This window comes from Telluria sp. LT2P34 (assembly GCF_059685915.1).
Genome location: NZ_JCASIN010000001.1, coordinates 793852 through 848673 on the forward strand (window position 1 = coordinate 793852; position 54822 = coordinate 848673).

Genomic DNA, 54822 nt, shown 5'->3' on the forward strand with positions numbered 1-54822 from the left:
CGACTTCACGCCCTATGCCGCGTATGCCCGCGTGTGGGGAGAATTGCCCGAGGGCGTGAACACGCTGGCGCTGGCCGGCCTGCCGCCGGCCCACCCGGCCGCCGTCGCCGGCGCCATGCTCAATGCGGGCGTGGCCGGCCTGCTGCGCACGGTGCCCTCGCAGTCGACCCTGACCGCCGGCCTGCGCTGGGATGTGGCGGCGAACATCGCGCTCAAGCTGCAGCACGAGCGCGTCACCGCGCGCAGCGGCTCGCGCGGCATGCTGATCAACTCGGCGCCGGGCTTCCAGTCCGGGCGGACGGTGCAGGTCAGCAGCATCCTTGTCGACTTCGTTTACTGAGCGCGGCATGGACAAACGCATTTTGCAGGCATTCACCGCCGCCCTTGCCACCGCGCTGCTCCTGTGCAGCGCCGGCGCGCAGGCGCGCGAGCTGGTCGTCATCGTTTCCGCACGCAGCCAGGTCGAGGCCATGCGCCCCGACCAGGTGGCGGCCATCTTCCTCGGCCAGTCGGCACGCCTGCCGGACGGCACGGTCGGCACGCCGATCGACCAGCCGATCGGGTCCAGCCAGCGCGACGGGTTCTACCAGCGCGTGACCGGCAAGACGCCGGCCCTGTTGCGGGCCTGGTGGTCGAAAATGGTGTTTACCGGACGCGGCCAGCCGCCGCGCGAACTAGCCGGCAACGCCGCCGTGCGCCAGGCCGTGGCCAATGCGCCGGGCACGATCGGCTACATCGACCGCGAGGCGGTCGACCCCAGCGTGCGCCAGGTCCTGCTGGTGAACTGAGGAGGAAACGCATGAAATCCGCTCCAGCTGCAGCTCCATCCCCTGGCGAACGGCAATCGCCGCGCTCGCACCGCTCCAGCTTCGCGCGCGTGCTTGGCCGCGGCCTCGACACCCACATCTCGCTGCCGCTGTTCGCGGTCGTGCTGATCATCGGCATCTGGACCCTGACGCTGCAGTTCGTCGAAGACCACCATCTTGCGGCCGGCACGGCCGCGCGCGCCGCGGCCAGGGAGCGCATCGACACCTACGAGGCGCAGATGGCGCGCAGCCTGAACGGCATCGACCAGACTCTCAAGGTGCTCAAGTATGCGGTCGAACTGGAAGGCCCGGACGGTGCCCTGCCCGCCCTGCGCCGCCAAGACCTGCTGCCGCCAGGCCTGGTGTTCGTGGTGGCGATCGCCAATACCAGCGGGCGCATCGTCGCCAGCAATCCGGGCGGACCCGCGCTGGACGTCTCGAACGCCGCCTATTTCCTTTACCACCGCGACAACAACCTCGGCCTGCCTTTCGTCGGCGCCACCCTGGCCGATGCCGCGAAACCCGAGCCGCACCTGCACTTCACCCGCCGCATCAACGATGGCGCCGGCCGCTTCGCGGGCATCGCCATCGTCGAGGCCGATCCCACCTATTTCACCAGCGCCTACGAGAGCGCGCGCGACGGCCAGCACGGCCTGCTGGGTCTGGCCGGTACCGATGGCGTGATGCGCGCCATGCGCGTCGGCGACCAGGTCAGCTGGGGCCAGCGCATCAGGCTCGACGAGGCGCCGGACGGCAGCATCGCCATCCACAGGGGGCCGGACGGCGTCAAGCGCTACACCAGCATCAAGCGCCTGCACGGCTTCCCGCTGGCGATCGTGGCCGGCCTGTCGCAACCGGAACAGTTCGCGCCGTACGAGGAAACGCGGCGTACCTGGCTGGCGGTGGCCGGCGGCGCCACCGCGCTGCTGGTGGTGGTGGTGTCGCTCGTCTCGATCTGGTCCTGGCAACTGGCGCGGGTGCGCCGCCGCGCGCGCCGCGCCCAGGAAACCTATGCCGCCGCCTCCGAAGGCAGCCTCGACGCATTCTTCGTGCTGCGCACCGTGCGCGGGCCAGGCGGCGAGGTCGAGGACTTCCTGGTCGAGGCCACCAATTCGCGCGCCGAGGCCATCATCGCCATGCCGCGCGCGAAGATGCAGGGCATGCGCGTGAGCGAGATGCTGCCGCATTACCGCGACAACGGGATTTTCGCGGACATCGCGCTGGTGGCCACCGACGGCCGGCCGCGCGAAGGCGAATGGCAGACGACCGAGCGCCGCGCCAGCGGGCGCTGGCTGCACCGCCAGGTGGTGGCCGTGGAAGACGGCGTGGTGGCGATCGTGCGCGACATCACCGAGCGCAAGCAGGTCGAAGCGCGCATCATCCACATGGCCCACCATGACGAACTGACCGGCCTGCCGAACCGCACGCTGATGCAGGACCGCATCGAGCAGGCGATCCAGAATGCGCAGCGCCACGGCGACTCGGTGGCGCTGGCCTTCATCGACCTCGACGGCTTCAAGCTCGTCAACGACGGGCTCGGCCACAAGGCCGGCGACGAACTGCTGAAAATCGTCAGCAAGCGCATGGGCGGCTGCCTGCGCCGCAACGACACGCTGGCGCGCTTCGGCGGCGACGAATTCGTGATCCTGCTGCCCGACCAGGGCCGGGTCCGGGAAAACGGCGCTGCGGCCCTGGCGCCGCTGCTGGAAAAAATCCGCATCGCCGTCACCGAGCCGATCGAAGTGGCCGGCCAGGTGGTGCAGGTCAGCTGCAGCATGGGCGTGGTGAGCTACCCGCACGACGGCCTCGATGCGAACGCCCTCCTGATGAACGCCGACGCGGCCATGTACCGCGCCAAGGACCTGGGCAGCAACAACTTCCAGTTCTACACGCGCGAAATGAACGCCAGCGTCGAGGAAAAGCTGGTGCTGCTCGACGGCTTGCGCAATGCCGTGCAGGCCACCGTCGAAGGCAGGAACGGCAGCCCCGCCGGCAGTTTCCGCCTGCTCTACCAGCCGAAGGTCGACCTGCGCGACGGCAGCATCTTCGGCGTCGAGGCGCTGATCCGCTGGCAGCACCCGGAGCACGGCATGGTGCCGCCGCAGCGCTTCATCGGCCTGGCCGAGGAAAGCGGCCTGATCGTCGAAATCGGCGACTGGGTGGTGCGCGAAGCCTGCCGCCAGGCCCAGGCCTGGATCGACGCCGGCCTGCCGCCGGTGACGATGTCGGTGAATGTCTCGGCGCGCCAGTTCGAGGAAGCGCGGCTGGTGGAACGGGTCGCCGCGGCGCTCGAGGAAAGCGGCCTGCAAGCGGAAATGCTGGAACTCGAAGTGACCGAAAGCCTGATCATGCGCGACCTGCAAAAGTCGATCGCCAAGATGCGCGAACTGAAAGCGATGGGCGTGTCGCTGTCGATCGACGATTTCGGCACCGGTTATTCGAGCCTGTCGTCGCTGAAGACCTTCCCGATCAGCCGCCTGAAGATCGACAAGAGTTTTGTCAGCGAGCTGGCCGACAATCCGGACGACCAGGCCATCGCGATGGCCGTGATTTCGCTCGGCCACAAGCTGAACCTGCGCGTCATCGCCGAAGGTGTCGAGACCGAACAGCAGCGCGCCTTCTTGCACGCCAACGAGTGCGACGAGATGCAGGGCTACCTGTTCAGCCGTCCGGTGGCGGCCGACGAGATCGAGGCGATGTTCGACCGCCAGATGGCGGGATTGGCGGCGCTTGCCGCGCCGAAGCTCATCAAAGGGAGCGCCCTGCCCGACGAGGTCGCGCTCGCGTAATCAGCGAACGCCGGCCGCCTCGCGCAGGCGCTTGACCAGCGCCGCCGCATCGGCATCGACATTCATCAGGCCCGCGTGCGCGGGCCGCACGAAGCCTTCTTCCTGCTGGTGGCGCACGAAGCCGATCAGGCCGTCGTAGAAGCCGTCGGTATTGAGCAGCCCGATCGGCTTGGCATGGATGCCGAGCTGGGCCCAGGTCAGCATCTCGAACAGTTCTTCCAGCGTCCCCATGCCGCCGGCCATGGCGATGAAGCCGTCGGACAGCTCGGCCATCATCGCCTTGCGCTCGTGCATGTCCTTGACCACGAACAGCCGCGTCAGCCCGGCATGGCCGACTTCGCGCTCGACCAGGGCGCGCGGGATGACGCCGGTGGCCTCCCCGCCCAGGCGCAGTACTTCGTCGGCGATCACGCCCATCAGGCCGACCCGGCCGCCCCCGTAGACCAGCGCGATGTTGTGCTCGACCAGCGAGCGCGCCAGTGCGCGCGCCGCTTCGGCGTAGAGGGGACGGGCGCCGTCGGAGGCGCCGCAATACACGGCAATCGATTTCATGGGTGTTTTCCGCAGGATTAAATAAGGTCGCGGCCGTCGTCCGCCAGCTTCTTGAGATACTCCTCCGAGAGCTTTTCGAACAGCAGCCGGGTGTCGCCGCGCAAATACGGTCCGAGCATCGACAGCACCTGGTAGCAGCCGCGCGCGAGCGCATCGGCGATCGCCTGCTGCTCGCTGTACTTGCGCGGGTTGCGCACGTACTCGTAGGACAGCCAGTAGGTCGCCACCACCACCATGTTGGTGGCCATGGCGCCGATCTGCTGGTCGCCCGCTTCCAGCGAGTTTTCGCTGCGCAGGTCTTCGCAGAGCTGGCGCGCGACCTTGATCTTGTGGGCCAGGATGGCCTTGAAGTGCAGCTCGAGCTTGCGGTTGCGCGACAACAGGTCGTTCAGGTCGCGGTAGAAGAAGCGGTAGCGCCAGATCAGTTCGAACATCAGGTGCAGGTAGAGCCACACGTCTTCCATGTTCGAGCGCCGCCCGGCCGGGACCGTGAGGATGCGCTCGATCTCGGCCTCGAACTGCACGAAGATCGAGTTGACGATGTCGTCCTTGTTGCGGAAATGGTAGTACAGGTTGCCGGGCGAGATATTCATCTCCTCGGCAATGACGGTCGTCGTGATGTTCGGCTCGCCGAACTCGTTGAACAGCCTGAGCGAGAGCTCGAGGATGCGTTCACGGGTACGGCGTGGAGCTTTTTGTAGCATGGAAGATGGCATGGTTGGTATCGCCCGCAAGCATATCATCGAAGCAGCCGCCGCCGGCAGTGGCGGCGGGGCTTATTCGCTGTCCGGCGCGCCGCGGGCGGCAAGCCCGGCGACAATGCGTTCGAGCTCGTCGACGCGGCTGCGCAGGGCGTCGAGCTCGCCGGGGGCCGGCACCCCGATCGTCGCCAACGCGCGCGCCACGCGCTCCTCGAACACCTGTTCCAGCTTGCCCCAGGAAGCGCCTGCCACGCGCCGGCCGTCGCGCTCGGCCTTGCGCGTCACCGTGGCGGTGGCTTCCTCGACCTGGCGCGCGCGTTTTTGCAGCTCGCTACCGTCGCGCACCAGGCGTGTGAAGGCGCGTCCACCCTCGCGGCCGCCTTCCTGCTGGGCCTTGGCGAAGGCGCCCAGGCCGGCCTGCCAGATTTGCTGGGCCGAGCTGCGCACGGCGCGCGACAGCTCTTCCTCTTCCTGCTGGAGTTCCTCGAGATGCTTGCTCATTGCGTCCTCATGCGAATAGCGTATCCGGGATTTTACCGCGCCGCGCGTTCGCGTTGCCGTGCGAAAGCATCATGCAGGGCCGCCAGCAGCGTGGCGCCGCGCCAGGGCTTGGCATGGAAACGGTCGGCGGCGCCGCTGGCGAGCGCCGCCGCGATGTCGGTGTCGCCCCCGTTGCCGGAAAGCAGGATGCGGAAGGTGGACGGATGGCGCCGGCGCACCTGTTCCAGCAGTTCGGCGCCGCTCGATGCCGGCATGAAATGGTCGCTGAGGATCACGTTGACCGGTTCGCGCGCGAGCACGGCCAGCGCTTCGTCGGCACAACTGGCCGTCAGCACGCGCCAGCCCTGCCCGGCCACGGTCTCGGCCAGCAGCTCGCGCATGAAGGCGTCGTCGTCCACCAGCAGCAGCGCCGGGGCCGGCGCCGCTGCCGGCAAGGCATCCAGCGCCGCCAGCTCGGCCATCACGGCGTCGAGCACGCCCGCATTGCAGCCCAGCGCCACGTGGCCGACGCCGCCGAATTCCAGGTTGAGCGCGCCCGGCAGGTGGCTCGAGGTCTGCGGCGAGACGATGTTGTCGTGGTGGGTATAGATGGAAGTGACCAGGGCGCGCGTGGCGGCATCTTCGCTGCTGCCGAGTTCCTGCAGCCAGCTGCTGGCCACGCCGCGTTCGCAGCGCATCTGGACCACGTTCCGGCCGCGTCCGAATTTCGCCATGCCGGTGCCATGGTGGGGCGAGCCGAGAGTGACGACGCGCGCCACCCGCCCCGTCCCGTGGGCGCGCATCCAGGCCCGTACCACCAGACCGCCCATGCTGTGGGCGACCAGCGCGACGCGCTCGGCGCCGGTCCGGCGGCACAGCTCTTCGACCGCGTCCTGCAGCAGCGGCACATAGCCGTCGATGTCGCCCAGCACCGGCTCGAGGTCGACACTGGCATGGCTGATGCCGGCGCGCTCCAGACGCGGGATCAGGTAGGACCAGTAGCCGCTGTTGCAGCCGTAGCCGTGCACCAGCAGCACGGGCACGTGACCGGTGTCGTGGACGCGCATGCAGGCCGTGGCGCGCGGCATGAACCAGGAGGTATGCAGCATGCTCGACTTGAATTCCTCGCCCAGCATGCGCAGCCGCGCAGGGACACCGAGATGAAATTCGGGCGGCGTCGGACTGGCGAAGCAGGCACTGACCAGGAAATTGTTCATGTTGATCGCCAGGCGTACCATCACCACGCTGCCCAGCCCCAGCGCCAGCGCGGCCCAGGGCGAGGCGCCGAACCAGCGCCAGCTTGCCAGGCCAATGGCCGCGCCCGCCAGCGCCTGCAGCAGCAGCAGGCGCCGCAGCATCCTGCGCGCGCTCACTGCGCCTCCCGCACCGTCACGTCCACGTACAGCACCCTGTCCATGCTCGCCATCCTCGTTGTGATCCAGATAGTGTAACGTGCGGCCTGTTCGATTGCGACAATCCTTCTCAGCGCTGCCCGACACTTGTACCATAGCGCTTGATTACTCGACTATCCTGCCCGACTACGAAAGAAGTCCATGACGACGACATTACTCTCCCGCTCGCTTTGCCTGGCCACCTTCGCCGCGTCCTGCGCCCTTTCCACGCTGTCGGCGCAGGCCGCCAGCACGGCCGCGTCCTCCGCTTCCAGCGCAGGTTCCAACGTCTCGGGCAGCGTGTCCGATTCGATGGGCGCCTCCAGCAACAGTTCGGGCGGCGACGAGCGCGTGGCCGCCGGCCAGTACCAGGTGATCGACGTCGCCCCGGCGCCGGCGAAGGGCGAGACCACGCGCATGACCCTGCGCGCGCTGGCCGCCGGGACCAGGGCGGCGCGCGAGTTCCATCTCGACGTGCCGAACCGTGCGCTGGCCGCACGCCGCGTGGCGGCCGGCGACCTGGTCCAAGTCAACGAACGCGTCTACGGCTACGAATTCGCGCACGCCGACACCAACAAGGCCTTCTTCCTCGCGCTGCAAGACGCCTGGTACCGCGAACTCGGTTCGCAAAAAGTCGCGATCTGATGCGCCTGCGCGCGCTCGCTGTGGCGCCTGCCTGGCTCGCGCTTGGGCTGGCGCTCGCCGCCAGCAAGAGCGCATCGGCCGGCCTGCCGGCCTTTTGCGCGAAGCCGCTCGAGATGAGCGCCGCCGAACAGGACCGGGTGTTGCAGTTTGCCGGCGCCGTGAAACAGGAGCTCGAGCAATCGGGCGCCCGGGTTGCCCTGATCTCGCGCGCCGGGCTCGACCTTACCCGCTTCGGCCTGCTGTATTCGCATACCGGCGTCGCGCTGCGCGACAATCCGGCCGGCCCCTGGGCCGTGCGGCAGCTGTATTACGCCTGCGACGAAGCGCGTCCGCGCCTGTTCGACCAGGGCGCCGCCGGCTTTGCCCTGGGCGGCGAGACGCCGGCGCGCGGCCGCATGTCGCTGGTCTTCCTGCCGGAAGCGGACAGCGCGCTGCTGGAGAAAACCGCGCTCGACAAGCCGCTGGCGCTCGCGCTGCTGGCGGGCAAGTACAGCGTCAACGCCCATGCCTTTGCGACGCGCTACCAGAACTGCAATCAGTGGGTGGCGGAACTGCTGGCCAGCAGCTGGGGACGGCTTGAGGCGACCGCCGACGCCAGAACGCATGCCCAGGCCTGGCTGCGCGCCCGGGCTTACCAGGCCGGGCCGCTCAGGATCCCCTCGCACTGGATGATGTTCGCCGGCCAGTTCGTGCCGCTGGTGCACGTCGACGACCACCCGGTCCAGGACATCCACGCGCTCGCCCTGCAGGTAAGCACGCCGGCCGCGATCGAAGAGTTCATCCGGCGCCAGGCGCCGGCGGCCCAGCGTGTCGAGCTCTGCCATGACACCCGGCGCATCGTCGTGCGCCGCGGCTGGCAGCCGCTGGACGCCGCCTGCCGCCCGATGCCGGGCGACGAGGTCGTCGCCCTCGCACCCTGAGTCCCGGCCCGCGAACGAAGCCGATTTCAACAAGCCGGTTGCCGACCCCGTTCAGCCTGCTGATGCAGCTGCCTGGGCAGGCGGGCGTGGGCGGCCAGGCGGCTCACGTCGGCCAGCCTGGCCTGCAGCTGCTGCGCATTGGCCGGCTTGACCAGCTGGTGATCGAAAGAGGCAGACCGGGCATCCGTGGAGCCGCCCTCCTGGCCGTAGCCGCTCACCGCGATCATGAGCGCGTCGCGCATACCGGGCAGTTCGCGCAAGCGGCGCGCCAGCTCGTAGCCGTCCATGACCGGCATCCCGATGTCGAGCAGACAGACCGCGGCCGGGTAAACTTGCGCATGCGCGAGCGCCGCCAGCGGTCCGTATTCGACATGGACGCTGTAGCCGAGCGACTCGACCAGCATCCCGAGCATATCGGCGGCATCGGCGTTGTCGTCGACGATCAGCACGCGGCCGCTTGACGGCGCCGGCGCCGGTGCTTGCCGGGCCGGGTCGGCGGCGGGCGGGTCAGCCTCGGCCTGCGTTGCGAGGGCCGGCAGCAAGGGCAAGAAGACATCGAACTGGCTCCCCTGCCCCTGTCCGCCACTGCTGGCCTCCAGCGTGCCGCCGTGCAGTTCGACCAGGCGCCTGGTCAATGCCAGGCCGACCCCGAGGCCGCCGCTGGAGCGGTCGACCTTGCGGTTCTCCTGTGTAAACAGCTCAAAAGCGTGTGCGATCAGGTCGGCCGACATGCCGATGCCGTTGTCGCGCACCGACAGCACGGCCCGCTCGCCCTGGACGCCGAGCGCCAGCACAATGTCCCCGCCAGGGGGCGTGTACCTGGCCGCATTGTCGAGCAGGTTGGCCACGACCTGCACCAGCCGCTTGCTGTCGCCCAGCACCGCCACGCCTTGCGGCGGCAGCGTGGTTGCGAGCCGGTGCCCGCTCGCGCCAAACGCCGGGCCGGCCTGCTCGATGGCCTGGCGGACCACGTCCTGCAGGTCGACCGGCTGCCGGTCCAGCGTGACCTGGCCGCGCGTGACGCGCGCAACGTCGAGCAGGTCGTCGATCAGGCCGGTCATGTGGCGGGTCTGGCGCGCGATCATCTCGCCCAGGCGGCGCTGCTGGGCTTCGTCGACTCCGCCGATGCGCAGCAAGTCGGCCGCGCCCGACACAGGCGCCAGCGGATTGCGCAGTTCATGCGCGAGCGTGGCCAGGAACTCGTCCTTGCGCCGGGCCGCCTCGCGCATCGACGCTTCGTTGGCCGTCAGCTTGCCGATCAGCGAGCGCAGCGACGCGTGCAGGATGCCGATCTCGCGATACCCGCCGCGCACTTCCTCGAGGCTGCTTGACTCGCCCGATTCGATGCGCCGCGCCGACTCGGCAATCGCCGCCAGCGGGCGCGACACGCGCCGGGCCAGCCACAAGGCCAGGCCGGCGAACAGCAAGGCAATACCCGAGCCGACAGCGACGACCTGGCGCCGGAACTGTTCGACCGGGGCATAGGCTTCGTCGATATCCTGGCGCACCAGCACCGTCCAGCCCAGGCTGGGCGAAAAGCCGTGTCCCTGGCTCTTGCTGTAACCGACAAGATAGGTCTTGCCGTCGGCGAAGCGTTGCACCGAATATCCGCTCGCCCGGCCATCGGCGCGCGCGGCATTCGACAAACCGATCCGGGTGCCGACCAGCGCTTTCGGGCCGATGATGACCGACATGTCGTTCGCCACGATCAGCGTCTCGACACGCTTGCGCGTCAACAGCGGCAGGGTGACCGATTTTTCGATATCCCGCGCCCAATCCAGGTTCAGATGGGCGCCGAACACGCCGGCCACGCTTCCTTGCGCGTCGAGATAGGGAAAGGCGATGTCGACGAAACGCAGGGGTTCGGTGGCGCCGGGCTTGAGCAGTTTGGTGAGCAGTTTCGCGTCGTGCACGTCGGTCAGGTGCACGCCCTTGAGCGCATTGCTGAACCAGGGACGCTGGGCGACATTCGCGCCCTCGAGTAGCCGGTTGGCCGATATCAACACTTTGCCGTCGTTGTCGGTCAGGCCGAGCCAGGCGTAGTTGGCATAGGTCTTCTGCATTTCCTCGAGAAAACGGCGCTTTTCGGCACTCGTCATCTCCAGCTCGCCGAGCCCGGCCCGGTCCGCCAGCAGCTTCACTTCGCGATACCGTTCAAACAGGCTGCGGTCGAGCGTGTTCGTGGTCTGCAGGGCCAGTTCCGCATACTGGTGACCGACGTCGTCGCGCGCGCGCCCGGTGAACAGATTGTCGAGCACGCCCGCGAGGACCAGGGTGATGAGCAAGGCGAACCCGGCCAGCAACAGCATCAGTTGCGTGGAAATGCCGGCGCCGCCGACAGACATTTTTGTTGTCACACCGTGCTCCGCTAGCGCTTGAGGATCTGGCGCGCGATCCCGCGCAGGATATTGACTTCTTCGGTTTCGAGTCCGGTGCGCGAAAACAGGCGCTTCAGGCGCGGCATCAGCTTTTTCGGATTGTCGGCATCGAGGAAGCCGATCGACACCAGCGCCTCTTCCAGGTGCGCATACATGCCTTCGACCTGGGCCAGGCTGGCCGCTTCCCCGTGAAAGCCGATGCCGGTGTCCGGAAGGCCGTCGCCGATTGCCGCCATCCGGCATTCATAGGCCAGCACCTGGGCCGCCTGCGACAAATTCAAGGAGGAATACGCGGGATTGGCCGGAATATTGATCAGCACATTGCACTGCTCGACGATGTCGTTCGGCAGCCCGACCCGCTCGTTGCCGAAAATGAGGGCCGGGGCCAGCGCCCCTGCTTCCGAATCATGCTGGACGATGTGCCCGGCAAAAGCACGCGGCGTCCACACCGGCGGCGAAAATTCACGCAGGCGCGCCGAGACGGCCGCGGCGAAGTTACAGCCGTCGAGCGCTTCGGCGATCGAACCGACGATGCGTGCGCCCTGCAGCACGTCGAGCGCGCCGCTGGCAAAGGCGACCGCTTCCGGGTCGTTCAAGGGGTCGGCGCCGCGCGGATTGACCAGCACCAGCTCGTTGAAACCCATGGTTTTCATGGCGCGCGCCACCGAGCCGAGATTGCCGGCGCGGCTGGTTTCGACGAAAACGAATCGTAGGCGCGTGAAAAGAGAGCTGACGGTTTGGTTCGGGTTCATTTAAAATAGCGCCATCGCGCGGCGACGAACAGATGAATTCAGGCATGAATGGCCGGAGTTTAACGGGTTCGGCGCCGCTTTGCTCTTTAATTCACTCTCGTCTTTGATTGCTCACGGCGCTCCATTGCCCCGTGGGCGTCAGCGTTTTTTTTCAGGGAAAACAATATGCATCCAATGCTCAATACGGCCATCAAGGCCGCACGCCGCGCCGCGACCGTCATCAACCGCGCGTCTTTCGACATCGATCGTATTACGATCTCTGAAAAACAACACAACGATTTCGTCACCGACATCGACCAGGCCGCCGAAGAAGCGATCGTCGAAACGCTGATCAAGGCCTACCCGACCCACGCCATCCTGGCCGAGGAATCGGGCGCGTCGCGCAACCTGAACGACGACAGCGAATTCGTGTGGATCATCGATCCGCTCGACGGCACCACCAATTTCATGCACGGCTATCCGAACTTCTGCATCTCGATCGCGCTGCAGCACAACGGCGTGATCACGCAAGCCGTCATCTATGACCCGGTCCGCAACGACCTGTTCACCGCCAGCAAGGGCGGCGGCTCCTACCTGAACGACAAGCGCATCCGCGTCAAGAACCACGACCGCATCGGCAAGGCCCTGATCGCCGCCGGCCACGGCGCCGACCCGCGCGCGCTGGCCGAATACCTGCGCATGTACGAAGTCGTCGCGTCGCGCTGCCATGGCGTGCGCAGCAGCGGCTCGGCCGCGCTGGAACTGGCCAACGTGGCCGCCGGCCGCGTCGACGCCTTCTTCGAGAAGGGCCTGAAGATCTGGGACATCGCCGCCGGTTCGCTGCTGGTGACCGAAGCGGGCGGCATCGTCGGCGAGTTCAATGGCGACTCGAGCTACCTGAACAAGGGCGACATCATCGCCGCAGGCCCGAAGGTATTCGCCCAGATGATCCCGCTGATGGTCCCGTTCGCGTAATTAGCGTAGAATAGCGGGCTTGGCTTGTCACCGCAGCGCAGTCGGTCGCCGGCATCACCTCCCCAGCAGTTCACCGCGCAACAAATCAATTTCTGACCCTGCCGCTTTCCGGCGCGCCGCAGCGCGGCGCCCGGGCGGTTTTGGTCTCCTTCCGATCCTGGCGCCGCTTGCGCCGCGGCGGAATCAACCTCACCAGAAGAGTCTATGTCATTTGCTACCCTCGGCTTGTCCGACGCTATTGTTCGTGCTGTCACTGAACAAGGCTATACCGTCCCCACCCCGATCCAGGCCCAGGCAATTCCTGCGGTGCTCGGCGGCGGCGACCTGCTTGCCGGCGCCCAGACCGGTACCGGCAAGACCGCCGGCTTCACCCTGCCGCTGCTGCAGCGCCTGTCGACGGACGCCATCGGCGCCGCCCAGAAGAGCAAGAATTCGCCGCGCGTCATCCGCGCCCTGGTCCTGACCCCGACCCGCGAACTGGCGGCCCAGGTCGAGGAAAGCGTGCGCCTGTACGGCAAGTACACCAACATGAATTCGGCCGTGATCTTCGGCGGCGTCGGCATCAACCCGCAGATCAAGCTGCTCAAGCAAGGCGTCGACGTGCTCGTCGCCACGCCTGGCCGCCTGCTCGACCACGTCGGCCAGCGCACCGTCGACCTGTCGAAAGTCGAAATCCTGATCCTCGACGAAGCCGACCGCATGCTCGACATGGGCTTCATCCATGACATCAAGAAAGTGCTGGCAGTGCTGCCGCCGAAGCGCCAGAACCTGCTGTTCTCGGCCACCTTCTCGGACGAGATCAAGGCCCTGGCCGACAAGCTGCTGAACAACCCGGCATCGATCGAAGTGGCGCGCCGCAATTCGACGGTCGAAGTCATCGCCCAGAAGATCCACCCGGTCGACCGCGACAAGAAGCACCCGATGCTGGCCCACCTGATCAAGGAAAACGACTGGACCCAGGTGCTGGTGTTCACCCGCACCAAGCACGGCGCCAACAAGCTGGTCGAGCAGCTCGGCAAGGACGGCATCGGCGCGATGGCGATCCACGGCAACAAGAGCCAGACCGCGCGCACCAAGGCGCTGTCGGAGTTCAAGGACGGCGCCCTCCAGGTGCTGGTCGCGACCGACATCGCCGCGCGCGGCATCGACATCGACCAGTTGCCGCACGTCGTCAACTATGACCTGCCGAACGTCCCGGAAGACTATGTGCACCGCATCGGCCGTACCGGCCGCGCCGGCGCCACCGGCGAAGCCGTGTCGCTGGTCTGCGTCGACGAGCACGACATGCTGAAAGACATCGAGAAGCTGATCAAGCAGACCCTGCCGCGTCAAGTCATCCCGGGCTTCGAGCCGGACCTGAACGCGAAAGCCCAGCCGATCCAGCTGCGCAGCGGCGCGCCGGGCCATGGCGGCCGTAGCCGTGCACCAGGCGGCGGCGGTGGCCGCGGCCAGGGCCAGCCACGCAGTGCCGGCGCCGGCAACGGCAATGGCAATGGCGGCGGCCGTTCGGCATCGAACGGCAACGGCGGCGGTGCTCGTCCGGCTTCCGCCGGTAACGGCGGCGGCGCTGGCCGTGGCGGCAACGGCCCGAGCCGTGGTCCGCGCACCGCCGGCACGCCAGGCCAGGGTAACCGCGGCCGTTAATTCGACCGGCTGAAGCGAAAAAGACAGGAGCGGCATTGCCGGCCTGTCTTTTTTTTCGCACGATTGCGGCAAGCCTGCGCGGACCGCGCGCGAATGTTACGATAGCGGGCTGACAACATTCAAGCCCTTTCATGCCCCAATTCTCTGCCAACCTGAGCACGCTTTTCACCGAGCTCAATTTCCTCGACCGCTTCGCGGCCGCGCGGGCGGCGGGTTTCGATGCCGTCGAGTTCCAGTTTCCCTATGCCTGCGAGCCCGAGTGGATCGCCGGGCGCCTCGCGCGCTATCAGCTGCAACTGATCATGCACAATCTGCCGCCGGGCGACCAGGCTGCCGGAGATCGCGGCATGGCCTGCGATCCGCGCCGGGTCCAGGAATTCCAGGACAGCGTCGAGCTCGGGCTGGACTATGCCGACGAGCTCGGCACGCGCATGCTGCACTGCATGGCCGGCAAGATTCCACCGCATGTGACGCGCGAGCGCGCCCATGAAACGTATGTCGCCAACCTGAAGTTCGCCGCGGCCAAGCTGAAGGAGCGCGGCCTCGACTTGCTGATCGAACCGATCAACGAGCACGACGTGCCGGGCTATTTCCTGACGAACTCGCGCCAGGCGGCCGCCATCATCGCCGAATGCGGCGCCGACAACCTGTTCCTGCAGTTCGACATCTACCATGCCCAGCGCGCCGAGGGCGATCTCGGCAACAGCCTGCGCAGCCTGCTGCCGCTGATCAAGCACATCCAGTTCGCGGACGTGCCCGGACGCCACGAACCGGGCACCGGCGAAATTCGCTTCCCCTATCTGTTCGGCCTGCTCGACGAGCTCGGCTATGGCGGCTGGGTCGGCTGCGAATACACGCCCAGCGGCGCCACCCTCGACAGCCTGGCCTGGCGTACCGGCCCGCCCCCGGCCTGAAGGGCTGGACAAGCGTCCTGGCCTGGGGCACCATCGTTTCCTTCATAACAAGGAGAATGCACATGATCCAGGGTTTGCGAACTGTCATCTACCCGGTAACCGATCTGGCCGAGGCCACCGACTGGTACCGCCGCGTGCTCGAACGCGCGCCCTATTTCGACCAGCCCTTCTACGTCGGCTTCGAAGTCGGCGGCTTCGAGCTGGGCCTGGTGCCCGACGGCACACCGGGCCCGGCCGGCGCCACCGCCTACTGGGGCACGCTTGATGCCGAAGCAGAACTGGCGCGCGTGACAGGGCTTGGCGCCTCGGTGGAGTCGCCGCTGGAAGACGTCGGCGACGGCATCCGGGTCGCCACCGTGCGCGATCCTTACGGCAACCTGTTCGGCATCATCGAAAACCCCCACTTCGACCACGCCAAGCTCGCTTGAGTTGACGAATGGCAACGCCGCCACGCGCGGCGTTGGTCAGAATAAGGTCTTTCCGTCCGGCATCTTCGCCGGCTCGAGAGGACCCGATGACTTCATTCAGCCTTAGCTTTCGCCTTGCGCTTGCCTCAAGCCTGCTGGGAATCAATCTGCTGCTTGGCGGTTGCGCCAGCCCCGGCGGTGCCGTCAGCCTCACCGAAGTACGCGAGTTTGCCGACGCCTCGGCAAAAATCGGCGGCTACACCGAACTGTCGCGCCGTTACCGCGACACCTACGAGCGCGAGCAGCCCTACCTGCCCGCCGGGGTCGACAAGCTGGCCCGCGAAAACGACGCCAAGCGGCGCGCGGTCTACGACGATTTCATGAGCGTGCAAAAGGCGCTCGTGCTCTACATGCAGACCCTGAGCCTGCTGGCCGGGGACACTCGCTACGACCTCAGCGCCAGCATCGATGACCTCGGCAACGGACTCAAGGCCAACACCGAGTCCGGCCTGCAGCAGCGCCACATCACGGCCTATACCGGCCTGACGCGCCTGCTGACGCGCGTGATCGCCTCCGGCTACCAGAACCGCAGCGTCGAGACCATGGTGCGCGACGGCGACGCCGACGTCCAGGTGCTGCTCGAGGCGATGATCTCGCTGACCCGCCTGTATTACAAGACCAACGAAAACGAAAAGAAGACCATCCTCGGGATCTTCGACGTCGAGCTGCCCTTCGCCAAGGGCCGCGACGAGCGCATGCTCGTCACCCTGGCCAAGGTCCACTACATGGACAAGGCCAGCGAGTACAAGCTGATCGACCGGCGCTACGACCTGGCTCTGCAGGGCCTGACCAAGGTCGCACTCGGCCACCAGAAACTGCGAGAAAACCTGAACAAGCTGTCGCAGGCGGACGTGAAACTCATGCTGGGCAACTACAGCAAGGACCTGCGGATGATCCGCGACGGTCTGGCAGGCAATTGATCATCTAGGGAGACGGCATGACAAACGAAACCAATGCGAACGCGACCGCGATGCAGCCTGCGGCAAGCGAGCCGCCGGCCGACACGGGCAAGAGTGCCTCCGCGGGGGTGGCAAAAGCTGGCGCCGGCAAGGGCGGCCTGGCCAGCGTGCCTGACATCGTGGAACTGGCGGACCAGCTCTCGGCCTGCGCCGACCAGCTGCATGAGCGGATCATGCGCGACATCCGCGCCTACGATGGCGGCCCGGTGCCGGACAAGGTGCAGGCCACGGCGCGCGCCCTGCTCGAGGACGAACTGTTGCTGCGCCAGCGCGCCAACGGCCTGTACGCGGACGCCGCCACCTTCATCGTCAAGTCGCTCGGCAAGTCGCAACAGGGCATCGTGGCGCTGACGAGCGAGGCGGCCGAGAAGATCCGCAAGATCGCGCTGATCGGGGACGTCACCGGCCTGGTGGCCGGCCTGCTGCACCTGGCGGGCGCCGCCGTCAGCGGCCAGCCCGCGGGCATCATCACGGCGCTCGAGAAGATCAACACCCAGCTGAAAGCCATCAAGACCCATCGCTCGCCGCCGAAGAAAACCTAGTTGCGCCCCAGCGCGTGCGCCCGTGGTCTTCGCGGGCGCATCGCGCTACACTGGTCCCACACCCCTTCTTTTTTCCCCATGATCGCCATGCCTCCGCTCGACCAGGCCCAGCTGGCGCAGTTGCGCGCCGCCCTCGAGACGCGCCTGGCGGCGCTGAGCGGCGTTACCGCGCCCCGCGGCGCGGGCAGCGAACGCGACTTGCCCGTCAGCGAGGTCGAAACCTCGCCCGCCGACAAGGCGACCGTGCGCCTGCTCAACGACCTGGCGCTCGAAGCGGCCGGGCACAACGCGGAGCAGATGCGCGTGCTGCGCCATGCCCTGGCCAAGTTCGACGATGGCAGCTATGGCTTGTGCGAGGAATGCGGCGGCGACATCGGTTTTTCGCGCCTGCAGGCGCGGCCCGAAGCGCGCCTGTGCATCGCCTGCCAGACGCGGCTGGAGAAACGCTAGCGCAGGTCTTCCAGCGCCATCCGGCGCAGGCTGCGGCCGTTCAGGCGATCACGTCCGGTGCGGTGGAAGCGTCGAAGTCGGCCCAGTCGCCGTTCACGATATTCCCGCGCGCGCGTTCGATCTGGGTGGCGCCGAGGCGGCGCAGCACGTCGACGGCCTGGTTCTCGAGTCCGGTGTCGTCGAAGGCGACGGCGACCAGCATGCCGGCATGGCGCACTTCGGCCGGCGCGCGGCCGCCCAGCTCGGCTTCGCCGGCTTCCTTCATCTTCGAAAAACTGAACAGCGAACCGACGTGGGCGCCGAGCAGGCCGCCGACGATCGGGCCGGCCGGTCCGGTCAGCGGCGAGGTCATCGCCCCGACCACGGCGCCGACCGCGCCGCCGGTGGCGCCGCCCTGTACCAGGCCGATCGGCGCCTCCTTGGCCCCCGGCGACTGGATATTGTCGCCGCCGATCGGGGTCATGTCGTGCTGGCCCGGCTGGCTGAGATAGAAGGCGCTGATGCGCTGAGGCGCAAAACCAGCCTCGGCCAGCGCATGACGCGCGACGTCGACTTCTTCCTGGGTTTGAAAATGACCTGCAATAATAAAGGACATGATGTCTCCTGCTTCGATAGTTGCTGCCAGCATGCGCCTGCGGGTCAGTCCACTCTGTACGCAGACGCACATAGACTGGAAGCTGGCCTCATCGCCATTGCCCGTAGGCGCCCGCACTGTATTGCTCCGCCTCCAGCGCTTCTTGCGGCGCCTCCTGCCAGGCGCGCGGATCGATCCGGTAATACTTCAGGAATTCCTCGTACAGCGCCGCGTGGCGGCTGGCCAGGCGGTGCGGCTGCTCGAAAAAGGCTTCGGTGGCGACGGCAAAGAACTCGGCGGGATCGGTGGCGCCGTAATGGTCGAGCACCCCTTCCCGGCCGTACCAGGCGTCCTCACGCAGGGCTGCGAAATCGCGCGACAACACCGCCGACCAGCTGCGGTATCGCTCGGGACTGCCCAGGTAGGGCGCGCCGTTGGTGGCGCCCGACTCGCTGTCGAGCTGGTGGGCGAATTCGTGCAGCACCACGTTGTGCGCAGGCGCCTCGGCCATGCCGGCGCGGCGCACGTGGTCCCAGGCCAGGATGACCCGGCCGTCGCCCCAGGATTCGCCCAGCAGGTCCTGGCGCTGCTCGGTGACCACGCCGGCGGCATCGACCTGGCGGCGCGGCGCCATGAAGGCGCCGGGATACACCAGCACCGCCTCCAGCGACGGGTAGACGGCGTCGCCGCGTGCGCCCATCAGGAGCAGGCAGGCCTGGCCGGCGATCGTCAGGCGCATCTCGTCGGTGATCTCGAGGCCGGCGCAGCCGACAAAGCGCTTTTCGAACAGGAAGCGCCGCACCAGGCGCTCGAGCCGGGCGCGCGCCGCGCCGTCCATCGCACGGTATTGCGGAACATGCCGTTCAAGCAAGGCCAGCGCATGCGGCGCGAGCGGACGCGCCAGCGCCCGGCGCAGCCGCCAGCGCGGCACCGCCCATGCCAGCAGGCCTGCTGCGCCCAGCAGCGAGAGCGTCAGCAGCGCTTCCATCGGCCCTCCCCCGTCTCCGTGTCCCTGCCTGTCCCGGTTTCCATCGCGTTCACGCCGCCGCCGGTGCGGCCTGCTTCTGCTCGAGATAGGCCTGCAGTTCGTCGGTGCCGCCGACCAGGCGCCCGCCGATGAACACTTGCGGCCAGGTCATGCGTCCGCTCACCGCGCGCAAGACGCTGTTATTGATTTTCTGGTCCTGCAGGATCTCGGTATAGCGCAAGCCGCGTTCCGTGAGCGCCGCCTTGGCGCGTGCGCAAAACGGGCAGCCAGGCTTCGAGAACATGACGATCGGGTCGGGCGCCCGGGCGCCGGGTGCAACGTGGCCCAGCATGGTGTCGGCATCGGACACCTCGAACGGATCGCCTTCGCGCTCGGGTTCGATGAACATCTTTTCAATGACGCCATCGCGCACCAGCATCGAATAGCGCCAGGACCGCATGCCGAAACCGATGTCGCGCTTGTCGACCAGCATGCCCATGCCGCGCGCGAAGTCGCCGTTGCCGTCGGGGACGAAAGTGATCTCGCCCGCATCCTGGCCCTGCTTCCATTCGTTCATGACAAAGGCGTCGTTCACCGAGAAGCACACGATGTCGTCGATGCCGTGTTCGCGAAACACGCCGGCCAGTTCGTTATAGCGCGGCAGATGCGTCGACGAGCAGGTGGGCGTGTAGGCGCCAGGCAGCGAAAACACGACGACGGTCTTGCCTTTGAACAGCTCGTCCGTGCTGAGGTCGCGCCAGCCATCGTCGGCGCGCGTCTTGAACGCGACGCGTGGTACGGGTTTTCCTTCGAGCGATTCGGGACTTGGCAGCATGGGAAACTCCTTGGCAGGTGGGGAAAGCGGCGCAGGGCCGCACTCGCCCGCAGGTGGGGCCTGTTGCCGGGTTTTCAATATTACGCGGATGTCGGTCGCGAACCCGGATGTCTCGAGGACGAAGCGTAAACGACAAACGCCGCGCAGTGCGCGGCGTTTGCGTGACGACAGCGATCGTCGGTAGAGCAAGGCGGTCAGCGGGTCTCTACCACTGCACGCCTCCGGTAGTGTGTCAGGCGCTTATTTGGCGACCTGGCCTGGGGCCGGGCCAAACAATGCGGCGACGAGCGGATCGCGGGCAACCGGGCTGCGATTGACGCGGATTGCGTAGTGGGTGTCGTCCGCCAGGATGTGGAAGTGGCGGCCGCTGCCGGCCATGCTCTGCTCGCGCAGGCCTGGACGCTCCTTGCGCGGGGCGACGCCTTCGCGCTTCGGCTGGCAGATCGCTGCCAGGAAAGCCTTGACGCGTTCCTGGTCGGGGCAGATCTGGTAGACGGCCTTGCCGAGGTAGGTGGCGGTGCCTTCGATGTAGCGGGCCAGCTCGATGACGCCGGCTTCGCGCAGGTCGCGGATGTATTTGCGGGCGCCGGACGGCGAAAACTTCAGGAACCATGCGATCTCGTCGGCGAGCATCTCATGGGTCGACAATTCGTTGATCAGCTTTTGCATGTTCTCGATCCGACGCTGCGTGGCAGATGTCGACCGCACCCGCTCGATCGGCGCGAGGGAAATCGGCGCACGTTCGGTTGGCTGTGGCGGGACGCGTTCGATCAGCGCTGAGTTGCTGGAAGTGTGCACCGCGCCGATGTCGCCTTGCACCGCGTTGTGATGAGTCGTTGCATGCATGTTGATAACTCCAAATGAAAGAGAGACTGAGTGGTCCGGGTCGCTGTATGTTGTCTGACACTTTGACAACACCTCGGGTTCCGCTTAACTGACCGCATCATCGCTTGCATCAGATATGCCGGTCTGTGCGCCATCCCACATTCGCAAAATTCCTCGAAGCATTTCTCTGAAGAACTTGTTTTGCGCAAAAGCAGGCGAAATCGTCAATTTGCCGGCCATGTGCGAAAAAACGACAGTGCCCGTGCGTATTCCGTTCCGATAAATGCAGAGTCATGCACAACGCATTTTGCGCCCTGTCTCATCTGTGCGCACGCGATAATTGAACAGACAGTGTTGCATTTTTGTCACTGAGCAGTATGACAAGGTGCGCCAGCGCACCGACCCTCGGGAACCCGCACTCGTATTCTTCACTCCAACATCACTGTTAAGCAACGATGTCCCTTCACCAATCCACTTATGGGAGTTTCCTGTGAACAATACGAAGAAAATCGCCCTGGCCGTCGCCATGCTCTGCGCCTCCGGCGTCTCGCTGGCGCAAGAAATCAATCCGTCCTGGTATGTACAGCCGAGCGTCGTCGGCATGAAGCCGGATGCTGACTTCGGCGTCGGCGAGCGCGACGTGGGCGGTGGCTTGAAGTTCGGCAAGGCCGTGCACCAGTATTGGGACATCCAGGTCGGCGCCTCCCATGTGCGCACCGAAGAAGGCCCGGCACGTTACCGCCAGACCCTGGTCGGCATCGATTCGCTGCTGATGCTGTCGCGCAATCGCTTCCGTCCATTCGTCCTGTTCGGCATTGGTGTCGAGCGCGACAAGGTTGAAAACCCGATTCGCCGGGTCAGCAAGAATTCCCATTACGCGACCATGGGCCTGGGCTTCCAGTACGATTTCACGCCGCAGCTGGCCCTGCAGGCCGATATCAAGTCGGTGCGCGGCTTCCTGCGCCATGAAGAGCTGTATGGTTTCAGCACCAGCAACAACAAATACGTCACCGTCGGCCTGAACTACGCGTTCAACCCGCCACCGGCCGCACCGGCGCCGATGATGGAGCCGGCCCCTGTCGCCCAGGCGCCGGCCCCGATGCCGGAACCGGCGCCGGTCGCACCGCCGCCGCCGCCAGCGCGCTTCGAAAAGATCACCCTGTCGACGACCGAGCTGTTCGCCTTCGACCGCGCCGAACTGACCATGCCGCAGCCCAAGCTGGACGACATCGCCGCCGCCCTGCAAGCCGATCCGAGCATCACCGACGTCGACATCACCGGCTACGCCGACCGCCTGGGTTCGGAACAATACAACCTGAAACTGTCGGAGCGCCGCGCCAACGCCGTGCGCGATTACCTGGTCAGCAAGGGTGTGGCCGACAACCGCCTGAAGGCCTACGGCAAGGGCGAAGCCAATCCGGTCGTGACCTGCACCGAGAAGAACCGTGCAGCCCTGATCAAGTGCCTGGAGCCGAACCGCCGCGTCGAGGTCGAGCAGATCACGATCGAAAAGCGCGTGCAGTAACGGGTATGCGCGCCGGCTGACAGGCCCTGGCCTGTTCCAGCGGGCAGCAAGACCAAAGGGGCTTCGGCCCCTTTTCAATTTCCGGAGAATCCGCATGGATAAAGAAAAATGGTTCCCGTACTCACGCCAGGTGCTGCACATCCTGAAGTGCGCGGTCACCCAGTGGTTTGTACATCGTTGCGGCAGCAAGGGCGCGGCGCTGGCTTTCTACACCTTGTTTTCGCTGGCGCCGATCCTGGTGCTGGTCATCGCGGTGGCCGGTTTCTTCTATGGCGCCGAGGCGGCGCAAGGGCAGCTGTTCAATGAATTGCGCGGCCTGGTCGGCGCCGAAGGCGCGGCAGCGATCCAGTCGGTGCTGGCCGGCGCCCAGAACAAGGAGTCCGGCCTGGTGGCCACCATCGTCGCCACCCTGCTGCTGCTGGTGGGCGCGACCACCGTATTCGCCGAGCTGAAGGACAGCCTCGACGAGATCTGGGGCGTGCCGCCGCCGAAAGACGCCACCTGGTGGGACACGATACGCACGCGTGTCCTGTCCTTCGGGCTGATCCTGGTGCTGGGTTTTCTGCTGATGGTGTCCCTGGTCGTCAGCGCCGCGCTTGCCATCGTCGAGAACTATTTTGGCGGCATGTGGAAAGACGCCGCCGTCATCCTGGGCTGGATTTCGAGCCTGATCAGCTTCCTGGTGATTGCGACCCTGTTCGGCGTGATCTACAAGCTGCTGCCGCGCATCCATCTGTCCTGGCGCGACGTGGTGGTCGGGGCCGTGGGTACGGCGGCGATGTTCACGATCGGCAAGTTCGCGATCGGCCTCTACATCGGCAACAGCGGTGCGGCCAGCAGCTTCGGCGCCGCCGGCTCGCTGATCGCGCTGCTGCTGTGGGTGTATTACTCGGCGCAGATCTTCTTCCTCGGCGCGGAGTTTGCCCGGCAGTACGCGCTGCAGCTCGGCAGCCTGCGGCATAAATCGGACAAGGAAACCGGGGCGAAAAACGTCCAGCGGATGGCGTGAACGGTGTCGGGAGGTAAACGCAAACGGCGCGGATTCGATAGGATCCGCGCCGTTTTTCTTGCCGGGGCTGGCAACCGGTGGAGTCGGGACTCCACCCTGCCGCCGTCTATTCGCCCAGCAATTCCGCCACCACTTCCATGCCCTCGACGCGCTCGGCGACCGTTTTCAGGATCATCACCACCGGCACCCCCAGCAGCAAGCCCCACATTCCCCACAGCCAGCCCCAGAACAGCAGGCTGACGAAGACCGCGGCCGGATTCATCTTGGCGATCTTGCCGGTCATCCAGGTTGCGACGACCATCCCGACCACCGTGGCGATGCCCATCGAGGCGCCCGCGACGAGGATCACCATGCGCAGGGACTCGAACTGCAGGAAGGCCACCAGGCCGGTCGCCGCCGTGATCAGGAGCGGCCCGAAATACGGCATGACGTGCGCCACGCCGGCAAAGATCGCCCAGGCGCCCGCGTTTTCGAGGCCGATCGCCCGCAGCGCCACCCACATCAGGAGCGCCAGCAGGATATTCGTCACCAGCAGCATGAACATATAGCTCTGGATCGAGGTGTTGATGTCGTCCAGGATGTGGACCGTTACCTTCTTGCGCGTCAGCGAGGGCCCGGTCAGCTTGACCAGCTTGCGCTTGAAGGTATCTCCCGCCAGCAGCAGGAAAAACACGAGGAAGAGCACCATCGTCGCCTGCGTCACGAAGGCAGCCAGGCCGACCGAGCCGGCCAGCAGCCAGTCGGTGATGCGGAAGGCCGGCGACTGCGGCTGCGACAGCGTCGGGCGGCGCTGGATCAGGCGCGCATCCTTGTTTTCGCCAACGCCGGAGGTGGCCTTTTCGATTTCGGCCGCGGCCTTCTGCATTTGCTGCAAGGTCGAGCCCTGACCGCTGGTGGTACTGGCCAGCAGCCGCGTCACCTTCTGGGTGAGCGTCGGCAGCTCGTCGATGATGTTGAAGAATTCGTCCTGGAGCCGGTACATGGTCGCGCCGAGTCCACCGATCAGGACGGCGGTAACGAGGGTGGCGCCAATGACACGCTTGATGTGCATGCGCTCGAGCCAGCGTACGACGGGACTGAGGGTGTAGGCGATGAAGATGCCGAGGAGAAGCGGTACGAAGAATTTTTGCGCCCACTGGAGCGCGAAGATGAAGGCCACGGTGGCCATGATGCCCAGTGAAATGCCGCGGGCATTCACGTGAATCGGTAGTCGCAGGGCGCCGGAATGCAGGACCAGCTCGTCGCTGTCGCCTGCTTGGGGATCGATCCCTGAAGGAACTGGAAGTTCGGAATGCGGCTCAGGTGCGGCAACGCCCGTCGTGGTGACGGGCGCTGCGCCTGGGGCGGCGGGGTGATTCGACTCGGCTGGAGCCGAGCCAGGACTGGCGAGATGCATGTGTTTGCCAAATAAAATGTTGCCAGGCCGCGCTCCCCCCGTTCGGGGGGCCAGGGGGTTACATTACTTCACGCGAATGTCGTTCTTCACGGATACTACACCCTTCACGCTGCGCGCGACTTCAACAGCGCGTTGTGCGTCGCCTGGCTGTGCGACAAAGCCCGACAGCTGGACATCGCCCTTGAAGGTTTCGACATTGATTTCAGTCGCCTTGACAGTCGGGTCGGCGGCGAAGGCGGTCTTCACCTTGGCGGTGATGACGCTGTCGTCGACGTACTCGCCAGCGCTTTCACGCTGTGGGCCCGAAGCGCAGCCGACCATGGCGAAAGCGAGTGCGCCGGTAAAGACGGCGGTAGCAAGGCGTTGGGTGATTTTCATGATGTATCCCTTTCTGTTGTTGATAAAGTCAAATGTTGCTCAGTTTTGCTCGGTATGAGCGGATCCGGTACGTCACTTGCCGTACGCGGTTTTTGCGGCGTTGACACACTGGTCTTTCACCGCGCCGGCAAACGCGTCGCACTTCTCGAGGGCGACGCGGTATTCCGCCGTCAGCTTGTCTTCACGCGCATCGGTGCGCGCTTCGATCATCTTGCGATCCGCCCGGGCGTCGGCCTGGGCGGCAATCAGGGTGGCCTTGGCCTGCTTCAGGCAGACGTCGCGGTTGTTGCCGGTCACCGCGCCGCAACGTGCCTTGTCGCGGTCATGGTTGGCGTCGGCGATGCGCATGCGTGCCTGGGTATACGATTTCAGCGTGTTCTTGTAGGCGGCTCCCGCCTCTTCCTCGACCCGGACGCGTTCGGCCTTGGCTTCGGCGACGCAGACCTCGCGTGGATTGCCGGTCACGGTGTCGCAACGGGCGCGTGCCGTCTTGTAGGTGCTGGCGGCGGCGTCGCGCGCCGTGTTGTAGGCCGCCTTCGTATCCGGCGCCACCTGGGCACGGGCATGTGCGGACCACATCAGCGCCGCTCCGATGACCAGCAGCGCGTGTATGTTCTTCATTTTTGTCGTCATGCTTTGCTTCTCCAATTGTCAACACGCTAACAACGTTGTACGCCGATCCGGCCGCGTTTTCTGTTCGCTGTCGAACACAAGCACAGATGTTCGGAGCACATATCAAAGAGGCAATTCATCGTGCGTCATCGCACAGACCCGCTCGAAACTGGGCCTTATTCTTGACTCACAACTTTTGCCAGGAGAACAACATGAAACTTACCTCTACCTTTGCCGCCGTCGTCGCCGCGGGCGCCCTGCTGTCGGGCTGCGCCAGCTCGCCCTCGTATAACAACGGCCCTTACGGCAGCGGCGGTTATGCTACCGGTCCCGGCTACAACAATTCCGCATCGATGGGCTATGGCGTCATCGAATCGATCCAGATTGCCCAGGGCGGCGACGCCCGTACCAGCGGCGCAGGCGCCATTGTCGGCGGCCTGGTCGGCGCACTGGCGGGTAACCAGGTCGGCAGCGGCAGCGGCCGTACCGCCGCCACCGTGGCAGGCGGCGTCGCCGGCGCCGCGATCGGCAACAACGTCGAGCGCAACCGCACTGCGAACAGCGGCCAGGAGATGTACCAGGTCAATATCCGCATGGACAACGGCGAATACCGCAGCGTCGTCCAGGACAGCGCCTACGACCTGCGCGTGGGTAACCGCGTGCGCCTGGTCGACGGCCGCGTCTACCGCTACTGATCCCGTAAAGGGTAGTTATTCATCGATTCACGGGCCGGCTTTTGCCGGCCTCTTGCATTAGGGAGGCGAACATGGATGGTGGACCCAGCTTGAAACGGATGCTGGCCGGCTGCCTGCTGGCCGGCGGCGCTGCCTGCGCGCTTGCGCAGACAAACGGCGACGCGACGGTATCGAAGCCCGCCGCTAAGCAGCAGGCAAGCGAAATCGCACGCGGGGACCCCGCGCGCTGGCACCAGGAAGACGTGACCGACGCGCAGCGCATGCGCACCCGGCAAAAGGAAATGGGCGCCGCGCTGAACGAAGCGAAAAACGCCTGCCGCCAGGGGCCGGCCAGCGAACGGCAAGCTTGCCTGAAGGAGGCGCAGGCCAACTGGAAAACCGGGATGGAGCAATTGCGGGCCGAAGCGCAGGCGGGGAGCTAGCCGGCACAAAAAAAGACGGCGTCCAATCAATGATTGCGACGCCGCTCAAGCCCCACCATATTCTGTACTGCCAGTTTCTGGATGCCTGCGGGGCGGCGGCCAACTGGCCGCACGCCTCGAGCTGAACCAGGCTTGGCGCTTATGCCTCGCGACGTGCGCGCCGCCGTTTCATGAACAAGCCGGCCACGGCCATCAGCGCAGCGCCGCCGACGACCATCTTGCCCATCCGGCGCTGGCGCACGAAATTGAATGCACCGAGCGCGTAGGGCATGAGCACCGAGATGCTGGTGCCCGTAGGTTTCAGTAAAGCATCAGCACGTGCGCGCAAGGCCCAAGTCGCATTGTCCAAAGCAGAATGTAGCATGACTTCCGGCCGCGCGCCGTGCTTTACCTGCGCCTTGGCGTAGCTGACGCCGGCGCGGTAGAACTCGCCTTCGCGTTTGAGCTCGGCCAATCGCGCCACCGGGTCGCGGCTGTGCTTGTGGCCGGCCAGGCCGGTTGGCTCATCCTTGTGATTATGTTTTTCCATTCCTGTTCCCCTGTAGGTGGCCGCTCAGAGCAGCACGTCGCGGTCGTTACGGAGTTCGTTCATCGTTTCAGGGAAGGCAAGCTTGCCCTGCTTGAGCATGGCCAGTCCCTTCATCACGAGAACTGCCGCGATGGCGAGGAACACCAGGAACATCACCAGCAGGATCTTCCAGCCCCACGATTCCCAGGCCAGCATCACGATGGTCGCGGTGCCATAGGCAATCGCGAACCACATCGCGAGGACGGCGCCGGCAAACAGCGCCACCAGCTCGATCGCGTGGTTGCGCACCTGCGACATCTCGAGCGCTGCCAGCTCCACGCGGGACACGATGAGGCCGAACAGGTTCTTGGCCAGGCCAGAAATTCCGCCCATGAGTCCGGGCCCATGTACGACGGTGTCGGTCTTTTCCATGGTGTTCTCCGACGCTAGTTATTTACGACCAAGAAAGATGCCGACCAGCAGGCCGACGCTCGCTGCGGCAGCGACGGTGCGCCACGGGTTGTCCTTAACGTAGACATCGGCGGTCTGGGCCAGTTCCTTGCTCTTCACTGCGGCTTGACCCTGGTACTGCGAGGCCCGGCCCATGGCGCGGTCCAGCAGGTCCATGCCGCGCGTACGCAGGTCGTCGGCCTTGTCACCGGTGAGCGCGGCGGCGGCAGTCAGCAGTGCCTGCGCGTCCTTGACCAGCAGCTTCATGTCGGCGCTGGCGTTCTGGAGGCTGCTGTCGATCGAGCGGGCATGGCTGCGGGTGGTGGTGTCTTGCATGATGAACTCCTGTTGTTGTTAGTTAAGTTGTGGTGGTTTAAAAAAAACGAAAACAGCGGCTGGCCGATCAGCGGCCGGCCGTGCGCGGCGGGATCGGACGCGCGTCGTTCGACAGCACGACCTCGACCCGGCGATTGAGCTGGCGATTGGCAGCCGTGTCGTTCGCGGCGACCGGGAAGGCTTCGCCATAGGCACGCATGGCGATGCGCTCACGCGGCACGCCCATGCTGCCCAGGGCGGTGGCGACGGCATTGGCGCGGCGCTGCGCCAGGTCCTGGTTCGAGCTCGAGCTGCCGACGTTGTCGGTAAACCCTTCGACCAGCACAGTGCGCTCCGGGTTCTGCGCCATCACGTCGGCCAGCTTGCGCAGGGTCGACATGCCGTTCGGCGTCAGGTCGGCCTTGCCGGTGGCGAACAGGACGTCGCCGATGGTGACGACCATGCCGCGTTCGGTCTTGGTGGCCTGCAGTTCGACCAGCAGGATTTCAAGCTTGGCGGTGCGTTCGGCCATCATGCGGGCCTGTTCCTGCGCCATGGCGGCCTGGTCCTGAGCAGACGCTGCCTGCTGCTGGGCGGTGGCGGCCTGCTGGCGCGCCATCGATGCCTCGGCCTGGGCCTGGGCGGCATCGCGCTTCGCGCGTTCGGCTTCGGCCGTGCGGGCATCGAGCTGCACTTCGGTGCGCTGGCGCGAGGCGTCGGCGATATTCGCTTCGGCGGCCTTGCCGCGGGCTACTTCCTGGGCGGTGGCGATCTTCTGCTTGGCGATATAGGCCAGGCGGTCGATGTCTTCCAGGCTGTCCCTGCGGGCAGCGGCGGTATTGGCGGCGTTCAGGGCGTCGCTGGCCTGGCGGAACTCGAGCGGGGCGTAGCTTGACACCTGTGGATTATTGTTTGCGGCGACGAAGTCGGCACGCGCCTGGTCCAGCGTCGGCGTTGTGGTCGGAACGGTGCTGCAGGCTGCGAGTAGGATTGCGCTGGCAAAGATGGCCGGCTTCAGGAAACGGACTTTCATGGTCATACCCTCCAATGGCGCCGTGAAGGCGCGGTCGATGTCTGGGCGACTTGCGTCGCGTGATGTAGATGGCGCTCGCGCGCCCTGCCCCGGCGCCTTACTGGCTGTTGGCGCGGTCGACTTCCTGGCGCAGCACGCGCAGGTCTTCGTTGAGCGCGCTCGAGGCAGCCGTCGCCTTGGCGGAATTGCTCTTGCTTTGGGCCAGCTGGGCGTCGGCCTGGGCCTGCACCGCCAGTTCGCGCGCCAGCTTGTAGTCTTTCGCTGCGAGCGCTTCGTTGGCGCGCATCATCTTGGCGCGCGCCGCCGTGATCTCGGCCGGGGCCAGGTCGGCTGCGCCGGCCTGGACCGCATTGGCCACCGCGGCCTGGGACACGGCAACGTCGGCCGTGGCGGGCGTCTTCTGGCTGGCGCAGGCGCTGAGGGACAGCACGGCGACAAGGGCCAGTAGCTTCATTGGGCGAATTGCTTTCATGTCATTTCTCCTTAGATGTTACGATTTGTTCAAGTTATAAACCTGTTATCACTCACGTTCGGTACGCTGCCGCACATTCGACCCGCGTTCGAGTGGCCCGGGCCACGCTCATCCTTTATTAGGTGCGGCATCGCACATTGAGCCTCCCGGCCTTTGCGCTAAGCTGGCCTCAAGACCGAACCCCATGAAGGATCGTCATGCCCGATACTGCACCCCAGCAAGGCGCCCAGCAGCACAAAGGTGGCCACAAGAAAAAAATCCTTTTCGCACTGCTCGCCACCCTGATCGCGATTCCCGTGATCGCCATCATTTTCATCCTGACTTTCGACTGGAACCGCGCCCGGCCCTGGCTCAACGCGAAGGTGAGCGAAGCGATCGAACGCCCCTTCGCCATCCGGGGCAACCTGGCGGTGCAATGGGAAGTCCCGGCACGCAGCATGGCGCCCGTCGACCGCAACCTGCGCGACTGGCTGCCTTGGCCGCACCTGATCGCCAACGATGTCCGCGTCGGCAATCCGGCCCACATGAAGCAGATGGACATGGCGCGCGTGCGCCAGTTTTCGTTTTCGCTCAACCCCTTCGGCCTGCTGCACCACACGATCGGGATTCCGGTACTGCGCTTCGATTCGCCCTATGTCGAACTGCAGCGCACCGACGGCACCCATTACAACTGGGTCTACAAGAAGAAGGATACCGACTCGAAGTGGCAGCTCGACCTCGAGCGGGTGGTGCTCACCGATGGCGTGGTGCGCGTGATCGATGCGGTCACCAAGGCCGACGTCACGGCCCAGGTCCGCACCCTGGACAAGGACCCGAAATATGGCGTCGGCTTCAAGGTCACGGGCAGCTACAACGGCGCGCCCGTGACCGGCGGCGGCAAGGTCGGCCAGGTACTGTCGCTGAAGGACCGGAATACCCCCTATCCGGTGCAGGCGGACATGCGCAGCGGCCCGTCCCGCATCGCCATCGAGGGCACCGTCACCAGCCCGGCAGAGCTGAAGGCCGTCGACCTGCAGCTTGAACTGGCCGGGCGCAGCATGGCGCAGCTGTACAACTTCACTAAAATCACGCTGCCGGAAACGCCGGCGTTCTCGACTTCGGGACGCCTCAAGGGCGAACTCGACCGGGAACACGGCCGCTGGACCTACGACAAGTTCAAGGGCAAGGTCGGCTCCAGCGATATCGGCGGCAAGCTCGTCTATGAAGGCGGGAAGCCACGCGGCAAGCTCTCCGGCAATGTATCCACGCGCCGGCTGGTGTTCTCGGACCTGGGGCCGCTGGTCGGCGGCGACTCGAACGAGAGCAAGAAGGCACGCGGCGTCGCGACCGTGCAGCCGGGCGGCAAAGTGCTGCCCGTCGAAGAATTCCGGACCGAGCGCTGGAAGGCGATCGACGCCGATGTGCGCTTTTCGGCCGACCAGATCGTGCGCGACAAGAAGCTGCCCATCAGCAAACTGTCGACCCACCTGACCATGAAGGACGGCGTCATCAGCCTGGCCCCGCTCGACTTCGGCGTGGCCGGCGGCACCCTGCGCTCGACCATCCGGATGGACGGCAGCGGCAGGCAGGGCAACACGATCGCCGCCACCGCCAAGCTCAGCGCGCGCAATATCGAAATCAAGCAACTGTTCCCGACCATCGAAAAGATGCAGGCCACCGTCGGCCAGATCAGCGGCGATGCCCAGCTGTCGGCGACCGGCACCTCGGTCGCCTCCCTGCTCGGCTCGTCGAGCGGCGAAGTCAAGGCGGTGGTCAACCAGGGAACCATCAGCAAGATGCTGCTCGAACAGATGGGCCTGAACGTGGGCAACATCATCGTTACCAAGCTGTTCGGCGACAAGCAGGTTCAGCTCAACTGCCTGGCGGCCGACTTCGACGTGAACAAGGGCCTGATGCAGTCGCAGGTGTTCGTCGTCGATACCGCGGAAGCGATCATCCGGGTCAACGGCACGATCAGCCTGGCGAACGAACAAATGGACCTCACCATCAAGCCGGAAACCAAGGCCCTGCGCCTGTTCACGCTGCGCGCGCCGCTGTATGTGCGTGGCCCCTTCAGCAAACCCGACGTTTCGGTCGACAAGGGCGTGCTGGCACTGAAAGCGGGCGGCGCCGCGGTGCTGGCCACCGTCGCCGCGCCGGTTGCGGCGCTGATCCCCCTGATCAACACCGGCCCGGGCGAGAACAGCGACTGCGGCCGCCTGGTGGCGCTGGCAAAGCAAAAGCCGACCGCGCCGCCGCCGGGCAAGGCGAAGTCTCGCTGATGAGCTTGTTTTCCCGAGTGTGTGTTGCCGAACAGACTCGGCCATGCACCCGGCGTATTCTCCAGTCATCGCCGGAACGACAACACGGCATCGAGGAACCCGCATGAGGCATTGGAAACAGGCCGTCTTCTTATCGGCGGCCATTGCACTCGGGGGATGCGGCAGCACGAATCTGCTGCAGGCAAAGCCGGTGGATGACGCAGCCATTGCGAGCAGCGTGAAAGCCGCCATCGGCAGCAGTCCGGAACTCAAGACTGCGGATATCGATGTTGCAAGCCGTGAAGGTATCGTCCAGCTGAGAGGTTATGTGAGCTCGGCGGAAAGCGTAGCAACGGCTGCATCGGTTGCACGCACAGTGAAAGGCGTGAAGTCGGTGAAAAACGACTTGCGCCTGAAGTAAAACCCACCAAAGGAGATTTATATGAAGACCATCAAACACCTGGCAGTTAGCGCCACCCTGGCAACCCTGGCACTGGGCCTGACCGGCTGCGCCGGCATGTCGCATCAGGACAAGACCACCGCTGTCGGCGCAGGCGCCGGTGCAGTGATCGGCGGCGCCCTGACCGGCGGTAGCCCAGCTGGCGTGGTTGGCGGCGCAGCTGTCGGCGGCGTGGTCGGCAACCAGGTCGGCAAGACGCGTTAATCGCAGTACCCGCAGTACCATAGCAAACACACGAACGGCCCCGCTTGCATTGCGCAAGCGGGGCTTTTTGTTTATGGAGGGAGCTCGCTCACTGCCGGGCTGTTCCTCGGCAGTAGAGCGTGGACCGGGCGGCGAACCGCTCGTGAGTTCAGGCGGTGTGCTACACGAATGCGGTCGACACCGCCCCTACCCTGGCATCCTTGACGATCTCGTAGCAGGTGCAGGCAGCCGCGGCCAGCCCCTCGGCATCGAGGATCTCGATGTTGCCGCGGCTGTAGATGATCAGGCCTTGCTGCTGCAGAGCGCTGGCCGCCTTGGTCACGCCGACGCGGCGCACGCCCAGGGCATGCGCCAGGAACTCGTGGGTGAGGTGGAGTTTGTCGGACTGCAGGCGGTCGCGCGTGATCAGGAGCGAGCGCGCCAGGCGTGCCTCGAGCACGTGGAAACGGCTGCAGACGGCGATCTGGATGGCCTGCGCCAGCAAGCTGTCGGTATAACGGTACAAGACCCGTTGCAGCGCGCCGTTGCGCGCGAACTCGGTGCAAAAGGCGGCGCTGTCCATGCGGCTTGCGCTGCCCGGACGCTGCACCACGGCGCGCACCTGGGCCGTTTCATGGCCGAGCGCGACGGTCGCGCCGAGCATGCCTTCGCGCCCCACCAGGCCGACCTCGAGCGTCATGCGCCCGCCGGCCACGCCCAGCAGCGAAATCAGGCAGTCGTGGGGGAAATAGATATAGCGGATAGGATCGCCCGCCTCGCCCAGCACTTCGCCACCGTCGACATGCACCTGGTCGAGCATAGGCAGCACCTGAGCCAGCTCCTGCGGCGGGAGCGCGGCCAGCAGCAAATTGGCGTTGTGCTCGGCGACCTCGGGAGAAGAGGCAAAATTCATCGGACCCTCTAGGTTGTTATTCCCGGCCGAAGCAGCACCGGAAAATGACGACAGATACATTTGCAAACAATTTCGATCAGGTTAAATGCTCTGATAGGGGAAGTATGTTCGGTGACGCACGGAATACCTTGTTGTTCCTAGGGACAATCTTCATTCCACCAGACATGCGCGGATTGCGCGGTCCGTGGATGCCTCCGCAACCAACCAAGGACACGCCATGAACAACAACATTCCTGCCCCACCGGGACGCGCCCAGCACCATCCCCTGCTGCTGCTGGCGGCGCTCGCCGTCGTGCTGTTCTGCCTGGTCGGGACGGCAGCCATCATGGGCTGGATCCCCTCCTCGATCGGCGGCAACGATAACCGCCAGCTGAGCGCCGCCGAACGGGCCGCGCTGTCCTCGAACCTGCCGTCCGCCGGCCAGCCGCTGCCGGCAGGCGCGACCAGTGCCGAGATGGCCCGGCTGTCCCGGGACAACGGGGTGATCGCCCAGCCGATGATGCCTGCCGCTCCGCTGCCGCAGGCCCAGTATCCGGCGCAGTACCCTGCGCAACAAGTCGCGCAAGGCTATGGCCCGGCGCCGGTGGCCAGCGAGCGCTATGTGGAACAGCGCCAGGCCGAGCCTGAATACCGGCCGGCGCCTGCGCCACGCGCCACGGTCAAGCCCAAGCCGGTGCAGCTGGCGGCGGCCGAGCCGAAATGGTGCGGCAACTGCGGCAATGTGGAATCGGTGCGCGCAATCAAGCACCGTGCCCAGGGCAGCGGCCTGGGCGCCGCCGGCGGCGCCGTCCTTGGCGGCCTGCTCGGCAACCAGATCGGCGGCGGCAGCGGACGCCAGATCGCCACGGTCGCCGGCGCAGTGGGCGGCGCGGTGGTCGGCAACCAGGTCGAGGGCAACATGAAAGCCACGACCACGTATGAAATCCGTGTCCGCCTCGACGACGGCAGCCTGCGCACTTTCAAGCAAAGCAGCGCGCCCCAGTGGAGCAGCGGCGACCGCGTGCGCATCGTGAAGGGCCGCCTGCGCTCGGCCGCATAACAGCGCCAGCCTCCCCTCCCGCAAGCCCGGCCATCCTCGCGGATCGCCGGGCTTGATATTTTCCTCAGTGCAATGTGCGTCATCGCACGGAAATATTGCTGAGCTAGCCTGATAATGGCAGTACACCCGGCTGGAGCACAAGGCCGGCGCATACAAGCATCGAAAGGGGATTATCATGAATAGCCTTGCGTGGATCGGCATCATTGCCTGGGGCCTGGTCGTGACTGGTATCGGGCTCGTCTCGGCGGCGCCTCCCGAGCTGGCCCCGAACGTGGCGGCCCATGACGTTTTCTTCCTCGTCAGCGGCGGCCTGCTGACCTGCCTGATCGGTATCGTCGGCCTGCTCGGCTTCATGGGATGGGTGCCCGGCCTGCGGCGCGCGAACAAATCGCGCGCATAATGTACGCCACCGAACGGTGTTGCTGAGCAAGAAGGGTGATACTTCATTCACGGTGCCGCAAGCGGCGCAACATCACTGAATGAGGAGACACACATGCTCTACACCATCGCTATTGTCCTGGTCGTCCTGTGGCTGCTCGGCCTGGTTACCTCTTACACGATCGGCGGCTTCATCCACATTTTGCTGGTCGTTGCCGTCATCATGATTCTCGTGCGCCTGATCAGCGGCCGCGGTATTTAGCACTGCCATGTACGTTTTTGTAGTTGTTTGACCAATCCGTTTCCTGGACGCGCCCCAGCGGGTGCGCCTACGAAACGGATTTTTTTCAGGAGAAATGATATGCACAAGAACTTCACGAAATCCGTCCTCGCCGCCACCGTCCTCGCCTTTGGCGTGAGCGGCTGCGCCGACATGAGCGCCACCCAGCGTGGCACCGCAACCGGCGCCGGCGCCGGCGCAGCGCTTGGCGCGCTGATCGGCGGCACCACCAGCGGCGGCGGCGGCGAACGCGCGGCCAAGGGAGCCGTCCTCGGCGGCGCTGCCGGCGCAGTGATCGGCAACATCTGGTCCAAGCGCATGGAGCAGCAGAAGCAGGCGATGGAGCAGGCGACGCGCGGCACCGGCGTGCAGGTGTCCCAGACCTCGGACAACCGCCTGAAGCTCGACATCCCGAGCGATGTCTCCTTCGACACCGGCCGTTCCGACATCAAGCCGAATTTCCAGCCGGTCCTCGAGCGTTTCGCCCAGACCCTGAACGAGAACCAGGCCACCAACGTGGTCATCATCGGCCACACCGACAACACCGGTACCCCGGCCATCAACCAGCCGCTGTCGATCGACCGCGCCGCGCGCACCCGCGACTACCTGGCCGGCCGTGGCGTCAACCCGGGCCGTATCAGCATCGAAGGCCGTGCCGACCGCGAGCCGATCGCGAACAACACCGACAACGCCGGCCGCGCACGCAACCGCCGTGTCGAGATCTACGTCGCGGAACCTGGCCGCGGTTAATTCCGACGCCCAGCTCCGCTAACAACCCGGGCACGCCACGCGCGTTCCCGGGTTTTTTTTCGCTCCAACTCAGCTGTCCTGCGTACGCTGCCGTACCAAGGCCCAGCGACCCCAGCGCGTATACTAGGCGCTTGAGGGAAACGGAAATTGTATGCTTGCCATTCTTGAACGGATCGACCCGCACAGCGATCGGATCGACCTGCTGGTCGAGCTGGTCGACAGCCTGCGGCCGCGCCGGCGCACCCGGTCGCGCGCGGTCGAGGCGGTGCGCACGCTGACCCAGCTCTTGCGCGGCAATCCGGCCCAGGCCTGGGCGCTGCGCAGCTATATCGTCACCATCCTCGAGAAGCGCCGCCACACCAGCCTGTACAGCGATATCGGCATCCTCTCGAACGATGGTTTCTTCACCGAACTCAAGCGCAGGATCGCCTACCGGCTGCTGCCCCCCGCGCTCGACGACCTTTATCTGTCCGATGCGCTCGACCAGGTGCTGTACGCCGACGCCGACTACAAGTGGATACGCTCGGTACCCGATGCCGACTGGCTGGCCCTGTTCGACGTCGTCGCCGACGCGCCGCCTCCCCTCGACGCCGCGCCCGACCGAGCGCGCATCGTCACGCTGCTGGGCATGCTCGACGCCATCCGTACGCTCTCGTGCCGGGTCTGCGCGCTGGGCCTGGAACCGCGCCTGGTGCACAGCTACAGCGAGATCGAGGACTTCGACTCGCCCTTCCTGATGCAGAACATCGAGGTCAACCGCTACCTCGACGACTACGGCCGCTACCTCGAGGGCGACGCCGGCCAGCCCATGGCCAGGCCGGACGACGCCCTGCACCTGCTGGTGATGCTCGACCAATGCGAGGACGTGATCGCGAAAATCCGCCGCAATTCGCTCTCCTTCGGCACCAGCGTCGCCCTGACCTATGTGCTGGTGGCGATTACCCAAAGTATCGGCCGGCTGCGCAAACTGCTGTTCCTGGTCGACCTGGACAAGACGGCGCCGCCGGCGCGCGCAGCCGCCGTCGAGCTGGCCCAGGAACTGGTGCAGGCGCACAACACGAAATACCGCGTGCGCGGGCTGCTGCACGACAATATCGACCTGCTGGCGCGCAACGTCACCGAAAACGCCAGCCGCACCGGCGAGCACTACATCGCGGAAAGCCGCTCGCAACTGCGCGGCATGTTCCAGGCCGCCGCCGGCGCCGGTTTCATCGTCGGCTTCATGGCGCTGTTCAAGATCCTGTTGGGGTATCTGCGGACGGCGCCCCTGGTCGAAGCGTTTTTATTCAGCATGAACTATTCGCTCGGCTTCATGTTAGTCCACATGCTGCACTGGACCATCGCCACCAAGCAGCCCGCCATGACGGCCCAGCGCATTGCCGCCGGCCTGCACAGCCGCGACGGCCAGCGCATCGACTACGACAGCATGGGCGAACTCGTCAACAAGGTATTCCGGACCCAGATCGTCGCCGTGCTCGGCAACGTCGCGGTGGCCTTTCCCACCGCCTTCGCCATCGCCCTCGCCTGCCAGCAAATGACGGGGCGGCACCTGGTCACGCCCGCCAAGGCGCAGCACCTGCTGCAGGACATCGATCCCTTCGGCGGTCCGGCCCTGTTCTATGCGGCCATTGCCGGGGTCTGGCTGTTCGTGGCCGGCCTCATTTCCGGCTACTACGACAACAAGGCCCTGTACACGCGCATGGGCCAGCGCGTGTGCCAGTTGCGCTGGCTCGGCCGGATGCTGGGCGTGGCGCGGCGCGCGCGGGTGGCGCGCTATGTCGAGGACAACCTCGGCGGCCTGATGGGCAACTTCTTCTTCGGCATCCTGCTCGGCAGCACCGGCACCGTCGGCTATCTGCTGGGGCTGCCGCTGGACATTCGCCATGTGACTTTTTCGACCGCGAATTTCGCTACGGCGCTCGTCAGTCTCGACTATCAGATAACATGGGTAGAGGCCGCTAATGCAACGCTCGGCGTGGCCCTGATCGGCGCGGTCAATCTGCTGGTCAGTTTCAGCCTGGCGCTGTCGGTGGCGCTACGCGCGCGCAAGATCCAGTTCACGCGCAGCGTGCTGCTGTTGCGCGCACTCGGCCGGCGCTTCCTGCATGCGCCGCTCGACTTTTTCATCGGTCCGAAAGATATGGACGCCACGGCGGACCGCTCCGATACCGATACCGACATCGATACCACGGCTACAAGGGAAGCAAAATGAACAAACAACGCATCACCTCCTGGCTGGGCGCACTCGCCCTGCTCGGCGCCATCGCCTCCTGCCGCACGCTTCCCGATGTCGACCAGCTGCCCGACACGCCCGCCAAGACCAACCCGACGGTGTCGACCGCGAGCGGCACCATGTCCAGGGGACAGGCGTCGAATGCGCTGCAGCGGCGCTGGGCCAATGCCACCGCCGACCTCAAGGCGCTTGCCGTGCTCGAGGAACAGGCCACCGGCGTGCCCCTGATCGCCGGCAACCAGGTGCAGCTGCTCTTCGACGGCCCGGCCACGATGCGCGAAATGATGGCGGCGGTGCGCGGCGCCACCAACTCGATCAACCTCGAGACCTATATCTTCGACCAGGATCCGATCGGCCTGCAGTTCGCCGAACTGCTGATGGAAAAGCGGCGCCAGGGCGTGACGGTAAACGTCATGTACGACAGCGTCGGCACCCTCGGCACGCCCCAGGCCTTTTTCGACCGCATGCGCGACGCCGGCATCAACCTGCTCGCTTTTAACCCGATCAACCCGGCCAAGGCCAGGGGCAACTGGTCGATCAACAACCGCGACCACCGCAAGATCATGGTGGTCGACGGCAAGGTGGCGTTCACGGGCGGCATCAACATCAGCAGCGACTATGCCAACAGCTCGCTGTTCCGCTCGCGCAGCACGGCGAAGAACGCCGACAAGAACAAGATCGGCTGGCGCGATACCCACGTGCGCATCGAAGGCCCGGCCGTGGCTACCCTGCAATACGCATTCGTGAACAACTGGGTGCGCCAGGAAGCGGGCGAACTGCCGCCAGGCGATTATTTCCCGCAGTTGGCGCCGGCCGGCAACAAGTTCGTGCGCGTGCTCGCCACCGAACCGAACGGCCACTCGGAAATCTACCGCTCGCTGCTGGTCGCCATCAACGAAGCCAAGAAATCCGTGCACATCACCTCGGCCTATTTCGTGCCCGACCAGCAGGTGATCGACGCCCTGGTGGGCGCGGCGAAACGCGGCATCGACGTCAAGCTGGTGCTGCCCGGCGTCTCCGACCACGGCCTGGTGATGCACGCCGGCCGCGCCTTCTACGAGCCGCTGCTGGTCGGCGGCGTGCGCATCTTCCAGTTGCAGGTGGCGGTGCTGCACGCGAAGACGGCGGTGATCGACGAGGCCTGGTCGACCATCGGTTCGGCCAACATCGACCGCCGCAGCTTCATCCACAACTATGAACTCAACGTGGTCGTGATCGACCCGGCCTTCGGGCGCGACATGGAAAGCGCCTTCAACGAAGACTTGCGCGATTCGAAGGAAGTGACTCTGGAACAATGGCGCAACCGGCCATGGGCCGATCGCGTCAAGGAGTGGGCGTCGCGGCTGACGGAGTACTGGATCTAAGCCGATACGGCCATGTCCGTGTGATCTTGACCGTAGGGTGTGCGGCTCCGCCGCCCACGCGTTCGACCAGCGCAAGATCAGCCGAGCAGGATCTTGAAACGTGATTTGAACGCGTGAGCGGCAAAGCCGCCCACCCTACCTAAATCCCTGCGGCCAGCATGCCTTCCGAGGCCGGAGCCCAGACATTCCCGCTACGCAGGAACTTTTCGGTGACGATGACGCGGAAGGTATTCGTCAGCACGTCCCAGCCGTAGCGGTCGATCTCGACCCGCTCGTGTTCGACCCGCAGCAGGTTGAAGGAATTGACTTCTCCCCTTCCCCGGGTCGAGGTTGCCGTACCCGCCTGCACCACCAGCGCCGCGTAGGCGTCGATCTGGTAGCGGCTCGCGGTGCTGGCCGCATGGCTCACATGCATGTGGCCCGCCAGCAGCACGTCAACGCCGCATTCGGCAAAGGTTTCCATCGCCATCGACGCCCGGTCGACCAGGTTCTTTTCCTCGAACGTGGTCGGCAGGTCGAAGGGATGGTGGGTGACGACGATGCGGGTAATTGCCGGATCGATGCCTGCCAGCTGGGTCCGGATGCCCTCCACCTGCTCCTTGTTCAGGCGCCCGTCCTTGATCGTCAGCGAGCGCGCCGTATTCACGCCAAGCACCGCGATCTCGTCGTCGACAAACACCGGGTCGAGGTCGTCCGTGATGTAGCGCTTGAAGCGGTCCAGGGGTTTGACGAAGCGGCGGAACACGTTGTACAGCGAAATGTCGTGGTTGCCCGGCACCACGATCTGCGGTCCGGGCAAGGTGTCGAGGAAGGCGCGCGCTTCCTCGAACTGCTCGACCTTGGCGCGCTGGGTCAGGTCACCGGAGACGACGAGGACATCGGGCGCGATTGAATGGATGAGCTCGCGCAGCGGCCCCAGCAGGGATTGGTCGACACGCCCGAAATGCAGGTCGGACAGGTGGATGATTGTTCGCATCAAAATTCCTCAATGTGGGATGTTGGGTTGCAGCGCGCGCTTGCGGTGGGCGCGCGCGGCCTGGCGCCGGCGCAGGGTGGCGGTGCCGGTGACGCAGATCGCCAGCCAGGCGCAGCCCTCGGCAATTCCCGCCAGCACGTCCGACAGGTAATGCGCTCCCAGGTACAGGCGCGAGCCGGCCACCAGCGCGATCATGGCACAGGCGGCAGTCACGATCAGCGCGCGCGCGCGCCAGCTGCCTGCCTCGCGTACCAGGTAACAGGCCAGCACGCCGTAGAGAAGCGTTGCCGCGACGCTGTGGCCACTAGGAAAACTGTAGGTCGTCAAGCTGAGGATGGGCTCGTTAAAATGCGGCCGCGCACGCTCGAAGGTGTGCTTCATCGCCACGTTCAGCAGCATCCCGCCTGGCACCGTGACGAGCAGGGTCAACATCCAGTGGCGCGCTTCGCGCCGGTACAGCCAGGCTGCGGCCAGCGCCGTCATCGCCAGCATCCCCGGCGTGCTGTGCATGTGGGTGACGACGAGCAGGAAGCTGCGCAGCGCGTCGCTCCCCTGCGCATGCGCATGCAGCCAGGCCGCAAGGCGCCGGTCGAGTTCGGTGATCGGCGCGCCATTCACCACTGCACCGGCGATCTGTGCGAAGCCCGCCATCGCCAGCAGCAGCGCCAGGATACCCAGGGTCAGATGCAGGCCGAATTCTTCTGCGGGAGAAAAGCGGGCAGCGGCAAAACGGTGCAGGCGGGCGGTAAGCGATTTATCCATTCGGGCCAGATGGGGGTGCATGGCAAAAAAACCACACTTAAAATATTTACTGTGGTTTTGTACAGTAGCTGTGGATTTATACAGTGGTTATGCTATTCTGTTTTCACTGACCAACATAATACAAACAAGGGATACGTCAATGACCACTCTGAACAACGCCTTCGGCCTGGAATACGCTCCTGCACCATTCCTGATGCGCTTCGGCCGCCGTGAAATCCTCATCACCCGCGACTTCCGCAAGCGCTTCTACCCGATCAACCCGATCATCGAATGCGATACGGGCGTCGAGCCGGGCCACCTGGAAGTGCTGATCTTTGGCCGCTGGCTCCTGATTCTGTCGAAAGCGCATTAAACCAGGCCTTGCGTGCAGCGCCCGATCAATCGACCGATCGGGTGCGTGCATTGAAAATCTCATATCGATAGCTGAAATCATTCGTTTTCTTCGGCTGAGTGGAGCCCTACCCTAGCGGTAATCGTCTCCTTACTCATCCGAAAGAAACGCATGTTCAAAAAAATCGCTTATACCCTGGCCGTCGCACTCACAGCGGCGGCAGTGCTGGTCCAGCCGGCAGCCTCCGCGGCCGACATCACCCTGCTGAACGTCTCCTACGACCCGACGCGCGAGCTGTACCAGGACTTCGACAAAGCCTTCGCCAGCCACTGGAAAGCCAAAACCGGCGACACGGTGACGGTGCGCCAGTCGCACGGCGGCTCGGGCAAGCAGGCGCGCGCCGTGATCGACGGGCTGGCGGCCGATGTCGTGACGCTGGCATTGGCCTACGACATCGATGCTATCAGTGAACGCGGCCTTATCGCGCACAACTGGCAGGGCCGCCTGAAGAACCGCAGCGCGCCCTACACCTCGACCATTGTGTTCCTGGTCCGCAAAGGCAACCCGAAAGGCATCCGCGACTGGGGCGACCTGGTCAAGCCGGGCGTGTCGGTCATCACCCCGAACCCGAAGACCTCGGGCGGCGCGCGCTGGAACCACCTCGCGGCCTGGGGCTATGCCTTGCGCCGCCCGGGCGGCAATGAAGCGGCTGCGCGCGACTTCATCAACCGCCTGTACCGCAACGTCCCGGTGCTGGACTCCGGCGCGCGCGGCGCCACCACGACCTTCGTGGAGCGCGGCATTGGCGACGTCCTGCTGGCCTGGGAAAACGAAGCCTTGCTGGCCTTGCGCGAGCTGGGCCCGGGCAAGTTCGAGATCGTTGCGCCCAGCGTGAGCATCCTGGCCGAGCCGCCGGTTGCCGTGGTCGACAAGGTGGTCGACAAGCGCGGCACGCGTGCGGTGGCCCAGGCCTATCTCGAGTACCTGTACAGCGACGCGGGCCAGGAAATCATTGCGAAGAACTACTACCGGCCGTCGGTGGAAAAATTCTCGCGCCAGTACGCCAGCCAGTTCCCGAACATCAAGCTGTTCACGCTCGATTCGATCGCGGGCAACTGGAGCCAGGCCCAGAAGGCGCACTTCGCCGATGGCGGCGTCTTCGACCAGGTCTACCAGCCTGGAAAAAAATGACTTGAAATCCGGCGTTGGGCCACGATTGTCGGTGTGATCAGGGTCAACAACGCCGGCGTCGGCACCTACGGCCGCCTCGAGGAAATGGCGCTGGAAGACCACCAGCGCCTGTTCCAGACCAACTTCTGGGGCGTGGTCAATGGTTCGCTGGAAGCGGTCAAGCGCATGAAATCGCGCGGCGGAGGCGCCCTCATCAATGTCGGCAGCGAAGTGTCGGACCGCGCCGTTCCGCTGCTCGGCATGTACGCCGCGTCCAAGCACGCGGTAAAGGCGTTTACCGAAGCGCTGCGGATGGAACTGGAAAAGGAAGGCGCGCCGATTTCGGTGACGCTGATCAAGCCGGCCGGCATCGACACGCTGTTCGCGGTGCACGCGAAGAACTACATGGAGAAGGAGCCGGTCCTGCCGCCGCCCGTATATGCCCCCGACATCGTGGCCAAAGCCATCCTCCACTGCGCCCAGCATCCGAAGCGCGACGTGTTTGTCGGCAGCGCCTCGAAAATGATTTCGTCGAGCAATGCGCATATGCCGCGCATGCTCGACCATGTCTTGAACGCGTCGATGTACCGCCTGCAGCAGCCCAAAACCGACCGCCTCCCGGGCCGGCGCGACGCCCTGCATGCACCGGACCCCGGCCAGACCCTGCGCGAGCGCCAGGGCATGACGGAACGATGGGTCAAGGAAAGCTCGGTCTACACCGCCGTCAGCCTCGACAAGAAACCGCTGGCCGCGGCCCTGTTCGGCGGCGGCGCCCTGCTTGCCGCCTGGAGCCTGGCGCGGCGCAAGGGCGCGCGCGGCAGCCTGTCGGCTTGAACGAAGGCACGCCGGGCAGGAGCAAGCCCGGCGCTGCTTTTAACGCGGGGCTGCGCTGCCCGGCGGCTGGCTCGACAGGAACTCGGTGTCTTCTTCAGTAAGCGGCAGGTCGGGGATCGATTCGATGCGGTCGGTATCGATGTCCGCGCCATCCCTGGCGACCGTGTCGCGTCCGGCCGAAGCGCGCTCGCCGGTGCCGCCGCTATCGCTGTCGCCCGAGAAATCGGCGTCGCCGACATCGGGACCGGCGGTGTCGCCCGCATAGCTTTCTTCTTCCTCGTTGGTGCCGCGGTCCAGGTGCAGCAACTGGTCGTCGTCGAGGTTGGTCGCAAAGCCGGGGCCGCCCACGACGTCGCTGCCGGTATCGGACAGGTCGCTCGGACCGAGCGCATCGAGGCCATGGCCCTTGCCGAGGCTGCGGTCGGGAAGTTCAGGGAAGTTGTCGGGATCGAGTGTGCTGGCGCCAGTCATAATGCCTCCGTGGAGATGGTTGCTAGAATAGCTTCAGGCTACAGAAATTGCGCAAGTCGCGTCGCCGCGCACGCCTGAAATCGGGGGGAGGTACTAAAAGGCGTGGCGCATGCCGATATTCAAGGCCGAATTGCCGCTGCCGCGCGAACTGGCGTTGCCGACCGAATAGCCGGCGCCATTGCGGTGGCGGATATGCGAGTAAGCGGCGTAGAAATCGGTGCGGCGCGATAGCGCATGGCTGGCGCCCAGGGCAAACTGGTTCGCGTCCTGGTTGGCGAGGTCGCGGTCGTCCTTGGTGATATACGAGGCCAGCAAGGTAGTGCCCTCGGCGACCGGCACCGCCATGCCGACCAGCACGTCGCGGCTGTTGCTCGACGCCGTGCGGGCGATGCCGGCGCCATACGGATTGTCGGGATTGAACAGGGGCGAACCGGCCCAGCCCCGGCTCAGGCTGTAGGCGGCATAGGCCGTGCCCCAGCCGTGGCGCAGGTTGGCCGCCAGGATCGAATTGCGGGCGACGGCGTCGTTGCTGGTCTTGCTGTTGAACTGTACACGCACCGCGCTCTGGTTCTGGTGGGCGGCGCGCACGGTCAGGGGTCCGCGCTTGATGCCGACGCTCATGCCCCAGGCGCGTCCGGCAGGCGATGTGTCGACTTGTTGCTTGAACGAGTAAGAAGCGCCGGCCGACAGGCCGCGCCGCAGCGCGCCGTAGTACTGGACGCCGTTGTTGACGCGGCGTCCGTCGCCGATCAGGTTGGCGGCGCCGCCGGCAATGCCGCCCTTGAAGGGATCGGCAACATCGGCCAAGGCCAGGTATTGCAGGCTGTACTGGCGGCCCACCGTCAGCGCGCCGAATTCGCCGGCCTGGCTGCTCAAGCCCGCGTCGATGACGCCATGGCTCGCCATGCCATACGTCGTCGCGCCATGGGTCGTCACGCCGTTCTGCGCGCGCGCGGTGGCGGCGCTTGATGCGAGTACGGTAATGGTGACGATCCTGACGAACAGCTTGGGCATGGCGCAATCCTCTCTACGCCTCTACCTTACCTCTCCGAGACGGCTTCATCTGTCGAATGTCTCACATATCGCTGACTAGAATGGCTCGTCTTTTTGTAGGCGGATTCCGACTTCGCTCGCGTCAACCGGCCAGTATCACCTCTGGCGCACTCGCAATTGTTCCTTTACCGCTACGTTTAGCCGTATACATCGCAGCATCGGCGCGTGAGATCCAGCGCTCTGTATCGTGGGAATCGTCCGGCATGTGCAAGGCAACTCCTATACTGGCGCCGACCCTCACCGTTACCCCCGCCAGCGCATACGGTGCACTCAGCAGCGGCACCAGCCTGGCCGCCTTTTCGCGGGCGTCGCCGGGGTCGTTCAAACCCTCCAGCACCACGACGAATTCGTCGCCGCCCAGGCGCGCGGCGGTATCGGTCTTGCGCAGCGCGGCGAGCAGGCGCGTGCTGAACTGCTTGAGCAGAGCGTTGCCCTGCTCGTGGCCGTGGCTGTCGTTGATGCCCTTGAAGCCGTCGAGATCGAGGAAGAGCAGCGCGCAGGCCTGTTGCGAGCGCGCCGCGCGGTGCAGCGCCTCCGGCAGCGTTTCCATCAGAGCGCGCCGGTTCGGCAGGCCGGTGAGCACATCGCGCAGCAGCAGCGCCTGCAGCTCGGCGGTGCGGGCGGCCACCGTGCTTTCCGGCTGCTGGTTGATCGTTTCCAGCGCCAGCCGCTGCCCCTGTTCGCGGCGCACCAGCTCGCGCATCGCCTGCGACAGCACTTGAACTTCATGAAAACCATTTACGACAGGAATTTCGACATCCTGGCTGGCGCCCTGCCCGGCGCGCCCGCCGGCCTGCGCCGCCCCTTCGATGGCACGGCTGAGGGCATCCATCGGCCGCGTCAGCCGGCGCGCCAGCAGCGCCGCGCAGCCGGCCAGGGTCGCCGCCATCAGGACGCTCAGCACGATCATGCGATGCTCGAGCTGGCGCGCCCCGGCCAGCGCCGCCTCTTCGGTATGGCGCACCAGCACCGACCACTGCAAGGTGGCCGGATCGCCGGCGCTGCCCGTGCGGCTGTAGCCGGTGATATACGTCTTGCCGTCCGCCCCCTGCTCGCGGATGGCGCCGGTCTCGCCGCGCTGCGCCAGCCGCAGGCTCGGCAGGTCGATGCGCCGCTCCACCAGCTGTGGCGGGCCGAGCAGCACGGTGCCGTCCGCGCGCACGACCAGCACCTCGGCCCCATATTCGCGCAGGGCCGGGCTGAGCAGCTCGCGCGCACGGCGGCGCGCCCACTCCCAGCTCATGTGCACGCCGACCACGCCCCGCACCGCAGCCGTGCCCGGGTTCGCCGCGTCCGCGCCTTCATCCTTCAGCGGCGCGGCGACATCGACAAAACGCCACGGGTCGGCGGTTTTCGGCAATACCTTGCTGAGCAGCAGCGCCGGATGGTAGTCGGTGGCGCGCAAGCCCTGGCTGCCGGCGACAAACCACGGCCGCTCGCGCACATTCGCGCCCTCCAGCATGCGCCCGGTTGCGGCCAGCACCTTGCCTTCGCGGTCGGCAATGCCGATCCAGGCGTAATCGGGAAACGAGCGCTGCAGCGACTCGAGCACGCGGCGGCCCGCGTCCGCGTCCTTGAATGAGCGTACCTGTGGCAGTTCCGCCAGCAACTGGACGTCGGCGACGGCGGTGGCCACGACACGGTTGAGCGAATCGCGCATCTGCCATGACAATTGCTGGACGCGCAGCTCGGCGTCCCGCTGTCCCTGCTGGCCGGTAAAGTGGCCGACCAGAACCAGGTGCAGCAGCACCGTGAACGCGACCGCCGCTCCGACGGCGAACATCGTGAATGTAGTCAGGCGAAACAATCGCGGCGCGCAAGGCAGGCCGCGCGCGGCGGGGAAATGGGTCATGGCAAGGCAGCATCGAAACGGGCTGCATATGATAGCGGTGTTTACGTTTCCCACAAGAAAAATAATGCATACAGCATAGTACTGTGGCGTGTGAACGCGTCGGGCCGGCATGCGACAATTTGAGGATGAATTTATCCGACTTCCAGGCGCTGTTTCGCGCCACGCCCTATCCCTACCTGGTCATGGCGCCCGACCTGACTATCGTCGGCGCCAGCGGCGCCTATCTGCGCTCGGTACAGCGCACCGAAGCCGACATCGTCGGCAAGTATGTCTTCGACGCCTTTCCCGAAGACCCGGACAATCCGGAAGCGACGAACATGGCCGAAATCAAGGCCTCGCTGCTGCGTGCGCTGGCCAAGGGCGAACCCGACACCACCGCTTTCGTACGCTATGCGGTGCCTGTCGTGACGCCGGAAGGAAGGAAATTCGAAGAGCGCTACTGGAGTACCGTGCACACGCCGGTGCTGGGCGAAGACGGCAGGCCGATCCTGGTCGTGCAAAATCCCGTCGACGTCACCGAGCTGTACCGGTTCGACGAACAGTCGCAGTCGGCCACGCTCAAGCTCGCCCCGCCGAGCGACGACAATACCGAGAACTTCAACCGCGCCCAGATGCACGAAGCCCTGTCGCGCATCCTCAACAACGAGCGCGAGCACCTGCGCAGCCTGTTCAACCAGTCGCCCGGTTTCGTCGCCGTCCTGATGGGACCGAAGCATGTCTTCGAGCTGGTCAATGAAGCCTATTACCAGCTGGTCGGCCACCGCGAGCTGGTCGGCAAGACGGTATGGGAAGCGTTGCCCGAGGTCGCCGGCCAGGGCTTCGAGGAATTCCTCGACAGCGTCTACCGCACCCGCAAGCCCTGGACCACGCGGGCGATGCCGTTTGCCGTGCAGCCCGTGCCGAACGGGCCGACCATCCAGCGCTATGTCGACCTGGTCTATGAGCCCTACCGCAACCAGGATGGCGTCACGATCGGCATCTTCGCGCAGGGCTATGACGTCACCGAATCGGTCCAGGCCCAGGCCGCCCGCCGCGAGAGCGACGAACGCCTGCGCGACGGCATGGACGCGGCCAAGATGGTGGTCTGGGACTGGAACCTCGACAGCGGCGAACTGGCCTATTCCGACAACGTGGCGCTGGTGCTGGGCTTCGCGCCCGGCAAGATGGACGCCGTCAGCGAGCACATCCACCCTGATGACCGCGCCACGATTGCCGCGGCCCACGGCCGCGCTCTCGACGGGGCCGGCGCCTACGCCGAAGTGGTGCGCTTCGTGCGTCCCGACAACGGCAGGCAGGTCTGGCTCGACAGCCGCGGAAAAGTCCAGTTCGACGCGGACGGCCGCGCACTGCGCATGCGCGGCGTGACCGTCGACGTGACCGAGCGCTACCAGGCCGAATTCGAACTGCGCGAATCGAACCGCAAGAAGGACGAATTCCTGGCGATGCTGGCGCACGAGTTGCGCAACCCGCTCGCGCCGATCAGCACGGCCGCCGAAATGCTGCGCCTGACGGCCAGCATCGACCCGCGCGTCAACAAGGCGAGCGAAGTCATCAGCCGCCAGGTCAAGCACATGACGGCGCTGGTGGACGACCTGCTCGACGTCTCGCGCGTCACGCGCGGGCTGGTGGAGCTGGACAAGGGACTGGTCGACATCAAGTCGGCGGTGACCAGCGCCGTCGAACAGGCGCGTCCGCTGATCGAGGCGCGGCGCCATACGCTGGTCGTGCGCATCGACGGCGCCCCGGCCACCGTCGACGGCGACCGCACGCGCCTGGTGCAGGTGATCGCCAACCTGCTCAACAACGCCGCGAAATACACGCCGCAGGGGGGCGAAATTACCCTGTCGGTCGACATTGATCCGCAGCGCGCGCAGGTCAACATCCGCGTTGGCGACAATGGCATCGGCATCGACAAGCGCCTCCTGCCCCAGGTGTTCGAGCTCTTCACGCAGGCCGAGCGCACCCCGGACCGCGCCCAGGGCGGCCTCGGGATCGGCCTGGCCCTGGTCAAGACCATCGTCGCCCTGCACCAGGGCAGCGTCACCGCCGCCAGCGCCGGGCCGGGCCTGGGCAGCACCTTCACCATCGCCCTGCCCTTTGTCGCGCCAGGCCAGGGCGAGCCGCCCACCGGCGCCGTGGCAGCTCCCGAATCGGGCGCGCCCAGCCTGCACGTCATGATCGTCGACGACAATGTCGATGCCGCCGAGTCGCTCGCGGTGCTGCTCGAAGCGCAGGGGCACCGGGTGTCGGTGCAGGCCCATCCGATCGAAGCGATCGCCGCTGCCCGCCAGGCCCGGCCCCAGGTCTTCATCCTCGACATCGGCCTGCCCGACATCGACGGTTACGAGCTGGCCCGGCGCTTGCGCGCCGACCCGGGCACCGGCGACGCCCTGTTCATCGCCCTCACCGGCTATGGCCAGGCGCACGACCGGGTGCTGTCGAAATCGAGCGGCTTCGCGCACCATTTCGTCAAGCCGATGGATACCGAAAAGCTGAGGCAGGTGCTGGCGGTGCCGAACGCAGGAACCCGATAAGCGAGCAGAGACGCGAGCAGACAAGCGAGCAGACAAGCGAAAAAAAGCCCCGGTTCAGTTCAGAACCGGGGCTTTTTCATTCGTTCCACACTTTTGCGCTTACTTGTACAGCACCCCAGGCAGCCACAGCCCGATCGCCGGGAAGGCATACAGCAGGATGATCCCCAGCACCTGGATGCCCATGAACGGCAACATGCCCATGAAGATCTGGCTCAGGGTAACGTGCGGCGGCGAGACGCCCTTCAGGTAAAAGGCCGACATGGCCACCGGCGGCGACAGGAAGGCGGTCTGCAGGTTCATCGCCACCAGCAGGCCGAAGAACAGCGGATCGATGTTGAAGTGGGCCAGCAGCGGCACGAAAATCGGCATGAAGATGACGATGATCTCGGTCCACTCGAGCGGCCAGCCGAGCAGGAAAATGATCACCTGCGCCAGCAGCATGAACTGCACCGGGGTCAGATTCATCCCCAGCACCCAGGCGTTGATGATTTCCTGGCCGCCCAGCAGCGCGAACGCGGCCGAGAAGATGCTGGAGCCGACGAACAGCCAGCACACCATCGCCGTCGTCTTGGCCGTCAGGTGGGCCGACTCGCGCAGCAGGTTGACGTTGAAGCGGCGGTAGGCGATCGCCAGGATCAGGCCGCCGAAGGCGCCCATCGCCGCCGCCTCGGTCGGTGTCGCCAGGCCGAAGACGATGCTGCCGAGCACCGCCAGGATCAGGATCGCCAGCGGGAACAGCGAACCGAGCAGCATCTTGAAGATCTCGAGGCGCGCGAAGCTGAAGAAGGCATAGAAGATCAACAAGGCAGCGGTGCCGACCCCCAGCACAGTCCAGAAAGTGGTCGACGCCGCTTTGGCAGCCGGCTCTTTCGCCGGAATGCTGGAGGCGGCCGCCATCCTGTCGGGCGACGCCGGCGCGGCCGGAGCGGCCACTTCCGGCGTCGATGGCATCGGACCGGCCGTGCCTGCCGCCGCACCTTCGCCTGGCGGCTCGGCCAGCGCGCCTTCAGCCGGCGGTTCGGCCAGCCCACCCTCCGAGGGCGGCTCAGCCAAGCCGCCGCTGTCGCCGGTGTTGTCCCCGGATCCGGCGTTGATGTCTTCCTGGGCGCCCATTTCGACCAGCTCGGTCGGCGCCGCTTCCGGCGCGGTGGCCATGCGGTAACTCACGCCCATGATGGCGGCAAAGGCCAGCGCCGGCAGCAGGGCCACGAACAGGTTCGACATCAAGGTGCGGCTTGGCACGCCGGCGGCGCGCGGGCCCTTGATCGCGCCGACCAGGCCGGATACTGCGCCCTTGTTGTAGGCGTTCGGAATGGCTTGCGTAAAGGCCGGCAACTTGACGATGCGGTCCGCGGCAGGCAGCGGCGGCGCCCATGACGGCTTGAGCTTGGCGATGATCAGCACATAGGCGACGTACAGGCCAGCGAGCATGATTCCGGGGAACAAGGCGCCCGCATACAGCTTGACCACCGAGACACCGGCCGTCGCGCCGTACACGATCAGCAGCACCGAGGGCGGAATCAGGATGCCGAGGCAGCCGCCCGCGGTGATGCAGCCGGCCGACAGCTGGGTGCTGTAGCCGGCTTTCAGCATGGCCGGCAGCGCAAGCAGGCCCATCAGCGTGACGACGGCGCCGACGATGCCGGTGGCGGTGGCGAAGATGGCGCAGGTGACGATGGTGGCCACCGCCAGCGAGCCGGGTACGCGCGCCATGGCCAGGTGCAGGCTCTTGAACAGGCGTTCGATCAGGTTGGCGCGCTCGACCACATAGCCCATGAAGACGAACAGCGGGATCGAGATCAGGACATCGTTGCCCATCACGGAGAAGGCGCGCTGCACCATCAGGTCGAGCGTGAGCTGGGTGGCCTGGTCGGGGTCGCTGCTGCGGAAGGCGATCCAGGCGAACATCATGCCCATGCCCATCAGGGTAAAGGCGGTCGGGAAGCCCAGCATGATGGCGACCACGACCAGGGCGAGCATTAGCAGGCCGAGGTGGCCGTTGGTCATGTCGGCGGGCGCCGGCATCAGGGCGAACAGGGCGATGACGATCGCGAACAGGATCGACAGGCCGAACCAGATTTCCTTCCTCATGTCGGCTCCTTGTCGTCAATGTGGACCATCGTCTTGAGCTTGTCGACGTCGACTTCCTCGACATCGGGCTCGCGTGGCGGCCAGGCGCCCATGCGCAGGCAGACCACGCAGCGAATGATTTCGACAAAGCCCTGGAACAGCAGCAAAATGCCGGCGAAGGGAATGATCATCTTGAACGGATACAGCGGCGGCCCATTGGCCGTGAGCGTCGAATGCTCGCGGATGGCGAAGGACTCGGCGGCATAGGTCCAGCCGGCCCAGACCAGGGCGACCACGCCCGGAATGAAGAAAACGAAATACAGCAGCAGGTCGAGGCCGGCCTGCAGGCGCGGCGGAAAGAAGCTGTAGAGCACATCGCCACGCACGTGGCCATTCTTGGCCAGCGTATAGGCGCCGGCCATCATGAAAACGGCGCCGTACATCATGATCATCAGGTCGAAGGCCCAGGGATTGGGGGTGTTCAGCGCGTAACGCGAAAATACTTCCCAGGTAATCAGTGCGGTGAGCGCCACGATCAGCCAGGAAAATGCCTGGCCGACCCGGCTGCTGACCCGATCGACAAAAAACAATACGTTTTGCATGAAGCTACTCCTGGTCGCTACAACACCGCCGCCCCGTGTGAAACGGGGCGGCGTACTCACTGCCGACTATCGACTTGCGCTTATGCCTTCTTGGGCGCAGGCGCCTTGCGGCCGAAGTAGTGGTTGTAGGCCATGCGGCGTGGATTGTTGGTGTCCATGTCCCACTTCATGGCGCGCTCGGCAAAGGCGCGCATCGAGGCCTCGACCCGTTTGAACAGCGGATTGTCGGCGCCCTTCTTGGCCACGACCTGGTCCCACACCGCCAGCTGCGCCTGCAGCACCGAGTCCGGCGTCTTGTAGAACTTGACGCCCTGCTTGGCTTGCAGGTCGCGGTAGTCGGTCGAGTAGCGGTCGACCGCCTTCCAGGCCATGTCGGACGAGGCCGCTTCCACAGCGTTCTCGATGATCGCCTTCATCTTGGCCGGCAGCGCGTTGTACTTGGTCCGGTTGAAGGTGATCTCGAACGTCTCCGAGCTCTGGTGGAAGCTCTGCAGCATGCAGACCTTCGACACGTCCGGGAAGCCGAGCAGGCGGTCCGAGCTGGCGTTGTTGAATTCGGCGCCGTCGAGCAGGCCGCGGTCCATGGCCGGCACGATTTCGCCGGCGGGCAAGGCGTTGACTGCTGCGCCCATCGCCGTGAACAGGTCGATCGCCAGGCCATTGGTGCGGAACTTCAGGCCCTTCAGGTCTTCGGTCTTGCTGATTGGCTTCTTGAACCAGCCGAGCGGCTGGGTCGGCATCGGGCCGGTCAGGAAGGAGACGACATTGGCGCCAATTCCTTTGTACAGTTCGTCCAGCAGCTGCCTGCCGCCGCCATACTTGTGCCATGCAAGCACCATGTTGGCGTCCATGCCGAAGGCCGGGCCCGAGGTCCAGAGGGCGATCGCGCTCTGCTTGCCGTAGTTGTAGCCCATCACGCCGTGGCCGCCGTCGAGCGTGCCTTTCGAGACGGCGTCGAGCAGGCCGAAGGCCGGCACCACGGCGCCGGCCGGCAGCACTTCGATGCGCAGCTCGCCGCCGGTCATGTCGTTGACCTTCTTGGCGAAGTCGAGCGCGTACTCGTGGAAGATATCCTTGCTCGGCCAGGTGCTCTGGAAACGCATCTTGGTCACGCCCTGGGCGCTGGCGATCATTGGCACCGCCAGGGCCGCCGCGCCGGCGGTGCCGGCGGCTGCGGTACCGAGGAACTTGCGACGGTTGGATACGGACTGCTTGTCATCCTTCTTCATGCTATGTCTCCTGTCTAGTTATATGTTCTGGCTACAGCGACTGAATCGGTACGCGCACAGCTGGTGAATTCGGGCGAATTCCTCCTCGGTAGAATAGTTGGCTTAACGGTATGCAGAATGGGCTTGTTTCCTTACGGATTTCTTACGTGGGACCGAAGCACGCACCAATGACCGACTTCCTTTTGACAGGGGATCAGGCCGGATTAGCGGACCGCGCAAAGCCAAACTTTGACATTTATCCGACAAGACGCGAAAAAAAAGGACGCCGCATGGGCGTCCTTCCCTTGCGCCAGGCCTGGATCAGTTACCGCAGCCCAGCGAAGCGATGCGGTCGCGCGCCGCTTTCGCCTGCACCAGGCCGAAGCCGTACCGGGTGTCGCGGCCTGCAGTGCCAAGGTCCTGCGCACTCTTGCCCAGCGTGCTGCGGATCTGCGCGCCGGTACAGGTCGGGTAGTAGCTCCAGACCAGCGCCGCGACCGCCGCCACATGCGGCGTCGCCATCGAGGTGCCGCTCTTGTAGCCGTACTTGCCCTTGCTGGTCGGCACGGTCGAGTACACCGACACGCCGGGACCGGCCAGCTCGACCTTGCTGTTGTACTGCGAGAAGCTGGCCCACTGCTTGAACTCGTCGACGGCGCCCACCGACACCACGCTGCTGTAGCCGGCCGGATAGGACATCGAGGTATTGCCGGCATTGCCAGCCGCCGCGATGCTCAGGATGCCGGCATTGGCCAGGGTGGCGAAGGCATTCGACTCGGTCGTGCTCGAGCCGGAACCGCCGAGCGACATGCTGATGATGTTGGCGCCGGCGCTGCGGCACACGTTGGCGGCGCTGGCCAGGTCCGAGGAATAGGCCCAGCCGGTGGCGCTGAACACCTTCACGATGTGCAGCTTGACGCGCCGGTTGGCATTCACGCCGACCACGCCCACGCCGCTGTTGTTGATGGCGGCGATGGTGCCGGCCACGTGCGTCCCGTGGCTGTTCTCGTCGGTGTACCAGTTGCCGGTGCCCACGTTGTTGGTGCCGGTGACGGCATTGCCCGACAAGTCTTCATGGTAGGCGTCGTAGCCGGAGTCGATGATGCAAATCTTGCGGTTGCCGACGTTGACATCGCTGAGCAGGTCCGCCTGCACCTGCTTGATCCCGTAAGGCACGGTCTGGCCGGAAGCGTAAGGGGTGCCGGTCGACGGCGAGGTCAGCGCGATCGGATAGCGCTTCAGGTCTTCCTCGATGTACTCGACGTTCGGGTTGTTCTCCAGGCCTTTCAGGGCGGTGCGCGGCACTTCGATCGCCACAGCATTGGTGCCGAAAATTTCCTTCTTGACCGATCCCCGCGCGCTAGCAACCACCGAGTTCATCGCTGCCTTGCCGGCCGGCGTGAACGACACGATCACACGCGCGGTGTCCGTGCTCGCAGCCACGGCCGAGCCGCACAAGATGCCGGCTGCGGCTGCAACTGCGCACAGGCCAAGGGTTTTTCCGATTTGCTTTGTCATCCAAGTCTCCGTAAGTAGTACTTATAGATATGGCGCGTGCTCTCAGGTTGCGGACACGCGTTGTTGGAACGCTGGGTCGCCGCTGTAACGGCTGACCTAGTGTAAATACGGAAACATAAACGTGGCAACTAGGGGTTGTACTAGGAAAAATCGTGGTTTAAATGTCACACACTGGCGATTCGGGGGGCCGCCACACTTGATACTTAGTTGTTTGGGATGGCCGTCATGTCTTTCATGAGTT

The 54822-nt window shown here is 65.4% G+C and carries 58 protein-coding genes (2 of these 58 cut by a window edge); 29 read left to right on the top strand and 29 right to left on the bottom strand.

Features of this window, described 5'->3' with window-relative positions; all coding sequences use genetic code 11:
- The 3 genes in view from AC56KZ_RS03540 to AC56KZ_RS03550 are tightly spaced (at most 11 nt apart) and all read left to right on the top strand, a layout consistent with a single transcriptional unit that may run on beyond the window.
- A protein-coding gene (locus AC56KZ_RS03540; protein ID WP_497160740.1) for a hypothetical protein crosses the window boundary here: on the top strand, positions 1-340 show its final stretch. 923 nt of this gene lie to the left of the window's left edge; the window shows 340 of its 1263 coding nt (coding positions 924-1263); the start codon falls outside the window, past its left edge; its stop codon occupies positions 338-340.
- Positions 341-347: 7 nt separating this feature from the next.
- Positions 348-788: a phosphate ABC transporter substrate-binding protein gene (locus tag AC56KZ_RS03545; RefSeq protein WP_497160741.1), complete on the top strand. Its 441-nt coding sequence runs from the start codon at positions 348-350 to the stop codon at positions 786-788.
- Between the two features lie 11 nt (positions 789-799).
- Positions 800-3595 carry a bifunctional diguanylate cyclase/phosphodiesterase gene (locus AC56KZ_RS03550; RefSeq protein WP_497160742.1) on the top strand — a complete coding sequence of 932 codons (2796 nt, stop codon included), beginning with the start codon at positions 800-802 and terminating at the stop codon, positions 3593-3595.
- Here the strand turns inward: AC56KZ_RS03550 and AC56KZ_RS03555 are convergent, their stop codons facing one another.
- From AC56KZ_RS03555 to AC56KZ_RS03570, 4 genes are all read right to left on the bottom strand, one after another.
- Positions 3596-4147, bottom strand: a complete 552-nt coding sequence (locus tag AC56KZ_RS03555) for an LOG family protein (protein WP_497160743.1) — start codon at positions 4145-4147, stop codon at positions 3596-3598.
- 17 nt (positions 4148-4164) lie between these two features.
- Positions 4165-4851, bottom strand: a complete 687-nt coding sequence (locus AC56KZ_RS03560) for a TetR/AcrR family transcriptional regulator (protein ID WP_497160744.1) — start codon at positions 4849-4851, stop codon at positions 4165-4167.
- 72 nt (positions 4852-4923) lie between these two features.
- Positions 4924-5349 carry a phasin family protein gene (locus AC56KZ_RS03565; protein ID WP_497160745.1) on the bottom strand — a complete coding sequence of 142 codons (426 nt, stop codon included), beginning with the start codon at positions 5347-5349 and terminating at the stop codon, positions 4924-4926.
- Between the two features lie 32 nt (positions 5350-5381).
- The gene (locus AC56KZ_RS03570; RefSeq protein WP_497160746.1) at positions 5382-6701 is read right to left on the bottom strand and encodes an alpha/beta fold hydrolase; all 1320 of its coding nucleotides are present in this window, start codon (positions 6699-6701) and stop codon (positions 5382-5384) included.
- A 180-nt stretch (positions 6702-6881) separates the two neighbouring features.
- Here AC56KZ_RS03570 and AC56KZ_RS03575 point away from each other — a divergent pair, with 180 nt between their 5' ends.
- A complete protein-coding gene (locus tag AC56KZ_RS03575; RefSeq protein ID WP_497160747.1) occupies positions 6882-7364 on the top strand; it encodes a hypothetical protein in 483 nt (160 codons plus the stop codon).
- Positions 7364-8284, top strand: coding sequence for a DUF2145 domain-containing protein (locus tag AC56KZ_RS03580; RefSeq protein ID WP_497160748.1), 921 nt, complete (start codon positions 7364-7366; stop codon positions 8282-8284). Before AC56KZ_RS03575 ends, AC56KZ_RS03580 begins: the two co-directional genes overlap by 1 nt.
- 26 nt (positions 8285-8310) lie before the next feature.
- Here the strand turns inward: AC56KZ_RS03580 and AC56KZ_RS03585 are convergent, their stop codons facing one another.
- Both AC56KZ_RS03585 and AC56KZ_RS03590 read right to left on the bottom strand, forming a co-directional pair.
- Entirely contained in the window at positions 8311-10641 is a 2331-nt protein-coding gene (locus AC56KZ_RS03585; protein ID WP_497160749.1) for a hybrid sensor histidine kinase/response regulator, read from the bottom strand.
- Between the two features lie 11 nt (positions 10642-10652).
- Entirely contained in the window at positions 10653-11414 is a 762-nt protein-coding gene (locus AC56KZ_RS03590; protein ID WP_497160750.1) for an RNA methyltransferase, read from the bottom strand.
- A gap of 174 nt (positions 11415-11588) precedes the next feature.
- On the opposite strand from AC56KZ_RS03590, the gene AC56KZ_RS03595 reads away from it, so the two are divergent.
- The 7 genes from AC56KZ_RS03595 (at position 11589) to AC56KZ_RS03625 (ending at position 17344) form a co-directional block, all read left to right on the top strand.
- The gene (locus tag AC56KZ_RS03595) at positions 11589-12368 is read left to right on the top strand and encodes an inositol monophosphatase family protein (RefSeq protein WP_497161210.1); all 780 of its coding nucleotides are present in this window, start codon (positions 11589-11591) and stop codon (positions 12366-12368) included.
- Positions 12369-12572: 204 nt separating this feature from the next.
- Entirely contained in the window at positions 12573-14012 is a 1440-nt protein-coding gene (locus AC56KZ_RS03600; RefSeq protein WP_497160751.1) for a DEAD/DEAH box helicase, read from the top strand.
- A gap of 131 nt (positions 14013-14143) precedes the next feature.
- Positions 14144-14926: a 2-oxo-tetronate isomerase gene (otnI, locus tag AC56KZ_RS03605; RefSeq protein WP_497160752.1), complete on the top strand. Its 783-nt coding sequence runs from the start codon at positions 14144-14146 to the stop codon at positions 14924-14926.
- A 62-nt stretch (positions 14927-14988) separates the two neighbouring features.
- Positions 14989-15354 (top strand): VOC family protein, encoded by a 366-nt coding sequence (locus AC56KZ_RS03610; RefSeq protein ID WP_497160753.1) that lies wholly within the window; start codon positions 14989-14991, stop codon positions 15352-15354.
- An 86-nt stretch (positions 15355-15440) separates the two neighbouring features.
- The gene (locus tag AC56KZ_RS03615; RefSeq protein ID WP_497160754.1) at positions 15441-16313 is read left to right on the top strand and encodes a hypothetical protein; all 873 of its coding nucleotides are present in this window, start codon (positions 15441-15443) and stop codon (positions 16311-16313) included.
- Positions 16314-16330: 17 nt separating this feature from the next.
- Positions 16331-16894 (top strand): hypothetical protein, encoded by a 564-nt coding sequence (locus tag AC56KZ_RS03620; protein ID WP_497160755.1) that lies wholly within the window; start codon positions 16331-16333, stop codon positions 16892-16894.
- An 87-nt stretch (positions 16895-16981) separates the two neighbouring features.
- On the top strand, positions 16982-17344 hold the full coding sequence (locus AC56KZ_RS03625; protein WP_497160756.1) for a TraR/DksA family transcriptional regulator: 363 nt from the start codon (positions 16982-16984) through the stop codon (positions 17342-17344).
- 40 nt (positions 17345-17384) lie between these two features.
- Here AC56KZ_RS03625 and AC56KZ_RS03630 read toward each other — a convergent pair whose 3' ends face one another.
- The 4 genes from AC56KZ_RS03630 to AC56KZ_RS03645 form a co-directional block, all read right to left on the bottom strand.
- Positions 17385-17939 (bottom strand): hypothetical protein, encoded by a 555-nt coding sequence (locus AC56KZ_RS03630; protein WP_497161219.1) that lies wholly within the window; start codon positions 17937-17939, stop codon positions 17385-17387.
- An 88-nt stretch (positions 17940-18027) separates the two neighbouring features.
- A complete protein-coding gene (locus tag AC56KZ_RS03635) occupies positions 18028-18906 on the bottom strand; it encodes a M90 family metallopeptidase (protein WP_497160757.1) in 879 nt (292 codons plus the stop codon).
- Positions 18907-18955: 49 nt separating this feature from the next.
- Entirely contained in the window at positions 18956-19720 is a 765-nt protein-coding gene (locus AC56KZ_RS03640; protein ID WP_497160758.1) for a glutathione peroxidase, read from the bottom strand.
- A 240-nt stretch (positions 19721-19960) separates the two neighbouring features.
- On the bottom strand, positions 19961-20566 hold the full coding sequence (locus AC56KZ_RS03645) for a winged helix-turn-helix domain-containing protein (RefSeq protein WP_497160759.1): 606 nt from the start codon (positions 20564-20566) through the stop codon (positions 19961-19963).
- A gap of 469 nt (positions 20567-21035) precedes the next feature.
- Between AC56KZ_RS03645 and AC56KZ_RS03650 the strand changes: the two genes are divergently transcribed.
- Both AC56KZ_RS03650 and AC56KZ_RS03655 read left to right on the top strand, forming a co-directional pair.
- Complete coding sequence (locus tag AC56KZ_RS03650) at positions 21036-22070, top strand: OmpA family protein (protein WP_497160760.1); 1035 nt, start codon at positions 21036-21038, stop codon at positions 22068-22070.
- Between the two features lie 94 nt (positions 22071-22164).
- On the top strand, positions 22165-23079 hold the full coding sequence (locus tag AC56KZ_RS03655; RefSeq protein WP_497160761.1) for a YihY/virulence factor BrkB family protein: 915 nt from the start codon (positions 22165-22167) through the stop codon (positions 23077-23079).
- Positions 23080-23185: 106 nt separating this feature from the next.
- Here AC56KZ_RS03655 and AC56KZ_RS03660 read toward each other — a convergent pair whose 3' ends face one another.
- The 3 genes from AC56KZ_RS03660 to AC56KZ_RS03670 all read right to left on the bottom strand — a co-directional run bounded on the left by AC56KZ_RS03660 (position 23186) and on the right by AC56KZ_RS03670 (position 25474).
- A complete protein-coding gene (locus AC56KZ_RS03660) occupies positions 23186-24475 on the bottom strand; it encodes an AI-2E family transporter (RefSeq protein WP_497160762.1) in 1290 nt (429 codons plus the stop codon).
- Positions 24476-24538: 63 nt separating this feature from the next.
- Positions 24539-24853: a BON domain-containing protein gene (locus tag AC56KZ_RS03665; protein WP_497160763.1), complete on the bottom strand. Its 315-nt coding sequence runs from the start codon at positions 24851-24853 to the stop codon at positions 24539-24541.
- A gap of 72 nt (positions 24854-24925) precedes the next feature.
- Positions 24926-25474, bottom strand: a complete 549-nt coding sequence (locus tag AC56KZ_RS03670) for a hypothetical protein (protein WP_497160764.1) — start codon at positions 25472-25474, stop codon at positions 24926-24928.
- 203 nt (positions 25475-25677) lie between these two features.
- Between AC56KZ_RS03670 and AC56KZ_RS03675 the strand changes: the two genes are divergently transcribed.
- Both AC56KZ_RS03675 and AC56KZ_RS03680 read left to right on the top strand, forming a co-directional pair.
- The gene (locus tag AC56KZ_RS03675; RefSeq protein ID WP_497160765.1) at positions 25678-26160 is read left to right on the top strand and encodes an outer membrane lipoprotein; all 483 of its coding nucleotides are present in this window, start codon (positions 25678-25680) and stop codon (positions 26158-26160) included.
- A 71-nt stretch (positions 26161-26231) separates the two neighbouring features.
- On the top strand, positions 26232-26582 hold the full coding sequence (locus tag AC56KZ_RS03680) for a hypothetical protein (RefSeq protein WP_497160766.1): 351 nt from the start codon (positions 26232-26234) through the stop codon (positions 26580-26582).
- A gap of 139 nt (positions 26583-26721) precedes the next feature.
- Here AC56KZ_RS03680 and AC56KZ_RS03685 read toward each other — a convergent pair whose 3' ends face one another.
- The 5 genes from AC56KZ_RS03685 to AC56KZ_RS03705 form a co-directional block, all read right to left on the bottom strand.
- Positions 26722-27111 (bottom strand): hypothetical protein, encoded by a 390-nt coding sequence (locus tag AC56KZ_RS03685; protein ID WP_497160767.1) that lies wholly within the window; start codon positions 27109-27111, stop codon positions 26722-26724.
- Positions 27112-27135: 24 nt separating this feature from the next.
- Positions 27136-27522, bottom strand: coding sequence for a phage holin family protein (locus tag AC56KZ_RS03690; RefSeq protein WP_497160768.1), 387 nt, complete (start codon positions 27520-27522; stop codon positions 27136-27138).
- Between the two features lie 18 nt (positions 27523-27540).
- Complete coding sequence (locus AC56KZ_RS03695; protein ID WP_497160769.1) at positions 27541-27876, bottom strand: ElaB/YgaM/YqjD family protein; 336 nt, start codon at positions 27874-27876, stop codon at positions 27541-27543.
- Positions 27877-27943: 67 nt separating this feature from the next.
- Positions 27944-28894: an OmpA family protein gene (locus AC56KZ_RS03700; protein ID WP_497160770.1), complete on the bottom strand. Its 951-nt coding sequence runs from the start codon at positions 28892-28894 to the stop codon at positions 27944-27946.
- A gap of 91 nt (positions 28895-28985) precedes the next feature.
- Positions 28986-29360, bottom strand: coding sequence for a DUF4398 domain-containing protein (locus AC56KZ_RS03705; protein WP_497160771.1), 375 nt, complete (start codon positions 29358-29360; stop codon positions 28986-28988).
- 197 nt (positions 29361-29557) lie between these two features.
- Between AC56KZ_RS03705 and AC56KZ_RS03710 the strand changes: the two genes are divergently transcribed.
- The 3 genes from AC56KZ_RS03710 (at position 29558) to AC56KZ_RS03720 (ending at position 32264) form a co-directional block, all read left to right on the top strand.
- A complete protein-coding gene (locus tag AC56KZ_RS03710) occupies positions 29558-31621 on the top strand; it encodes an AsmA family protein (protein ID WP_497160772.1) in 2064 nt (687 codons plus the stop codon).
- A 103-nt stretch (positions 31622-31724) separates the two neighbouring features.
- On the top strand, positions 31725-32021 hold the full coding sequence (locus AC56KZ_RS03715; protein WP_497160773.1) for a BON domain-containing protein: 297 nt from the start codon (positions 31725-31727) through the stop codon (positions 32019-32021).
- 21 nt (positions 32022-32042) lie between these two features.
- On the top strand, positions 32043-32264 hold the full coding sequence (locus AC56KZ_RS03720; protein WP_497160774.1) for a YMGG-like glycine zipper-containing protein: 222 nt from the start codon (positions 32043-32045) through the stop codon (positions 32262-32264).
- 160 nt (positions 32265-32424) lie between these two features.
- Here the strand turns inward: AC56KZ_RS03720 and AC56KZ_RS03725 are convergent, their stop codons facing one another.
- Positions 32425-33156, bottom strand: coding sequence for a Crp/Fnr family transcriptional regulator (locus tag AC56KZ_RS03725; RefSeq protein WP_497160775.1), 732 nt, complete (start codon positions 33154-33156; stop codon positions 32425-32427).
- 217 nt (positions 33157-33373) lie between these two features.
- On the opposite strand from AC56KZ_RS03725, the gene AC56KZ_RS03730 reads away from it, so the two are divergent.
- From AC56KZ_RS03730 to cls, 6 genes are all read left to right on the top strand, one after another.
- Positions 33374-34195 carry a glycine zipper 2TM domain-containing protein gene (locus AC56KZ_RS03730; RefSeq protein WP_497160776.1) on the top strand — a complete coding sequence of 274 codons (822 nt, stop codon included), beginning with the start codon at positions 33374-33376 and terminating at the stop codon, positions 34193-34195.
- A gap of 175 nt (positions 34196-34370) precedes the next feature.
- Positions 34371-34595, top strand: coding sequence for a hypothetical protein (locus AC56KZ_RS03735; RefSeq protein WP_497160777.1), 225 nt, complete (start codon positions 34371-34373; stop codon positions 34593-34595).
- Positions 34596-34688: 93 nt separating this feature from the next.
- Positions 34689-34835, top strand: a complete 147-nt coding sequence (locus AC56KZ_RS03740; protein ID WP_305822721.1) for a lmo0937 family membrane protein — start codon at positions 34689-34691, stop codon at positions 34833-34835.
- A gap of 99 nt (positions 34836-34934) precedes the next feature.
- Complete coding sequence (locus AC56KZ_RS03745; protein ID WP_497160778.1) at positions 34935-35603, top strand: YiaD family glycine zipper/OmpA-like lipoprotein; 669 nt, start codon at positions 34935-34937, stop codon at positions 35601-35603.
- Between the two features lie 151 nt (positions 35604-35754).
- Positions 35755-37815, top strand: a complete 2061-nt coding sequence (locus tag AC56KZ_RS03750) for a site-specific recombinase (protein WP_497160779.1) — start codon at positions 35755-35757, stop codon at positions 37813-37815.
- Complete coding sequence (cls, locus tag AC56KZ_RS03755; RefSeq protein WP_497160780.1) at positions 37812-39200, top strand: cardiolipin synthase; 1389 nt, start codon at positions 37812-37814, stop codon at positions 39198-39200. Before AC56KZ_RS03750 ends, cls begins: the two co-directional genes overlap by 4 nt.
- Before the next feature lie 139 nt (positions 39201-39339).
- Here the strand turns inward: cls and AC56KZ_RS03760 are convergent, their stop codons facing one another.
- A complete protein-coding gene (locus tag AC56KZ_RS03760; RefSeq protein ID WP_497160781.1) occupies positions 39340-40176 on the bottom strand; it encodes a metallophosphoesterase family protein in 837 nt (278 codons plus the stop codon).
- A 9-nt stretch (positions 40177-40185) separates the two neighbouring features.
- The gene (locus tag AC56KZ_RS03765; protein ID WP_497160782.1) at positions 40186-40938 is read right to left on the bottom strand and encodes a phosphatase PAP2 family protein; all 753 of its coding nucleotides are present in this window, start codon (positions 40936-40938) and stop codon (positions 40186-40188) included.
- Positions 40939-41077: 139 nt separating this feature from the next.
- On the opposite strand from AC56KZ_RS03765, the gene AC56KZ_RS03770 reads away from it, so the two are divergent.
- The 3 genes from AC56KZ_RS03770 to AC56KZ_RS03780 all read left to right on the top strand — a co-directional run bounded on the left by AC56KZ_RS03770 (position 41078) and on the right by AC56KZ_RS03780 (position 43273).
- A complete protein-coding gene (locus AC56KZ_RS03770) occupies positions 41078-41290 on the top strand; it encodes a hypothetical protein (RefSeq protein ID WP_497160783.1) in 213 nt (70 codons plus the stop codon).
- Between the two features lie 150 nt (positions 41291-41440).
- Positions 41441-42460, top strand: a complete 1020-nt coding sequence (locus AC56KZ_RS03775) for a sulfate ABC transporter substrate-binding protein (protein WP_497160784.1) — start codon at positions 41441-41443, stop codon at positions 42458-42460.
- 33 nt (positions 42461-42493) lie between these two features.
- Positions 42494-43273, top strand: a complete 780-nt coding sequence (locus tag AC56KZ_RS03780; RefSeq protein WP_497160785.1) for an SDR family NAD(P)-dependent oxidoreductase — start codon at positions 42494-42496, stop codon at positions 43271-43273.
- Between the two features lie 39 nt (positions 43274-43312).
- Here AC56KZ_RS03780 and AC56KZ_RS03785 read toward each other — a convergent pair whose 3' ends face one another.
- From AC56KZ_RS03785 to AC56KZ_RS03795, 3 genes are all read right to left on the bottom strand, one after another.
- Positions 43313-43744: a hypothetical protein gene (locus AC56KZ_RS03785; RefSeq protein WP_497160786.1), complete on the bottom strand. Its 432-nt coding sequence runs from the start codon at positions 43742-43744 to the stop codon at positions 43313-43315.
- Positions 43745-43837: 93 nt separating this feature from the next.
- Positions 43838-44758, bottom strand: coding sequence for a porin (locus tag AC56KZ_RS03790; protein WP_497160787.1), 921 nt, complete (start codon positions 44756-44758; stop codon positions 43838-43840).
- A 121-nt stretch (positions 44759-44879) separates the two neighbouring features.
- A complete protein-coding gene (locus AC56KZ_RS03795) occupies positions 44880-46649 on the bottom strand; it encodes a diguanylate cyclase domain-containing protein (protein WP_497160788.1) in 1770 nt (589 codons plus the stop codon).
- Between the two features lie 125 nt (positions 46650-46774).
- Between AC56KZ_RS03795 and AC56KZ_RS03800 the strand changes: the two genes are divergently transcribed.
- On the top strand, positions 46775-49183 hold the full coding sequence (locus tag AC56KZ_RS03800) for a hybrid sensor histidine kinase/response regulator (RefSeq protein ID WP_497160789.1): 2409 nt from the start codon (positions 46775-46777) through the stop codon (positions 49181-49183).
- Positions 49184-49282: 99 nt separating this feature from the next.
- Here AC56KZ_RS03800 and AC56KZ_RS03805 read toward each other — a convergent pair whose 3' ends face one another.
- The 5 genes from AC56KZ_RS03805 to AC56KZ_RS03825 form a co-directional block, all read right to left on the bottom strand.
- Positions 49283-51274, bottom strand: a complete 1992-nt coding sequence (locus AC56KZ_RS03805; protein WP_497160790.1) for a TRAP transporter large permease — start codon at positions 51272-51274, stop codon at positions 49283-49285.
- Positions 51271-51855, bottom strand: coding sequence for a TRAP transporter small permease subunit (locus AC56KZ_RS03810; RefSeq protein WP_497160791.1), 585 nt, complete (start codon positions 51853-51855; stop codon positions 51271-51273). Before AC56KZ_RS03810 ends, AC56KZ_RS03805 begins: the two co-directional genes overlap by 4 nt.
- Positions 51856-51935: 80 nt before the next feature.
- A complete protein-coding gene (locus tag AC56KZ_RS03815; RefSeq protein ID WP_497160792.1) occupies positions 51936-53084 on the bottom strand; it encodes a TRAP transporter substrate-binding protein in 1149 nt (382 codons plus the stop codon).
- Between the two features lie 300 nt (positions 53085-53384).
- Entirely contained in the window at positions 53385-54581 is a 1197-nt protein-coding gene (locus AC56KZ_RS03820) for a S8 family peptidase (RefSeq protein ID WP_497160793.1), read from the bottom strand.
- Positions 54582-54784: 203 nt separating this feature from the next.
- A protein-coding gene (locus AC56KZ_RS03825) for a DUF2059 domain-containing protein (protein WP_497160794.1) crosses the window boundary here: on the bottom strand, positions 54785-54822 show its end. Its footprint extends 472 nt past the window's final position; the window shows 38 of its 510 coding nt (coding positions 473-510); its start codon lies off the right edge, out of view — the gene reads right to left on this strand; its stop codon occupies positions 54785-54787.

Coding starts and splice junctions, on each gene's coding strand:
- AC56KZ_RS03545 (WP_497160741.1), top strand. CDS start 348: ATGGACAAACGCATTTTGCAGGCATTCACCGCCGCCCTTGCCACCGCG.
- AC56KZ_RS03550 (WP_497160742.1), top strand. CDS start 800: ATGAAATCCGCTCCAGCTGCAGCTCCATCCCCTGGCGAACGGCAATCG.
- AC56KZ_RS03555 (WP_497160743.1), bottom strand. CDS start 4,147: ATGAAATCGATTGCCGTGTATTGCGGCGCCTCCGACGGCGCCCGTCCC.
- AC56KZ_RS03560 (WP_497160744.1), bottom strand. CDS start 4,851: ATGCTACAAAAAGCTCCACGCCGTACCCGTGAACGCATCCTCGAGCTC.
- AC56KZ_RS03565 (WP_497160745.1), bottom strand. CDS start 5,349: ATGAGCAAGCATCTCGAGGAACTCCAGCAGGAAGAGGAAGAGCTGTCG.
- AC56KZ_RS03575 (WP_497160747.1), top strand. CDS start 6,882: ATGACGACGACATTACTCTCCCGCTCGCTTTGCCTGGCCACCTTCGCC.
- AC56KZ_RS03580 (WP_497160748.1), top strand. CDS start 7,364: ATGCGCCTGCGCGCGCTCGCTGTGGCGCCTGCCTGGCTCGCGCTTGGG.
- AC56KZ_RS03590 (WP_497160750.1), bottom strand. CDS start 11,414: ATGAACCCGAACCAAACCGTCAGCTCTCTTTTCACGCGCCTACGATTC.
- AC56KZ_RS03595 (WP_497161210.1), top strand. CDS start 11,589: ATGCTCAATACGGCCATCAAGGCCGCACGCCGCGCCGCGACCGTCATC.
- AC56KZ_RS03600 (WP_497160751.1), top strand. CDS start 12,573: ATGTCATTTGCTACCCTCGGCTTGTCCGACGCTATTGTTCGTGCTGTC.
- otnI (WP_497160752.1), top strand. CDS start 14,144: ATGCCCCAATTCTCTGCCAACCTGAGCACGCTTTTCACCGAGCTCAAT.
- AC56KZ_RS03610 (WP_497160753.1), top strand. CDS start 14,989: ATGATCCAGGGTTTGCGAACTGTCATCTACCCGGTAACCGATCTGGCC.
- AC56KZ_RS03615 (WP_497160754.1), top strand. CDS start 15,441: ATGACTTCATTCAGCCTTAGCTTTCGCCTTGCGCTTGCCTCAAGCCTG.
- AC56KZ_RS03620 (WP_497160755.1), top strand. CDS start 16,331: ATGACAAACGAAACCAATGCGAACGCGACCGCGATGCAGCCTGCGGCA.
- AC56KZ_RS03625 (WP_497160756.1), top strand. CDS start 16,982: ATGCCTCCGCTCGACCAGGCCCAGCTGGCGCAGTTGCGCGCCGCCCTC.
- AC56KZ_RS03630 (WP_497161219.1), bottom strand. CDS start 17,939: ATGTCCTTTATTATTGCAGGTCATTTTCAAACCCAGGAAGAAGTCGAC.
- AC56KZ_RS03635 (WP_497160757.1), bottom strand. CDS start 18,906: ATGGAAGCGCTGCTGACGCTCTCGCTGCTGGGCGCAGCAGGCCTGCTG.
- AC56KZ_RS03640 (WP_497160758.1), bottom strand. CDS start 19,720: ATGCTGCCAAGTCCCGAATCGCTCGAAGGAAAACCCGTACCACGCGTC.
- AC56KZ_RS03645 (WP_497160759.1), bottom strand. CDS start 20,566: ATGCATGCAACGACTCATCACAACGCGGTGCAAGGCGACATCGGCGCG.
- AC56KZ_RS03655 (WP_497160761.1), top strand. CDS start 22,165: ATGGATAAAGAAAAATGGTTCCCGTACTCACGCCAGGTGCTGCACATC.
- AC56KZ_RS03660 (WP_497160762.1), bottom strand. CDS start 24,475: ATGCATCTCGCCAGTCCTGGCTCGGCTCCAGCCGAGTCGAATCACCCC.
- AC56KZ_RS03665 (WP_497160763.1), bottom strand. CDS start 24,853: ATGAAAATCACCCAACGCCTTGCTACCGCCGTCTTTACCGGCGCACTC.
- AC56KZ_RS03670 (WP_497160764.1), bottom strand. CDS start 25,474: ATGAAGAACATACACGCGCTGCTGGTCATCGGAGCGGCGCTGATGTGG.
- AC56KZ_RS03675 (WP_497160765.1), top strand. CDS start 25,678: ATGAAACTTACCTCTACCTTTGCCGCCGTCGTCGCCGCGGGCGCCCTG.
- AC56KZ_RS03680 (WP_497160766.1), top strand. CDS start 26,232: ATGGATGGTGGACCCAGCTTGAAACGGATGCTGGCCGGCTGCCTGCTG.
- AC56KZ_RS03685 (WP_497160767.1), bottom strand. CDS start 27,111: ATGGAAAAACATAATCACAAGGATGAGCCAACCGGCCTGGCCGGCCAC.
- AC56KZ_RS03690 (WP_497160768.1), bottom strand. CDS start 27,522: ATGGAAAAGACCGACACCGTCGTACATGGGCCCGGACTCATGGGCGGA.
- AC56KZ_RS03695 (WP_497160769.1), bottom strand. CDS start 27,876: ATGCAAGACACCACCACCCGCAGCCATGCCCGCTCGATCGACAGCAGC.
- AC56KZ_RS03700 (WP_497160770.1), bottom strand. CDS start 28,894: ATGACCATGAAAGTCCGTTTCCTGAAGCCGGCCATCTTTGCCAGCGCA.
- AC56KZ_RS03705 (WP_497160771.1), bottom strand. CDS start 29,360: ATGAAAGCAATTCGCCCAATGAAGCTACTGGCCCTTGTCGCCGTGCTG.
- AC56KZ_RS03710 (WP_497160772.1), top strand. CDS start 29,558: ATGCCCGATACTGCACCCCAGCAAGGCGCCCAGCAGCACAAAGGTGGC.
- AC56KZ_RS03715 (WP_497160773.1), top strand. CDS start 31,725: ATGAGGCATTGGAAACAGGCCGTCTTCTTATCGGCGGCCATTGCACTC.
- AC56KZ_RS03720 (WP_497160774.1), top strand. CDS start 32,043: ATGAAGACCATCAAACACCTGGCAGTTAGCGCCACCCTGGCAACCCTG.
- AC56KZ_RS03725 (WP_497160775.1), bottom strand. CDS start 33,156: ATGAATTTTGCCTCTTCTCCCGAGGTCGCCGAGCACAACGCCAATTTG.
- AC56KZ_RS03730 (WP_497160776.1), top strand. CDS start 33,374: ATGAACAACAACATTCCTGCCCCACCGGGACGCGCCCAGCACCATCCC.
- AC56KZ_RS03735 (WP_497160777.1), top strand. CDS start 34,371: ATGAATAGCCTTGCGTGGATCGGCATCATTGCCTGGGGCCTGGTCGTG.
- AC56KZ_RS03740 (WP_305822721.1), top strand. CDS start 34,689: ATGCTCTACACCATCGCTATTGTCCTGGTCGTCCTGTGGCTGCTCGGC.
- AC56KZ_RS03745 (WP_497160778.1), top strand. CDS start 34,935: ATGCACAAGAACTTCACGAAATCCGTCCTCGCCGCCACCGTCCTCGCC.
- AC56KZ_RS03750 (WP_497160779.1), top strand. CDS start 35,755: ATGCTTGCCATTCTTGAACGGATCGACCCGCACAGCGATCGGATCGAC.
- cls (WP_497160780.1), top strand. CDS start 37,812: ATGAACAAACAACGCATCACCTCCTGGCTGGGCGCACTCGCCCTGCTC.
- AC56KZ_RS03760 (WP_497160781.1), bottom strand. CDS start 40,176: ATGCGAACAATCATCCACCTGTCCGACCTGCATTTCGGGCGTGTCGAC.
- AC56KZ_RS03765 (WP_497160782.1), bottom strand. CDS start 40,938: ATGGATAAATCGCTTACCGCCCGCCTGCACCGTTTTGCCGCTGCCCGC.
- AC56KZ_RS03770 (WP_497160783.1), top strand. CDS start 41,078: ATGACCACTCTGAACAACGCCTTCGGCCTGGAATACGCTCCTGCACCA.
- AC56KZ_RS03775 (WP_497160784.1), top strand. CDS start 41,441: ATGTTCAAAAAAATCGCTTATACCCTGGCCGTCGCACTCACAGCGGCG.
- AC56KZ_RS03785 (WP_497160786.1), bottom strand. CDS start 43,744: ATGACTGGCGCCAGCACACTCGATCCCGACAACTTCCCTGAACTTCCC.
- AC56KZ_RS03790 (WP_497160787.1), bottom strand. CDS start 44,758: ATGCCCAAGCTGTTCGTCAGGATCGTCACCATTACCGTACTCGCATCA.
- AC56KZ_RS03795 (WP_497160788.1), bottom strand. CDS start 46,649: ATGACCCATTTCCCCGCCGCGCGCGGCCTGCCTTGCGCGCCGCGATTG.
- AC56KZ_RS03800 (WP_497160789.1), top strand. CDS start 46,775: ATGAATTTATCCGACTTCCAGGCGCTGTTTCGCGCCACGCCCTATCCC.
- AC56KZ_RS03805 (WP_497160790.1), bottom strand. CDS start 51,274: ATGAGGAAGGAAATCTGGTTCGGCCTGTCGATCCTGTTCGCGATCGTC.
- AC56KZ_RS03810 (WP_497160791.1), bottom strand. CDS start 51,855: ATGCAAAACGTATTGTTTTTTGTCGATCGGGTCAGCAGCCGGGTCGGC.
- AC56KZ_RS03815 (WP_497160792.1), bottom strand. CDS start 53,084: ATGAAGAAGGATGACAAGCAGTCCGTATCCAACCGTCGCAAGTTCCTC.
- AC56KZ_RS03820 (WP_497160793.1), bottom strand. CDS start 54,581: ATGACAAAGCAAATCGGAAAAACCCTTGGCCTGTGCGCAGTTGCAGCC.